At 57.9% G+C, this 57,671-nt stretch carries 48 protein-coding genes (2 of these 48 running past the window's edge); 13 read left to right on the plus strand and 35 right to left on the minus strand.

All coding sequences use genetic code 11. The annotated features are described in order from the left end of the window. On the plus strand, positions 1-15 hold the 3' end of the coding sequence (locus VF694_RS00755; protein WP_440163528.1) for a TetR/AcrR family transcriptional regulator. It extends 627 nt beyond the left edge of the window; the window shows 15 of its 642 coding nt (coding positions 628-642); its start codon lies off the left edge, out of view; the stop codon is at positions 13-15. Positions 16-479: 464 nt separating this feature from the next. On the opposite strand, the gene ppsA is transcribed toward VF694_RS00755, so the two are convergent. Continuing rightward, a complete protein-coding gene (ppsA, locus tag VF694_RS00760) occupies positions 480-2,846 on the minus strand; it encodes a phosphoenolpyruvate synthase (protein ID WP_003799770.1) in 2,367 nt (788 codons plus the stop codon). A gap of 169 nt (positions 2,847-3,015) precedes the next feature. Between ppsA and ppsR the strand changes: the two genes are divergently transcribed. Next, positions 3,016-3,849, plus strand: coding sequence for a posphoenolpyruvate synthetase regulatory kinase/phosphorylase PpsR (ppsR, locus tag VF694_RS00765; protein WP_003799769.1), 834 nt, complete (start codon positions 3,016-3,018; stop codon positions 3,847-3,849). A gap of 388 nt (positions 3,850-4,237) precedes the next feature. Here the strand turns inward: ppsR and VF694_RS00770 are convergent, their stop codons facing one another. The 16 genes from VF694_RS00770 to rpsB form a co-directional block, all read right to left on the minus strand. Continuing rightward, the gene (locus tag VF694_RS00770; RefSeq protein WP_131070601.1) at positions 4,238-5,020 is read right to left on the minus strand and encodes a TrmH family RNA methyltransferase; all 783 of its coding nucleotides are present in this window, start codon (positions 5,018-5,020) and stop codon (positions 4,238-4,240) included. A gap of 10 nt (positions 5,021-5,030) precedes the next feature. Next, a complete protein-coding gene (gene rnhB / locus VF694_RS00775) occupies positions 5,031-5,636 on the minus strand; it encodes a ribonuclease HII (RefSeq protein ID WP_131070602.1) in 606 nt (201 codons plus the stop codon). Further along, a complete protein-coding gene (gene lpxB, locus VF694_RS00780) occupies positions 5,633-6,814 on the minus strand; it encodes a lipid-A-disaccharide synthase (protein ID WP_242633113.1) in 1,182 nt (393 codons plus the stop codon). The genes rnhB and lpxB overlap by 4 nt, the downstream gene beginning before the upstream one ends. A gap of 77 nt (positions 6,815-6,891) precedes the next feature. Continuing rightward, positions 6,892-7,680 carry an acyl-ACP--UDP-N-acetylglucosamine O-acyltransferase gene (gene lpxA, locus VF694_RS00785; protein WP_131070604.1) on the minus strand — a complete coding sequence of 263 codons (789 nt, stop codon included), beginning with the start codon at positions 7,678-7,680 and terminating at the stop codon, positions 6,892-6,894. 3 nt (positions 7,681-7,683) lie between these two features. Next, a complete protein-coding gene (fabZ, locus tag VF694_RS00790) occupies positions 7,684-8,139 on the minus strand; it encodes a 3-hydroxyacyl-ACP dehydratase FabZ (protein ID WP_003799758.1) in 456 nt (151 codons plus the stop codon). Between the two features lie 12 nt (positions 8,140-8,151). Further along, entirely contained in the window at positions 8,152-9,282 is a 1,131-nt protein-coding gene (lpxD, locus tag VF694_RS00795) for a UDP-3-O-(3-hydroxymyristoyl)glucosamine N-acyltransferase (protein ID WP_003799756.1), read from the minus strand. 6 nt (positions 9,283-9,288) lie between these two features. Then, positions 9,289-9,843, minus strand: coding sequence for an OmpH family outer membrane protein (locus VF694_RS00800; RefSeq protein WP_003799754.1), 555 nt, complete (start codon positions 9,841-9,843; stop codon positions 9,289-9,291). A 61-nt stretch (positions 9,844-9,904) separates the two neighbouring features. After that, on the minus strand, positions 9,905-12,247 hold the full coding sequence (gene bamA, locus VF694_RS00805) for an outer membrane protein assembly factor BamA (RefSeq protein WP_003799752.1): 2,343 nt from the start codon (positions 12,245-12,247) through the stop codon (positions 9,905-9,907). 52 nt (positions 12,248-12,299) lie between these two features. Further along, positions 12,300-13,622 carry an RIP metalloprotease RseP gene (gene rseP / locus VF694_RS00810; RefSeq protein ID WP_003799750.1) on the minus strand — a complete coding sequence of 441 codons (1,323 nt, stop codon included), beginning with the start codon at positions 13,620-13,622 and terminating at the stop codon, positions 12,300-12,302. Between the two features lie 11 nt (positions 13,623-13,633). After that, positions 13,634-14,836, minus strand: a complete 1,203-nt coding sequence (locus VF694_RS00815) for a 1-deoxy-D-xylulose-5-phosphate reductoisomerase (RefSeq protein WP_003799748.1) — start codon at positions 14,834-14,836, stop codon at positions 13,634-13,636. A gap of 40 nt (positions 14,837-14,876) precedes the next feature. Further along, positions 14,877-15,731 (minus strand): phosphatidate cytidylyltransferase, encoded by an 855-nt coding sequence (locus VF694_RS00820; protein WP_440163529.1) that lies wholly within the window; start codon positions 15,729-15,731, stop codon positions 14,877-14,879. Positions 15,732-15,744: 13 nt separating this feature from the next. Continuing rightward, positions 15,745-16,509 (minus strand): polyprenyl diphosphate synthase, encoded by a 765-nt coding sequence (gene uppS, locus VF694_RS00825; RefSeq protein ID WP_039943063.1) that lies wholly within the window; start codon positions 16,507-16,509, stop codon positions 15,745-15,747. Positions 16,510-16,534: 25 nt separating this feature from the next. Beyond that, on the minus strand, positions 16,535-17,095 hold the full coding sequence (gene frr / locus VF694_RS00830; RefSeq protein WP_003799742.1) for a ribosome recycling factor: 561 nt from the start codon (positions 17,093-17,095) through the stop codon (positions 16,535-16,537). 19 nt (positions 17,096-17,114) lie between these two features. Continuing rightward, positions 17,115-17,831 (minus strand): UMP kinase, encoded by a 717-nt coding sequence (gene pyrH / locus VF694_RS00835; protein ID WP_003799741.1) that lies wholly within the window; start codon positions 17,829-17,831, stop codon positions 17,115-17,117. 93 nt (positions 17,832-17,924) lie between these two features. Then, positions 17,925-18,803, minus strand: a complete 879-nt coding sequence (gene tsf, locus VF694_RS00840; RefSeq protein ID WP_039943062.1) for a translation elongation factor Ts — start codon at positions 18,801-18,803, stop codon at positions 17,925-17,927. 112 nt (positions 18,804-18,915) lie between these two features. After that, positions 18,916-19,665: a 30S ribosomal protein S2 gene (gene rpsB / locus VF694_RS00845; RefSeq protein WP_003799736.1), complete on the minus strand. Its 750-nt coding sequence runs from the start codon at positions 19,663-19,665 to the stop codon at positions 18,916-18,918. A 785-nt stretch (positions 19,666-20,450) separates the two neighbouring features. On the opposite strand from rpsB, the gene map reads away from it, so the two are divergent. From map to VF694_RS00865, 4 genes are read left to right on the plus strand one after another with little or no spacing between them, the layout of a single operon-like run. Continuing rightward, the gene (gene map / locus VF694_RS00850) at positions 20,451-21,254 is read left to right on the plus strand and encodes a type I methionyl aminopeptidase (protein WP_440163530.1); all 804 of its coding nucleotides are present in this window, start codon (positions 20,451-20,453) and stop codon (positions 21,252-21,254) included. 3 nt (positions 21,255-21,257) lie between these two features. After that, positions 21,258-23,822, plus strand: a complete 2,565-nt coding sequence (locus VF694_RS00855; RefSeq protein WP_003799731.1) for a [protein-PII] uridylyltransferase — start codon at positions 21,258-21,260, stop codon at positions 23,820-23,822. A gap of 14 nt (positions 23,823-23,836) precedes the next feature. Continuing rightward, entirely contained in the window at positions 23,837-24,550 is a 714-nt protein-coding gene (locus tag VF694_RS00860; protein WP_003799729.1) for a MarC family protein, read from the plus strand. 4 nt (positions 24,551-24,554) lie between these two features. After that, complete coding sequence (locus tag VF694_RS00865) at positions 24,555-25,055, plus strand: disulfide bond formation protein B (protein ID WP_100214794.1); 501 nt, start codon at positions 24,555-24,557, stop codon at positions 25,053-25,055. A gap of 396 nt (positions 25,056-25,451) precedes the next feature. Here the strand turns inward: VF694_RS00865 and purF are convergent, their stop codons facing one another. From purF to aceE, 7 genes are all read right to left on the minus strand, one after another. Beyond that, positions 25,452-26,936, minus strand: coding sequence for an amidophosphoribosyltransferase (purF, locus tag VF694_RS00870; RefSeq protein ID WP_059317595.1), 1,485 nt, complete (start codon positions 26,934-26,936; stop codon positions 25,452-25,454). Between the two features lie 23 nt (positions 26,937-26,959). After that, positions 26,960-27,448 carry a CvpA family protein gene (locus VF694_RS00875; RefSeq protein WP_003799724.1) on the minus strand — a complete coding sequence of 163 codons (489 nt, stop codon included), beginning with the start codon at positions 27,446-27,448 and terminating at the stop codon, positions 26,960-26,962. Continuing rightward, positions 27,445-28,275 carry an SPOR domain-containing protein gene (locus tag VF694_RS00880; protein WP_003799722.1) on the minus strand — a complete coding sequence of 277 codons (831 nt, stop codon included), beginning with the start codon at positions 28,273-28,275 and terminating at the stop codon, positions 27,445-27,447. Before VF694_RS00880 ends, VF694_RS00875 begins: the two co-directional genes overlap by 4 nt. Before the next feature lie 38 nt (positions 28,276-28,313). Then, a complete protein-coding gene (folC, locus tag VF694_RS00885) occupies positions 28,314-29,711 on the minus strand; it encodes a bifunctional tetrahydrofolate synthase/dihydrofolate synthase (protein ID WP_415301720.1) in 1,398 nt (465 codons plus the stop codon). An 86-nt stretch (positions 29,712-29,797) separates the two neighbouring features. Further along, the gene (gene lpdA, locus VF694_RS00890) at positions 29,798-31,570 is read right to left on the minus strand and encodes a dihydrolipoyl dehydrogenase (RefSeq protein WP_003799719.1); all 1,773 of its coding nucleotides are present in this window, start codon (positions 31,568-31,570) and stop codon (positions 29,798-29,800) included. Positions 31,571-31,579: 9 nt separating this feature from the next. Further along, the gene (gene aceF / locus VF694_RS00895; RefSeq protein WP_059317593.1) at positions 31,580-33,265 is read right to left on the minus strand and encodes a dihydrolipoyllysine-residue acetyltransferase; all 1,686 of its coding nucleotides are present in this window, start codon (positions 33,263-33,265) and stop codon (positions 31,580-31,582) included. Positions 33,266-33,276: 11 nt separating this feature from the next. Beyond that, positions 33,277-35,985 (minus strand): pyruvate dehydrogenase (acetyl-transferring), homodimeric type, encoded by a 2,709-nt coding sequence (gene aceE, locus VF694_RS00900; RefSeq protein WP_003799716.1) that lies wholly within the window; start codon positions 35,983-35,985, stop codon positions 33,277-33,279. A gap of 267 nt (positions 35,986-36,252) precedes the next feature. Here aceE and VF694_RS00905 point away from each other — a divergent pair, with 267 nt between their 5' ends. Genes VF694_RS00905 through VF694_RS00925 form a run of 5 tightly spaced genes read left to right on the plus strand, consistent with a single transcriptional unit; the run spans position 36,253 to position 42,224 of the window. After that, the gene (locus VF694_RS00905; protein WP_003799713.1) at positions 36,253-38,010 is read left to right on the plus strand and encodes a PAS domain-containing sensor histidine kinase; all 1,758 of its coding nucleotides are present in this window, start codon (positions 36,253-36,255) and stop codon (positions 38,008-38,010) included. Next, positions 38,007-38,630: a response regulator transcription factor gene (locus VF694_RS00910; RefSeq protein WP_003799711.1), complete on the plus strand. Its 624-nt coding sequence runs from the start codon at positions 38,007-38,009 to the stop codon at positions 38,628-38,630. The genes VF694_RS00905 and VF694_RS00910 overlap by 4 nt, the downstream gene beginning before the upstream one ends. Further along, the gene (gene folD / locus VF694_RS00915) at positions 38,631-39,494 is read left to right on the plus strand and encodes a bifunctional methylenetetrahydrofolate dehydrogenase/methenyltetrahydrofolate cyclohydrolase FolD (protein WP_003799710.1); all 864 of its coding nucleotides are present in this window, start codon (positions 38,631-38,633) and stop codon (positions 39,492-39,494) included. It abuts the gene before it with no gap. 15 nt (positions 39,495-39,509) lie between these two features. Beyond that, positions 39,510-41,582, plus strand: coding sequence for a M3 family metallopeptidase (locus VF694_RS00920; RefSeq protein WP_059317591.1), 2,073 nt, complete (start codon positions 39,510-39,512; stop codon positions 41,580-41,582). Between the two features lie 30 nt (positions 41,583-41,612). Continuing rightward, on the plus strand, positions 41,613-42,224 hold the full coding sequence (locus VF694_RS00925; protein WP_440163809.1) for an SCO family protein: 612 nt from the start codon (positions 41,613-41,615) through the stop codon (positions 42,222-42,224). A gap of 139 nt (positions 42,225-42,363) precedes the next feature. On the opposite strand, the gene VF694_RS00930 is transcribed toward VF694_RS00925, so the two are convergent. Further along, positions 42,364-43,749, minus strand: coding sequence for a dihydrolipoyl dehydrogenase (locus VF694_RS00930; RefSeq protein ID WP_440163531.1), 1,386 nt, complete (start codon positions 43,747-43,749; stop codon positions 42,364-42,366). Positions 43,750-43,878: 129 nt separating this feature from the next. On the opposite strand from VF694_RS00930, the gene VF694_RS00935 reads away from it, so the two are divergent. Further along, complete coding sequence (locus tag VF694_RS00935; protein WP_440163532.1) at positions 43,879-44,340, plus strand: MerR family transcriptional regulator; 462 nt, start codon at positions 43,879-43,881, stop codon at positions 44,338-44,340. 193 nt (positions 44,341-44,533) lie between these two features. On the opposite strand, the gene VF694_RS00940 is transcribed toward VF694_RS00935, so the two are convergent. The 10 genes from VF694_RS00940 to VF694_RS00985 all read right to left on the minus strand — a co-directional run bounded on the left by VF694_RS00940 (position 44,534) and on the right by VF694_RS00985 (position 57,453). Next, complete coding sequence (locus VF694_RS00940) at positions 44,534-45,103, minus strand: nitroreductase family protein (RefSeq protein ID WP_059317587.1); 570 nt, start codon at positions 45,101-45,103, stop codon at positions 44,534-44,536. 50 nt (positions 45,104-45,153) lie between these two features. Then, on the minus strand, positions 45,154-45,891 hold the full coding sequence (pdxJ, locus tag VF694_RS00945) for a pyridoxine 5'-phosphate synthase (protein WP_059317586.1): 738 nt from the start codon (positions 45,889-45,891) through the stop codon (positions 45,154-45,156). A gap of 55 nt (positions 45,892-45,946) precedes the next feature. Continuing rightward, positions 45,947-47,410, minus strand: a complete 1,464-nt coding sequence (locus tag VF694_RS00950) for an efflux transporter outer membrane subunit (protein WP_003799695.1) — start codon at positions 47,408-47,410, stop codon at positions 45,947-45,949. Continuing rightward, positions 47,410-50,604, minus strand: a complete 3,195-nt coding sequence (locus tag VF694_RS00955; RefSeq protein ID WP_003799693.1) for an efflux RND transporter permease subunit — start codon at positions 50,602-50,604, stop codon at positions 47,410-47,412. Before VF694_RS00955 ends, VF694_RS00950 begins: the two co-directional genes overlap by 1 nt. A 5-nt stretch (positions 50,605-50,609) precedes the next feature. Beyond that, positions 50,610-51,848 (minus strand): efflux RND transporter periplasmic adaptor subunit, encoded by a 1,239-nt coding sequence (locus VF694_RS00960; RefSeq protein WP_003799691.1) that lies wholly within the window; start codon positions 51,846-51,848, stop codon positions 50,610-50,612. Positions 51,849-52,156: 308 nt separating this feature from the next. Beyond that, positions 52,157-52,951 (minus strand): ABC transporter ATP-binding protein, encoded by a 795-nt coding sequence (locus VF694_RS00965; RefSeq protein WP_003799689.1) that lies wholly within the window; start codon positions 52,949-52,951, stop codon positions 52,157-52,159. Continuing rightward, complete coding sequence (locus VF694_RS00970) at positions 52,951-53,847, minus strand: ABC transporter permease (RefSeq protein ID WP_003799687.1); 897 nt, start codon at positions 53,845-53,847, stop codon at positions 52,951-52,953. Before VF694_RS00970 ends, VF694_RS00965 begins: the two co-directional genes overlap by 1 nt. Before the next feature lie 79 nt (positions 53,848-53,926). Then, a complete protein-coding gene (locus tag VF694_RS00975) occupies positions 53,927-54,895 on the minus strand; it encodes an ABC transporter substrate-binding protein (RefSeq protein ID WP_003799686.1) in 969 nt (322 codons plus the stop codon). Between the two features lie 98 nt (positions 54,896-54,993). Then, complete coding sequence (locus tag VF694_RS00980; protein ID WP_003799684.1) at positions 54,994-55,755, minus strand: hypothetical protein; 762 nt, start codon at positions 55,753-55,755, stop codon at positions 54,994-54,996. A gap of 516 nt (positions 55,756-56,271) precedes the next feature. After that, on the minus strand, positions 56,272-57,453 hold the full coding sequence (locus VF694_RS00985; RefSeq protein WP_131070612.1) for an acetyl-CoA C-acyltransferase family protein: 1,182 nt from the start codon (positions 57,451-57,453) through the stop codon (positions 56,272-56,274). 194 nt (positions 57,454-57,647) lie between these two features. Between VF694_RS00985 and VF694_RS00990 the strand changes: the two genes are divergently transcribed. After that, positions 57,648-57,671: the 5' portion of a universal stress protein gene (locus tag VF694_RS00990; RefSeq protein ID WP_003799679.1), read on the plus strand. 438 nt of this gene lie beyond the right edge of the window; the window shows 24 of its 462 coding nt (coding positions 1-24); its start codon is at positions 57,648-57,650; the stop codon falls past the right edge of the window.

A 57,671-nucleotide genomic window follows, 5' to 3' on the forward strand; every position in this document is an offset into this window, starting at 1 on the left:
GACCCAGCCAGTTAAGACACTGGCTTCCTGGAAACCTACCCGACTACGCTGCACCACCCGCAGCGTCTTTGCGCCGCCAACCCGGCACACGCACGCCACACAGCGAGCCCGCCCTCTGCACGAAGGCTGCCCAGCCAAGGGGGGCCCCCTTCCCTCTACCCTGTCCGGATCTATACGAAACTGCCCCTTCTAGGACTGATCGAGTCCGTGTTCGCGAACTGCGCGTTGAAAAACCGTAGCGACGTACAGAGACGTTTCGCAACGTCGAAGGAGCGGCTAAGACAAAAGTGAAGTGACGCACAGAGGTCCAGCCGCCAGCAAGCAAATCCCAGATCGGCCGGGTGCCGCAACCAAGATAACCCTGCCCCAAGATGCAACAACACCCCGGTGTGCCTATTGCACACCGGGGTGTTGTTGTGGCGCTTAGCCACTGGCCTCCGCCAGCACCCTGCCAGGCAGACGCTGGCAGGAATCAGGACTTAAGCCTTGGCCAGACGCTGCCAGGTGTCCACAACCGTGTCAGGGTTCAGCGACAGCGAAATAATGCCCTCTTCGCTCAGCCACTTGGCCAGATCAGGATGGTCGCTGGGGCCTTGGCCGCAAATACCAACGTATTTGTTCTGGGCCAGACATGCCTTGATGGCACGGCTCAGCATGAACTTCACCGCCTCGTCGCGCTCGTCGAAGTCGGCAGCCAGCAGTTCCATACCGGAGTCGCGATCCAGACCCAAAGTCAACTGAGTCATATCGTTGGAACCGATGGAGAATCCGTCAAAGTATTGCAGGAACTTGTCGGCCAAAATGGCGTTGGAAGGTACTTCGCACATCATGATCAGGCGCAGACCGTTTTCGCCACGAGCCAGACCGTGGGAAGCCAGCAGATCAACCACACGCTCTGCCTGACCCAGGGTACGCACAAATGGCACCATGATCTCGACGTTGGTCAGACCCATTTCGTCACGCACTTTCTTCAGGGCTTCACATTCCATCTTGAAGCATTCTGCGAAGTCTTCGGACAGGTAGCGAGCCACACCGCGGAAGCCCAGCATGGGATTCTCTTCCTCGGGCTCGTAGCGCGAACCACCCACCAGCTTGCGGTATTCGTTGGACTTGAAGTCCGACAAACGCACAATGACGGGCTTGGGGTAGAAGGAAGCGGCCAGGGTCGCGATACCTTCAGCCAGTTTCTCCACGAAGAAAGCACGTGGGCTGGCGTAGCCACGAGCAGCCGATTCCACCGCCTTTTTCAGGTCGCTATCCACATTGGGGTAGTCCAGAACCGCCTTGGGGTGAATGGCAATGTTGTTGTTGATGATGAATTCCAGACGAGCCAGACCCACACCATCGTTGGGGATTTGCGAGAAATCGAAAGCCAGTTGTGGGTTACCCACGTTCATCATGATTTTCAGACCGATCTCGGGCATCTGGCCCCAGCTGACTTCTTCGATCTCGGTTTCCAGCAGACCGTCGTAAATACGGCCTTCGTCGCCTTCCGCACACGACACCGTCACTTCCTGACCTTCTTTCAGCACGTCGGTGGCGTTGTTGCAACCGACCACGGCGGGGATGCCCAGTTCGCGAGCAATAATCGCAGCGTGGCAGGTACGGCCGCCACGGTTGGTGACAATAGCCGACGCCAGCTTCATGATGGGTTCCCAGTTGGGGTCCGTCATGTCAGTCACCAGCACGTCGCCGGGTTTGACCAGATCCATCTCGGAGGCGTCAGCCACGATGCGGACTTTACCCGAGCCGATCTTCTGGCCAATGGCGCGGCCAGTGACCAGTACCTCGCCCGTGGCTTTCAGGCGGTAACGCTCTTGCACATCGTTGCTGCCTTGCTGGGACTTCACAGTCTCGGGACGGGCTTGCAGGATGTAGATCTTGCCATCGATGCCATCACGGCCCCACTCAATGTCCATAGGACGCTGGTAGTGTTTTTCAATGATGGTGGCGTAACGGGCCAGTTCGATCACTTCTTCGTCGCTCAGGGAGTAACGATTGCGCTCGGACACAGGTACGTCCACGGTACGCACAGCGTGATCGGTGGTACGACTTTCGTCAAATTCCATCTTGATCAGCTTGGAGCCGATACGACGGCTGATGATGGGGTAGTGACCGGAAGCCAGGGTTGGCTTGTACACGTAGAACTCGTCCGGATTGACCGAACCTTGAACCACGGTTTCGCCCAGACCGTAGGAGGAAGTCAGGAAAACGACGTCCTTGAAGCCCGATTCGGTGTCTAGGGTGAACATCACACCGGCGCTGCCCTTGTCCGAGCGCACCATACGCTGAATACCCGCAGACAGAGCCACTTCAGCGTGGGCGTAGCCCTTGTGGACGCGGTAAGAAATAGCGCGGTCGTTGTACAGGGAAGCAAACACGTGGTGAATCTTGCTCAACACCTCGTCGATGCCCACCACGTTCAGGTAGGTTTCCTGCTGACCGGCAAAGGAAGCATCAGGCAAGTCTTCGGCGGTGGCGGACGAACGCACGGCAAAGGAACCCTTGCCGTCAGCGTCCAGCTCGGCAAACGCCTCACGTACGGCTTTTTCAAACTCGGCCGGGAACGGCGTGTCGATGATCCACTGACGGATTTCGGCACCGGCCGCAGCCAGTTCACGAACGTCGTCGGCATCCAAAGCGTCCAGACGCTGCTGAATGCGCTTGTCCAGATCGTTGTTTTTCAGGAAAACGCGGAATGCTTCGGCTGTGGTGGCAAAACCACCTGGCACGCGCACACCGGCATCGGCCAGTTGGCTGATCATTTCACCCAGCGAGGCGTTTTTACCGCCTACTGTGTCGACGTCCGTCATGCGGAGCTTGTCGAAACCAATTACGTAAGACATAAGTCACCTTGAATAGAAAAAAAAGCGTGTTTGCTTAAGACAGGGACCGTCACAGCGGTGTCTGTGCAATCTGTCTTAAGCAAACCTGCCTTTCCATACCCCGATTCGAGCGGTAAATGGTAATCTTGCAAATTGTACCGTTTCCCGAGCTTTGTGCACGACTTATTCCATGTCTTCTTCTCCTATTGAGCGTACCGTCTTTGTCGTTTCCGACAGCACGGGCATTACCGCCGAAACTTTCAGCAACTCCGTCCTGTCGCAATTCGCTCAATTCGAATTTCAGGCCGTCCGGATTCCCTTCATCGACACCATCGAGAAAGCCCAGTCTGTCGCAGACCGCATCAATCAGTGTGCCCAGGACCAGGGTCAGCAGCCCCTGGTGTTCAGCACCTTGGTCGACCCCAAGATGGCCCACATCATTGGCGCGGCCAACTGCACTTTCCTGGATTTGTTTGGTGCCTTTGTACGACACATTGAGCGTGCCCTGGGCGTGAAATCCAGCCGTTCCGTAGGCCGTTCGCACTCGGGCGGCATGTCCAAGCGCTATAACAGCCGCATTGAAGCCATCAACTTCAGCCTGGCCCACGACGATGGCCAGTATGTGAATGGCCTGGAACAAGCCGATGTGATTCTGGTGGGCGTGTCACGCTGCGGCAAAACCCCGACCAGCTTGTACTTGGCCATGCAGTACGCTGTCAAGGCCGCCAATTACCCGCTGATTCCGGAAGACTTTCAGCGCGGCACCCTGCCAGCCACCCTGGCCCCCTACCGAAAAAAGATCTTTGGTTTATCCATTCATCCGGACCGCCTGTCCGAAGTGCGCAATGAACGTCGTCCCGACAGCAAGTACGCCTCGATTGAGCAGTGCCGCATGGAAGTCGCCGAGGCAGAACGCCTGATGCGCATGGAAGGCATCCCCTGGTTGTCGACCACGACCAAATCGATTGAGGAAATCTCCACCAAGATTCTGGATGATGTCGGTTTGGACCGCCGTTCTTACTGAAGTCGACGCCAGCGTTTGCCCGCAGTGCAACAAAGCGGAGCGGCAATGAGCGTAAGGCCTGAGTCGGTGTTTCACCGAACTCGGGCTTTTTTTATTTAACCCTTCTCCGGCCCACTTATCCCGCAGCACCAGCCGTATGTACGGCAGAATGTACCTCCCTGATCTGCCTTCGCCCCGGCTCTCAGGCGCGAGCATGCCCATCACGCTGGACGGCAGAGTCATCACCGCTTGTTTAGCCCCTCAAGACACGCCACACGCGACATCGTCAAGGTCGTGGAGAGGGGGATTGCAAGGCTGTCTGTCCGACCCGTGCCACGACAAATTCAGCCCACGTCTTGCCCAGGCCACGCAGGCAGCATGCCGCTGCCACCCACCCACAGCAGCGCTATTACTTTCTATGCTGGCGACGCTGTTCGTACAAACACAGCGCCGTGGCAATGGCCACATTCAGGGACTCCACCCCGGGCGCCTGGGGGATGAACAAACGCTGGCTGGCTTTGGCCAGCAAAGCAGGACTGACGCCCTGCCCCTCGTTGCCAAACACCCATATTGCGTGTGCAGGCAAGGCAGATTCATACAGGTCTTGAGTGTCAGGCCCCAGAGAGGTCACCAAAACCGGCAAGCCGGCTTTCTCAAGCAGTTCCAGGCCCTCGACCTGCTCATGAATCTGAATAGAAAAATGCGCGCCTTGTGCGCTACGCAGCACCTTCTGGGACCAGACACTGGCGCAGCCCGGCGTCAAGTAGACCGCCTCCATGCCCACCGCCACGGCGGTTCGCAGTACGGTGCCCACATTGCCGGGGTCCTGCACCTGATCGAGCAAGACTGCACTTCCAGCAGGCGCTGTCCACGCCTGCCCGCGCGGCACACGCACAATAAAGCCCACGCCTTGCCCCTGGCCTACCTGGGACACCGCATTCATCAGCGTGGCATTGAACGTCACACTGAGATGACCCGGTAAAAAACGAGCCAGTTCCAACAGCTCGTCCGAATGGCGATCCATTTCAAACACCGCCAGTTCCGGCAAGCCACGGCGCTCCAGCCACATCTGGCAGAGATGGATGCCTTCCAACCAAATCAGCTGATCGCCCCCATCCAGCTCGCGTTTGTCGTGAGCCAGGCGCTGCACTCGTTTGAATAGCGCATTATCTTTGGATTCAATCAGCCTCATTTTCTTCAACTTACCTAACTAGAGATGCGCGTACCGGCGCGAAACTTCGACGATGCTCGGGACACGGCCCGTGCTGGGACAAACGTTGCAGATGAAAGGCCGTCCCATAGCCTTTGTGCTGGTCAAAACCGTATTCGGGATAGTCTCGGTGCAATTCCAGACAGACTGCATCCCGCGCTGTTTTCGCCAAAATTGATGCAGCCGCAATGGCAGCATGGCTGGCGTCACCTTTGATGATGGCTTCTGCCGGGCAACACAGGCCAGTGGGAATGCGATTGCCGTCCACCAAAGCCTGTTCGGGTTTGACACTCAGGCCATTGCAGGCTCGCTGCATCGCCAACATGGCCGCGTGCAAGATATTGATGTCGTCAATTTCCGCCACACTAGCGCTGGCAATTTCCCAGGCCAACGCCCTTTCCTTGATCAACACCGCCAAGGCTTCACGCCGTTTGGCGGTCAGCTTCTTGGAATCATTCAGGCCTTCAATGGGATTGCTCGGGTCCAGAATCACGGCAGCGGCAAAGACGGGACCTGCCAGAGGGCCACGCCCTGCCTCATCCAGCCCCGCCACCAAACCCGCCGAGGCATTACTGACTAATAAATCCAGCTGCTTCATGCACGCGCCATATTCACAATGACCTCGGCCGCCAACGCGGGCGTATCCCGACGCAAGGTCAAATGCATTTCGGTAAAGACTTGCTCGATATGTGCCACATAGCTCTGATCGCTCAAGGCTTTCCAGCACTCTTGCGCCAGCTTCCTGGGCTCGGCGTCTTCTTGCAGCAGTTCAGGTACGACAAAATCCCGAGCCAGCACATTAGGCAAACCCACCCAAGGCACATAAGGCCGGTCCTGACCAGACTTCCACCGTATGATGCGCTCCATCATGGGGCTGAGCACATATGAAATAACCATAGGCCGCTTGTACAAGGCGGTTTCCAGACTGGCAGTACCACTGGCCACCAGCACAGCGTCACTGGCTTCCATCACCGTCCAGGCGGGTGGACGAACCACGCCTTCCGAATCAGGCTGACGAATACCGGCTGTATTGGCATCAATAATGTGCAAGTTACGGACGGGGTGTTGGGCCAGTGCTTCCTCAAATTCCTGACGGCGCTTAGGATTGACCATGGGCACCAGAATCATCAAATCCGGCTCCTGATCCTGCAAGATCTGCACCGCCTGCAAAAAACGGGGTGACAGCATCTTGACCTCGGAAGACCGGCTGCCAGGCAAGACGCCCAATATACGCCCTGTCTCGGGCAAGCCCAGCCGCCGACGCGCGTCGGCCTTGTCCGGCTGCAAGGGAATATTCGCCGCCAAGGGGTGACCCACATAGGTCACGGGAATGCCTTCCTTCTCGTAGATCTCGGTCTCGAAAGGAAACAGCACCAACATGTGAGACACGGCTTCGCGGATTTTATGGATGCGCTCATAGCGCCAGGCCCAAATGGAGGGCCCCACAAAATGCACCGTTGGAACCCCGGCCTGACGCAGACGATGTTCCAGACGCAAGTTGAAGTCGGGGGCATCGATGCCTACAAACACATCAGGGCGTTGCCGCAACCACTGATTGCGCATGCCCAGGTAGGTAGAAACCAGCCCGGGAATGCGTTTCAGCGCCTCGACATAACCGAATACCGTCAAGGCATCCATGGGATAAAACTGATGAAATTGCTGCGCCGCCATTTCGGGTCCGCCTATGCCCTCTACCCACAAGTCGGGATGGCCTTGGCGCAAGCCTTGAATGATGCGAGCCGCCAGCAAATCGCCAGAGGGCTCACCCGCCACCATCCCAATGCGCAAATCCTGCTTGACCCCTGTCTGCCCCGACCCGCCTGAACGTGCCGCTACTGGGCTGGAGGCGCTGCTCATGGTCGGCAAATACCCCGACTGGAATCGTTCAGAAAATCGATCATGACCTGAACCGCTGCCCGGCAGTCGGGCTGCGCCTGCTGCAAGGCCTGCATCTGCTCAACGGCCTGCTCGACGGTCAATTTACGACGGTACAGCAGCTTGTAGCTTTCCTTGACGGCCGAAATCGCTTCGGCAGAAAAGTGACGACGACCCAGGCCTTCGCTATTGACACCGACTGGACGGAATGGATCACCTGCACCGATCACGTAAGGAGGAATGTCCTGACGGACCGAGCTGGTGCCACCAATCATGCTGTGCGCACCGATGCGACCGAACTGATGCACGGCGGTCAAGCCGCCCAGAATGGCCCAGTCGCCAATATGCACATGGCCGCCCAACTGAACACTATTGGCAATAATCGTATGACTGCCGATCTGGCAATCGTGCGCAATATGGGTGTAGGCCATGATCCAGTTGTCGTTGCCAACACGGGTCACTCCCACGTCCTGCACCGTGCCGGTGTTAATGGTGACGTATTCACGAACCATATTGCCATCGCCGATTTCCAGACGAGTGGGTTCCCCGGCGTACTTCTTGTCCTGCGGCATGCCCCCGATGGAGCAGAAACGGTAGAAATGGTTGTTGCGACCGATCGTGGTCACGCCATCTATCACGCAGTGCGGGCCTACTTTGGTGCCCGCCCCTATCGTGACATTGGGCCCAATGATGCTGTAGGGCCCGACCTCGACATCATCGGCAAGCTGAGCGCCCGCTTCGATAATGGCCGTTTCATGAATACGCATAAACTATTCTTCCAATTGTCGGATAGCACACATGATTTTGGCTTCGGCGACCACTTGGCCGTCCACCAATGCGCGACCCGTGTACTTGCACAACGCGCGGCTGATGCGGTCAGCCGTCACTTCCAGGCGCAGTTGATCGCCCGGCATCACGGGTTTGCGAAAACGCGCACCATCCACACCGACCAGATAGTAAGCCAGCTTGTTGTCCACTTTCGCGTACGGATCTTCAGGATCAGTAAACGAGAACAAGGCGGCGGCCTGGGCCATGGCTTCAATGATCAAGACCCCAGGCATAACCGGCATGTGCGGAAAGTGGCCAGTAAAAAAGGGTTCATTCATCGACACGTTCTTGATGGCGACGATGCTCTTGCCAGGCACCAGTTCCAAAACGCGATCCACCAGCAACATCGGGTAACGATGAGGAAGGCGATCCATAATTTGTCGAATGTCGAGTTCCATGTCCTGTCCTGCTTAATTTTTATTGATATGTTCAGATGATTCATTTGCTCCATCCGCCTGCTGCCGTTCCAAGGAACGCAGGCGACGGCGCAAACCGCTCAATTGCCCCAGCACGGCAGCATTTTTCTGCCAGTCCTGATGCCCCGCAAAGGGATAAACTCCGGTGTAACGTCCGGGCTGGCTGATGCTGGAGGTAACGGCGGTACCGCCCGAGATGTGCACATCATCACCCAAGACCAGATGCCCGGACAGCATGGCCGCCCCGGCAATCGTGCACCGCGCCCCGATCCGGGTTGAGCCGGCCACCCCCACACAGGCCGCCATGGCCGTATGTTCACCGACCTGCACGTTGTGCCCGATCATGATCTGATTGTCCAGCTTGACCCCATTGGCCAGCACCGTATCGTCCAACGCTCCTCGGTCCACCGTGGTGTTGGCTCCGATTTCAACATCATCACCAATCCGCACGTGACCGATCTGCGCAATCTTGGCCCAGGCGCCCTGGCCCTTGACGGGGTCCGGAGCAAAGCCAAAGCCGTCTGCACCAAGCACCACACCCGAGTGCAAAATGGCGCGATCACCAATATGCACCTCGTGATACAGGGTCACGCGCGCATGCAGCAAACAGTCCTGCCCCAAGGTAGAGCCTGCGCCAATCACGCAATGCGCACCCAAACGGGTGCCCCGTCCGATCTTGACGCCTGCCTCCACCACACAAAATGGACCGATCGACACACCGTCGCCCAATGCAGCACTGGGATCAATCACAGCGCTGGGGTGAATACCCGTGGGCAACTGAGCCATCCGCACTTGATCAAAACGCTGTGCGAGCAGCGCATACATCAAATACGGCTGAGAGCACAGAACCGGGATAAAGGAGGGCTCAACGTCCAGACCTTCGTAGACTTGCGGCGTCAAAATCACCACCGCGGCGGCAGTCTGCTGCAGCAGATCCTGCATCTTGGGATTGGATAGAAAGCTGATTTCTTCCGGGCCCGCAGAAAGCAAAGAGCCTAGGCCCCGAATCCGGGGCATAGGCTCTTTCACGCCTTCTGGCAGCTTGCAATCCAGTCCGGTCTTGTTGATGGCGTCTATAAGTTCAGACAGCTGTACAGCCTGATCAACGTTCAGCAATACCGGCATAGTGCATCAACCGCCCAATGCTTTCAGAACTTCCTCGGTGATGTCCACACGTGGGCTAACCGTTACGGCGTCCTGAATGATCAGGTCGTAGCCCTGGGAGTCAGCAATACGTTTGATGGCGGCATCAGCCTGCTCAACAATGGCCGAGAATTCTTCGTTGCGGCGACGATTGAAGTCTTCCTGGAACTCGCGGCGTTTGCGCTGCAGGTCGGAATCCAGATCAGCCAGCTGGCGCTGACGCTTGACGCGATCAGACTCGGACAGCACAGGAGCGTCCTTGTCGAATTTCTGAGCTTGCGAACGCAGGTTGTTGGCCATGCGCTCCAGCTCTTCGTCACGGCGCTTGAATTCTGCCTCGATCTTGGTCTGGGCCGCTTTGGCTGGCTTGGAGTCGCGCAAAATGCGCTCTGTGCTGACAAAACCGATTTTTGTCTGTGCCTGAACAACAGGTGCAGCGGTCATGGCGCCAACACCCAGCGCGGCAGCCAGAACGAGCGCTTTATTGCCACGCGACAAGCTGCGGGCGATGTTTGTAAGTTTTAATGCGATGTTTGACTTCATGAAAAATCTACCTTGCAAATTAGGCTGCAGAATAGTGCAATTGTGCCACTAAACACGAACATCAGAAAGCGGTACCAATCTGGAACTGGAAGGCTTGTTTATCGTCGCCTTCCTTGGCGCGCAAGGCGCGACCGTAGGACAGCTGCAAAGGACCCAGCGGGGATTCCCACGACAAGCCCAGACCGGCGGCGTACTTCCAGCCGCAGGGATCTTCAGATCGACGATCAGGGCGACCCATTGCACAACCACCGCTCGTGTTGTCGACCTTGCCAGCATCGGCAAAAACGAACCAACGCAAGGTGCGGTCACGTGATGCGCCTGGGAACGGCAGGTACAGCTGGGCATTGGCCACCATACGGCGCGAACCACCCAGATAGTCACCGGTCAGGGTGTCTCGTGGGCCCAGGGACGCACCCTCGTAACCACGTACCGAACCGATACCACCGGCGTAAACGTTCTTGATAACCGGGAAAGTCTTGCTGCCAATGCTGCGACCATAGTCAATCGCTCCATTCAAGGCCAGCGTGTATGCGCGACCCAATGGAATGTAGTGCTGATGGCTGGCGCGCAGCATGTAGTAGCGCAAATCCAGCGTACCCATATCGGCCGACAAGCTGGTCAGGCTTCCCTTCTTGGGAGCAATCGCGCTGTCACGGGTATCTTTGGACCAACCCAGATTGAAAATGAAGGTGTTGGTACGCTCACCATACTCCTGCACGTAATCCTGGTAGGCAAGCGGAGTGTACTGAGGGCTCAGACGCGATAGTTTGTTCTGCTCGAAATTGACGCCCATGAAAATACGGTCGTATTCCGAGATGGGCACACCAAAGTTCAAACCGGCACCGATCGCGGTGTTCTGGTAGTCGCCCCAGCCGTCATTGGACTGGTAGGGCGTGGTACGACGATAGTAAATCGAAGTCGTTTTGCTGATGCCGTCTGTTGTCCAATACGGATTGGTATGGCTGATTACCGCTGTGCGGTTCACCTTACTGGTATTGACCTGCAAGGACAAGCTATTGCCACTACCGAAAATATTGTCCTGGCTGATCCCGGCCGAGAGCATCAGCTTATCGGTGGAGCCATACCCGACACCCAGGTTGACCAGACCCGTGGGTTTTTCCTTGACGTCCACCTGGACGTCCACCTGATCCGGCGAGCCGGGCACAGGCTTGGTATTGACATCCACTTCATTGAAGTAGCCCAGACGATCCACGCGATCACGGGAGAACTTGATGGCGTCCGAATCGTACCAGGCAGCCTCCTGCTGACGCATCTCACGGCGCACGACCTCGTCACGCGTGCGGACGTTGCCGCCCACCTCGATACGGCGCACATACACGCGACGGCCCGGATCAACATAGAAGGTCAGGTCAGCCGTATGATTTTCGCGATCCAGGACCGGATTGGGGTTGGCGTTGGCGAACGCATAGCCCAGGCCACCCAGGTATTCGGTAATGGCTTTCACCGTACCGCTGGTTTTCTCCGAGGAGAACACTTCCCCCTCTTTTTGCTGAACCAGTGGTTGAATCTGATCATCCAGACCCAGCAAGTCACCGGCCAGCTTCACGCTGCTCAGCGTGTACGGCTTGCCTTCATGAATCGTCAGGGTGATGTAAATGTCTTTGCGATCGGGCGAAATCGACACCTGAGGCGGCTCGGCGGAATACTCCAGAAAGCCTCGATTCAGGTAGTAGGAACGGATGCGTTCCATGTCACCTTCCAGCTTCTCGCGGGAATACTTGTCGGTGCCCGTGTACCAGGTCATCATGCCCGAGGTGGTCAGCTCCATCTGGTCGAGCAAATCGCTTTGCGAGAACGCCTCGGTACCGACAATGCGAATTTCCTTGATCTTGGCCAGACCGCCTTCAAAGATGTCAAAGCTGACGCCGACACGGTTACGCGGCAACGGCGTGATGATAGGGGTAATTTCCACCCCGTACTTGCCCTTGGACAAGTACTGCTGTTTCAGCTCAAACTCGGCCCGTTCCAGCATGGAACGGTCAAAAACCCGCCCTTCTCCAAAGCCTACCTGAGCCAGGGAGTTGGTAATATTCTTGGCATCGAACTCACGCATGCCGTTAAAAGATATGGAGGCGATGGTTGGGCGCTCTTTGACATTGACGATCAGCACATTGGTGCCCGTGTCAATTTGCACATCGCTAAAAAAGCCTGTGGCGTACAGACGCTGAATGGCATCTGCGGCCTGCTCTTCCGAGAAGGACTCACCAACCTTGACAGGCAAAGACGCGAACACGGCGCCGGGATCGACCCGCTGGATACCGTTGACTTGAATATCGCGCACGACAAACGGTGCAAATGCATTCGCCAAGGCGGGAGCAAGCAAACTTGCCACCAATACGGGCAGAACACGCAACGCAAAAGTAGGTTTCCGGCTAAACGACATCCTGGACAATCCTTGGTCGGTCAAATGGTTGGAAATTGTATGCCACCCGCTCTCAACTGAAAAGGCGGGTGATGTCATTAAAAAAAGCAATACTCATCAGTACGGCCAACAAGGCCAAACCCAGGCGCTGACCCAGCAGCATCATGCGCTCCGAAGCGGGCTTGCCGCGTACGGCTTCGATGGCATAGTACAGTAGATGCCCGCCATCCAGCATAGGTACGGGCAATAAATTCAGTAAACCAATGCTAATACTGATCAGCGCCAGGAAATTCAGGTAGGCGATCAAGCCTATTCTGGCGGTCTGACCCGCATAATCGGCAATAGTAACCGGCCCGCTGACATTCCGTACAGAGACTTCCCCGGTAATCATGCGCCCAATCATCTTCAAAGAGAACCAGAATGTCTGAGCCGTACGGGTAAATCCGCGCTCCACGCTCTCGATGGGGCCATAACGTACCAGTGTCATGGGCATGTCTGCCGCCACCTGCGCACCAATGCGTCCCAGCCCTTGCGAATCGCTCGCGGGCGTGACCAGCAAACGCTCAAGCTCACCCGCACGCAGTACATCCAGCTCCAGGGTCTGGCCGGCCGATTGTTGCACTTTTTGGACAAACGGGGTGATGCCGGGCTCGGCCAGATCACCCAGGCGGACGATGACATCCCCTTCTTTCAGCCCGCCCTGCTCGGCCGCACTTTCCTTGAACACTTCCTGCACAATCGAACGAGCCGGACGCAGAACCAGGCCTGCCTGGGCCATCAGGTCCTGTCCATCCGGCAAAATCTCGCCGGCCGGCAAAGTCAGGTAACGATTTTGTTCCCGCCCCAGTTGGTCTTTCACCCCCACTTCCAGCTCGCCGCCGGAAGACAAGGCATCCATGAATGCCCAACGCGCCTGCAACCAGGAATCAACAGGCTTGCCATCGACCGACACCAAACGGTCTCCCGCCTGAAAGCCGGCCTGTGCAGCAGGCGTCCCTGCAGGCACGGGGCCGATTTGCGCAATGGGCTCTTGCGTGCCCAACAAACCGACCACGGCGTAGATCACCACGGCCAGGATCAGGTTCGCCAGGGGACCGGCCAGCACAATGGCGGCCCGCTGACGCAAGGGTTTGTGATTGAAGGATTCGTTGATCTGCGCCTGCGTCGCGTGAGCAGGTGGATCGTTCTGCATGGCCACATAGCCACCTAAGGGCAGCGCCGATACGGCCCATTCAGTGCCGTTCCTGTCGAAACGACGGTACAACACCTTGCCAAAACCAATGGAAAAGCGCTCGACACGGACTCCACAACGACGAGCCACCCAGTAATGACCCAGCTCGTGAAAGGTCACCAGCACGCCCAGGGCCACCAGGAAAGCCAGAACGGTGAAGAGCATGTTAATTCCTGTTAAATACGCGCTGAAAATCGACAATAGTCCAGCGCCAGTGACCGTGTCTCGCTATCCAGTGCCAGAACCCCATCCAGGGCATCCAAAGCCTGACTGGCCCGGCCATTGAGCTTGTCCAGACAGTGCTCGATCACTGCCGGAATTTGAGTATAGCCAATCTGTCTTTCCAGGAAACGGTCCACGGCAATTTCATTGGCCGCATTCAGGGTCACACAGGCGGCTTGACTGTCGCGCAAGGCCTCATACGCCAGCTTCAAGCAGGGAAAACGTTGAAAATCGGGCTGTTCAAAGTCCAGGCGTCCCATCGTGGCCAGATCGAGCAGACCCACGCCACTGTACAAGCGCTCCGGAAAGCCCAGACCATAGGCAATCGCCGTACGCATATCAGGCTGCCCCAACTGCGCCATGACGGAACCGTCTATATACTCGACCATGGAGTGAATCACGCTTTGCGGATGCACCACCACATCAATCTGGTCAACGGGCACAGAAAACAGCCAATGCGCCTCGATGACCTCCAGACCCTTGTTGAGCATGGTGGCCGAATCCACCGAAATCTTGCGACCCATGCTCCAGTTGGGATGAGCACATGCCTGCTCCGGTGTAACCGTCTCCAGCTCAGAGAGTGCGCGCGAGCGAAAGGGCCCACCCGAAGCCGTCACCAACAAACGACGCAAGCCGGCAACCGGCTGGCCAGGCTCGGCAGGCAGTTCGCCCGCCAGACATTGGTAAATGGCACTGTGCTCGGAGTCGATGGGCATCAACTGTGCCCCGCCCTCTTGCACAGCTTGCATGAAAATACGTCCCGCGGCGACCAAGGCCTCTTTATTAGCCAGCAATACCCGCTTACCGGCACGCGCGGCGGCCAAGGCCGAAGGCAAGCCAGCCGCGCCAATAATGGCCGCCATGACGGTCGTTACCTGAGGGTCGGCAGCCGTGTCGGCCAGCGCCTGTGCGCCTACCCGGATTTCCGGCAAAGCACCACCCTGCCATGCATCCAGAAAACGGCTGCGAGCCGCCTCGTCCGGCACCAGAACAACGCGAGCCGCACTGTCCTGAGCCTGTTGGGCGAGCAGCTCCATGCGACTATGGCCACTCAAGGCATATACCGCCATCCGATCAGGATGACGAGCAATCACATCAAGTGTGCTGACACCAATAGAGCCAGTGGCCCCTAACACACATACTTGCTGGAAACTCATGAGTTCTTCCTTGACGCATACTCGTCCAAGTCACACCGGACTAAAAGAGCCACGCCCCACTTAACAACAAGGCCACAGGAGCAACCGGCAACAAGGCATCGATACGATCGTATACGCCACCATGGCCAGGCAACAATTGGCTGGAATCCTTGACTGCAGCACGGCGCTTGAGCAAAGACTCGAACAAGTCACCCACGATGGAAAGGGCGGCCAGGGCAACACCCAATACCGCCGTGGCCACCCAGCCCCAGCGCTGCATCACATCAGCACCAAAACTCCCGGGCCAATTGGCGCTGATCAGCATCCAGGCGGAAGCGGCAACCATACCACCCACTGCCCCGGCCCAGGTCTTGCCGGGACTGACACGCGGAGCCAGCTTGGCTTTGCCAAAGGCACGGCCCGCAAAGTAAGCGGCGATGTCCGCCACCCAGATCAGGACCAATAGGGAGAGCACATAGACCATGCCCTGCGTATGCAGAAACAAATACAGACTGGCCCAGGCGACCAGGGGCGCCAGTACGCCCATCACACTGAGCAAAACACCTTGAGCACGTTGTGTGGCCTGACCTTGCAGCACCAGCCCAGTGGCACCCACCACCCACAAGGCCGCCATTATTGGTACAAGCCCCCGGTACACCAGGTCAGCAGCCTGCCCCCGCGGACCGGTTTCATACCAGTACACACTGAGCCACAGCATCAGGGCACCATTGAGCAAGGCCAGCGGCCAGGCCCAGCGCTGCTGCGCCTGAGACAGGCTCAAACGCTCCCACTCCCAGCAGGCCAAGGTGCTCATCAGCACAAAAATCGCCAGCAAAGGCCAGCGTACGGGAGCGAGCATGGCCGCGCCCAGAATGACCAGCAGGACCAGGGCGGTAATGACTCGTTGTTTCAACATAGACTAGGCTCCGTCAAGGCGCGAGGGTACCCTGCACCTGGGCACTGGTGCGCCCAAAGCGCCGCTCGCGCCCACGATACCACTCAAAGGCCTGTTCAAGCTGCGCCCGGTCAAAATCCGGCCAGTACACGTCTGTGAAATACAGCTCGGTATAGGCCATCTGCCAGATCAGAAAATTCGAAATACGGCGCTCGCCCCCCGTGCGGATAAACAGATCCGGCTCAGGAGCGTAGGACATCGCCAGGTAGGGACTGAACAGGGCCTCATCCAGTTGTTCGGGATGATCGACCAGCTGGGGATTGGCAGCCAATGCTTTTTGCGTCGCCTGCAAAATATCCCAACGACCGCCGTAGTTGGCGGCAATCGTCAAATGTAAGGTGTCGTTATCGCGAGTCTGCTCTTGAGCGTCGGCAATCAGGCCGCGCAACTCTTCACTAAACGCAGACAATTCGCCAATAACATGAAGTCGGACGCCGTTTTTTTTCAGTGTTGCCACTTCTTTTTGCAGCATCTTGACAAACAGGCCCATCAACAGGGACACCTCTTCCGCAGGGCGTCGCCAGTTTTCGGAACTGAACGCAAACAGGGTCAGATAGCGCACGCCAAGCTCGCCACAGGCTTCAACAACACGCCGGACAGTTTGCACACCCCGCAAGTGCCCTGCCGTGCGAGGCAACAGACGACGGGTCGCCCATCGTCCATTGCCGTCCATGACAATCGCCAGGTGGCCAGGAACCTGACCGTGTTCCGGAATCGTTTGGGTAGAACTGAATGAAATCACCTAGCCACCTGTGCAAAAGCCGTTAGACCGTCATGATCTCGGCTTCTTTCTGGGCGATCAACTTGTCGACCTCGGCAACATACTTGTCGGTCAGCTTCTGGACCTCGTCCTGGGCACGACGTTCCTCGTCCTCGGAGATTTCCTTGTCCTTGACTTGCTTTTTGAGCGTGTCATTGGCATCACGGCGCAGATTACGGATGGCGACCTTGGCATCTTCACCTTCGCTACGCACCACTTTGGCCAGATCGCGACGACGCTCTTCGGTCAAGGCAGGCATGGGAACACGAATGCTCTCGCCCATGGAAATCGGGTTCAATCCCAGGTCGCTGTCGCGAATGGCTTTTTCAATCGGGCCGGCCATATGCTTTTCCCACACTTGCACATTCAGCGTGCGGGCATCCACCACCGTGATATTGCCCACCTGGCTGACGGGAACCATAGAGCCGTAGTACTCCACTTGCACGTGATCCAGCAAGCCCGCAGTGGCGCGGCCTGTGCGGATCTTGGCCAGGCCCGTCTTGAGAGACTCGATGGACTTGCCCATACGATTGTCGGTCGATGCTTTGATCTCGGAAAGACTCATGGACTAAATTCCTATAACTTTAAACGTGAACCAGGGTGCCCTCGTCCTCGCCAGAGACCGCGCGAGTCAACGCACCGGGCTTGTTGATCGAAAACACTTTAATGGGCAGTTTTTGGTCGCGACACAGCGCAAAGGCCGTGGCGTCCATCACTTCCAGACGACGCACGATCGCTTCGTCAAAGCTGATACGCGAATAACGAGTCGCGCCTGGATCTTTATTGGGATCGGCACTGTAGATGCCATCGACTTTGGTGGCTTTCAGTACGATTTCCGCTCCCACTTCGGCGCCGCGCAGAGCCGCTGCCGTGTCCGTGGTGAAGAACGGGTTGCCCGTACCAGCCGCAAAAATAACAACTTTGTTTTCTTCCAGATAACGCAGCGCCTTGGGACGAATGTAAGGCTCTACGACCTGTTCAATATTCAGGGCGGATTGCACCCGGGCATCCAGGCCACGGTGCTTTAAGGCATCTTGCAAGGCCAGGGCATTCATGACGGTGGCCATCATGCCCATGTAATCGGCTGTCGCACGATCCATGCCCTGGGCACCCGGAGCGATGCCGCGAAAGATATTGCCCCCGCCAATCACGATAGCCAGTTGTACCCCCAACTGGGCAACCTGGGCGATCTCCTCCGTCATACGAATGATTGTGCTGCGATTAATACCGAACGAGTCCTCGCCCATCAGCGCTTCGCCGGAGAGCTTCAACAGAACACGTTTGTAATGAGGGGTAGTCATGGGTGGGATTCCAAGTGACGAAGACAGAAGAGAGTGTAAAGCAGCAGGGCAGGCACCGCCACTACGGTGCCTGCCCTGAAAAAACAAGCTGGATTAGGCTTGGCCGGCAGCGGCTGCTACCTCAGCGGCAAAATCCTCAACACGCTTCTCAATGCCTTCACCCACTACGTACAGGGTAAAGCCAGCGATCGATGCTTTTTTCTCGTCCAGCATTTGCTGCACGCTTTGCTTGTCGTTCTTGACGAAAGGCTGGCTCAGCAGCGTCACTTCCTTCAGGAACTTGGCTACAGCGCCATCGACCATCTTGGTAACGATATCAGCAGGCTTGCCGGATTCAGCTGCTTTCTGAGCTGCCACAGAGCGCTCAGCTTCGATTTCGGCAGCGTCAACACCCGACGCGTCCATGGCTTTGGGGCGAGTTGCCGCGATGTGCATGGCCAGATCCTTGCCCACTTCTTCGTCGCCACCGGCGAAATCCACCAGCACGCCGATCTTGCCACCGTGAACGTAGCTGGCCAGCTGACCAGCTGTTTCGTAGCGTTGGAAGCGACGGATCGAGATGTTCTCACCGATTTTGCCCACCAGAGCGGCGCGCACGGTTTCAACGTTGCTGTCAGCCAGTGGCAATTCAGCCAGAGCGGCCAGATCAGCAGGATTATTCTTGGCAACCAACTGAGCGATATCGTTGATAAAGCCGATGAAATCATCGTTCTTGGCGACAAAGTCCGTTTCGCAGTTCACTTCAACCACGGAACCGGTCTTGCCATCTTCAGCGATGTAGACCGACACCAGGCCTTCAGCGGTAACGCGGGTAGCTGCCTTGCTTGCCTTGCTGCCCAGCTTCACGCGCAGGATTTCTTCAGCACGAGCCATATCGCCGTCGGCTTCAGTCAGTGCTTTTTTGCATTCCATCATGGGCGCGTCGGTTTTCTCGCGCAATTCTTTAACCATCGATGCGGTGATTTGAGCCACGGTTTTCTCCAATTCTGTAGAACGTGCCCCGGCCAAGCCGGGGCGATACGAAAGGTCACTGTAACTGCCTGCCATGACAACTTATGGCGTCTGACAGGCAGCCGTGAGCCTGTTACTCCTGAGAGTCAGCCTGAACTTCGACGAACTCTTCGTCAGCGGCAATTTCTTCAACCAGACCGTTCAGGTTCTGCTCGCGGCCAGCCAGCACGGCGTCAGCCATGCCACGGGCGTACAGAGCGATTGCCTTGGCCGAGTCATCGTTACCAGGAATCACGTAATCCAGACCTTCTGGGGAGTGGTTGGTATCAACCACGGCCACAACGGGGATACCCAGCGTGCGGGCTTCAGCCACGGCAATCTTGTGGTAGCCGACGTCGATCACGAACAGAGCGTCAGGCAGGTTGTTCATGTCCTTGATACCGCCGATGGCCTTGTTCAGCTTTTCCAGTTCGCGTTCGAACATCAAGGCTTCTTTCTTGCTCATGGTTTCCAGACGGCCTTCAGCCATCTGACCTTCCATTTCTTTCAGACGCTTGATGGAAGTCTTGACCGTTTTGAAGTTGGTCATCATGCCACCCAACCAGCGGCTGTCAACGTAAGGCATACCGCAACGCTCGGCCTCAGCAGCCACCAGTTCGCGAGCAGCACGCTTGGTGCCTACGAACAGCACGTTGCCGCCACGAGCGGCCAGTTGACGCAAGAATTTGGTTGCTTCTTCGTACTGAACAACCGTTTTTTCCAGGTTGATGATGTGGATGTTGTTACGCTGACCGAAGATGAACGGAGCCATCTTGGGATTCCAGTAACGAGTTTGGTGGCCAAAGTGCACACCGGCTTCCAGCATTTCACGCATCAAAGACATAAAGTTCTCCAAGGGTTTGGTCTTGTAACTGCCCGGTATCCGGTAAGGGCCGCAGCCTAGGCTGCATTCCAGACACCCCGAGACGGGCAATCACGCGATTTACAACTTAAAACATAAGACGCAGCCCAACATGGGCATACGCCTGCACTACAACGGATTTGCACCTTGTAACGGACCACACGTCCGCCACCCAGGCCCAAATCTGTAACTTTTCTGGCCACCGCCTGCATACAGCACCGGGTTTGCAGGTGTATCCTAGAGGATTGCCTAGCCAGCACCGCCCGAACAAGAACCGGGCGTTGCCCAGGGTTGCTCTTGCAAGGCCTGGCAACGCTGGCTGACCATATATTCGTTGTGAATCATGCCTGTGCTACACAACACGCTTCTTTTCAAAACAGCAGCACGTTTACCTCAGTTCCGGCTAGTCCGGGCAGACTGGATAAAGCCTGAGTTTGATCCAAGCACTTGTCCGGCCGTATTTTCCTGGTCCTGCCAGCGTCTACAAGCCAGCAAGCCTGAAGGATCAACCTGTGGCCCGCTTTGCCTGGCGGCTGTCGCTTGGCACCCGTTGCCGGGTAAGCTGTTGTTTGCAAGCCCTGTTGTTGCACGCCGTTGTTTGAAACCCGTTGTTCGGGCTCCCTTCCGGCTCTTCTTTAAGCCACTTATTCGGATTGACCAAACCGTCCGAATGAGCCAAAGCGGGGCTAAACCGACCCAGCGCACAACTGCAAAATTCACAAAAGCCTATAATTCTACTATTTTTCAATAGACCTGTTCAAGTTGCTATGAGTATTCTCGTCACAGACCCCACTGATCTCGAAAAAATGCGCGCCGCTTGCCAGACGGCGGCATCCATCCTTGACTACCTGACCCCCTTTGTCAAAGCAGGTGTCACCACGGGCGAACTGGACCGTCTGTGCATGGAGCGGATCAATGAGCTGGGAGTCAAATCCGCCACAGTTGGCTACGCGCCTCCCGGTTACCCGCCTTTTCCCGGTGCTATCTGCACCTCCGTCAACCACGTGATCTGCCACGGCATTCCTGGCGATAAAGTGTTGAAAAATGGCGACATTCTCAATATGGACGTCACCATCATCCAGGACGGCTGGTTTGGCGATACCAGCCGCATGTACTACGTGGGCGAACCCAGCATCCTGGCCCGCCGCCTGACCGAGACCACCTACGAATGCATGTGGCTGGGCATTGACCAGGTCAAGCCGGGCGCCACGCTGGGCGATATTGGTCACGCCATTCAACAGCACGCCGAAAAGCAGGGCTTTTCCGTCGTACGCGAATACTGCGGACACGGCGTGGGCCAGAAATTCCACCAGGACCCGCAAGTGCTGCATTACGGCAAGCCCGGCACCGGTGTAAAACTGGAACCGGGCATGATTTTCACCATTGAGCCCATGATCAACGCCGGTCGTCGTGAACTGCGCACCCTGGCCGACCAATGGACGGTGGTGACCCGCGACCACAGCCTGTCAGCCCAATGGGAGCACGCAGTCCTGGTGACCGACACCGGTTACGAAGTGCTGACAGTCTCGCCCGGCATGCCGGCCCCTCCAGCCATCATCAACAAGGCCTGAACCATGTCTTTCCTGGCCCAGCTTCGCGACAGAATTGCTGGCCGCCGGGCTCGGGCCTACGAGCGCTTCAGACAGGATCTGCATTGCGACCGCTTGCTCAAGAGCCTGTGCAGGATTTGCGATCAGGGCCTGCGTGAGTTGCTGGAGCATTATCCCCTGCCCCGCCAGGCCAGCCTCGCGGCTCTGGGCGGGTATGGGCGCGGCGAACTGTACCCGCATTCGGACGTAGACCTGCTGATCCTCCTGCAGCGCGAACCTAATGCGCAGGATATTGATCGCATTCAGGCTCTGGTTGCCGCTCTGTGGGACATCGGGCTGGCACCCAGCCACAATGTGGCCACGCCCGCTCAATGTCTGGAACAGGCCAGCCAGGACATCACAACGGAAACCGCCTTGCTGGAGAGTCGCTGGCTGGCGGGTTCATCACTCCTGCTGCGCCACGCCCAACGGCAGCTACAAAGCCAGATGGACCCGCAGGCCTTCTTCTTGGCCAAGCAGGCCGAGCAGCAGCAACGTCATGCCCATCTGCAGGACACCCCCTATTCGCTGGAGCCCAATTGCAAAGAGTCTCCAGGTGCCCTGCGCGATTTGCAGGTACTGCTGTGGATGGCCCGGGCCGCCGGCTTGGGACGCACTTGGGCGGCTGTGGCCCAGTCAGAATTACTGACCGAATCCGAACTGAACGCCCTGCAACGCGTCGAGCAAGCCTTCAAGCGCCTGCGCATTGAGCTTCATCTGTTAACGGGCCGCGCCGAAGACAGGCTGCTGTTTGATCTTCAGCCGCGTCTGGCAGAAATCTACGGTTTCCAGCCCACCGCCACCCGCCGCGCCAGTGAATTGCTGATGCAGCGCTACTACTGGGCCGCCAAAATTGTCAGCCAGCTCAATCTGATCCTGATGCGCAGCATTGAGGAACATTTATTTCCGCAAACCGATCAGGACCCGATCATTCTGGACAGCCAGTTCCAGATTCATCACGGCCAGCTTGAGCTGCGCCAGCCCGACGGCTTCGAGCAGGACCCGTCGCTGATCTTTGTGGCCATGCTGCATTTGCAGCAGCAGCCCAATCTGCGCGGCCTGAAGGCCGACACCTTGCGGGCCCTGTGGCATGCACGGCGGCTGATCGACGCCAAGTTTCGGGCCGAGCCCAAAAATCGACGCCTGTTTCTGGAGATCCTGCAACAGAACAAGGGGATTGTGCATACCCTGCGGCTGATGAATCTACTGAATCTGCTTCCCCGCTACCTGCCGGTTTTCCGGCGCGTGGTCGGACAAATGCAGCATGACCTCTTTCACGCCTACACCGTGGACGAGCACACGCTGAAGGTCATACGCAATCTGCGCCGCTTCACCATGGCCGAGCACAGCGAAGAGTTGTCCATGGCCAATCAGTTGATGAGCGGCTTTGACCGTCATTGGCTGCTCTACATTGCCGCCCTGTTCCATGACATCGCCAAAGGCCGTGGTGGCAATCACTCCGAACTGGGCGCACAGGACGCACTGGCGTTTTGCCTGGATCACAATCTGATACCCATGGACGCGGAACTGGTGGTGTTTCTGGTGCGGGAACATCTGACCATGTCTCAGGTCGCCCAGAAACGCGATCTGAGCGACCCGAATGTCATCTTCCAGTTCCTGCAGACCGTGGGAACGGAACGACGCCTGACCGCGCTGTACCTGCTGACCGTCGCCGACATCCGCGCCACCAGTCCGACCGTCTGGAACTCCTGGAAAGGCAAACTGCTGGAGGACCTGTACAACCTGACGCTGGCAGCGCTGGGGAGACAGGCTAAGGACGGGGTTTCCGTCCTGGATCAGCGCAAGCGCGATGCCGCAGGGGAAATCCGTCTGGCGGGCTTGCTGGACGAGGCTCGCGAGGAATTCTGGCAGTGGCTGGACAAACCCTATTTCCTGCGCCACGACGCCAGCGAAATCGCCTGGCATACCATTCAGCTCTACCACCAGTCGCACAGCCAGACGCCCATTGTGCGCATACGGCCGGCCGGACAAACCGACGCCCTGCAAGTGCTGGTCTATACCAAGGATGCCAGCGGCCTGTTTCTGCGCATCTGTCGCTACTTTGACAGCCAGTCCGTCAGCATCCAGGATGCCCGTATCTACACCACCCGGCATGGGTGGGCGCTGGACAGCTTTGTTGTCATGCTGCCCGCCTACGACCATGCGCTGCGACGCGACCCGTTGCTGATCGAAACCGAGCTCTGTCAGGCACTGGAGCAGGAAGTGCCGCCCTCAGAGCCAGCTCATGACCCCTACCGCGACATTCGTTCTCGCCGGGCCCGTGTGTTTCCTATCCAGCCTACCGTGGACCTGCGTCAGGACGAGCAGGGACAAGACTGGATTTTGACGCTTAGCGCCACGGACCGGCGCGGTTTGTTGTACAGTCTCGCCCAGGTATTCGAGCGCCACGACGTACGTCTGCGCTCGGCCAAGGTCATGACCTTGGGTGATCGCGTCGAAGACGTCTTTATCCTCAGTGGCGCCGCCCTCGAACACAACCGTCATCAATTGCGCCTGGAGCGCGATGTCCGTTTAGCCCTTTCTCAATAAGCCCGCCCCCTTTAATGGAACTCTCCTCCGTATTCGCCGATGTCAGCCGCAGCTTCCTGTTTGCATTGGCCACGCTCTTGCCCATGCTCAACCCACCTGCGGCCGCTCCTATTTTTCTGACGCTGACCGAAGGCGCCAGCGTGCCCGATCGTGCCCGCCTGGCCAAAAAAGTGGCCGTCAACATCTTCATCATGCTGGCCATTGCAATGGTCGCTGGCAATATCGTGCTGAACTTTTTTGGCATTTCCCTGCCTATCATTCGCATTGGCGGGGGCCTGCTGGTGATCGGCACCGCCTGGCGCCTGATCAATGCCTCGGACTTTGACGCGGCCCATGCCCAGAACATGGCCGAGTCCTATTCCTGGGAGCAGATTCGCTCCAAAGCCTTCTATCCACTAACTTTTCCCATGCTGTGCGGCCCTGGCTCGCTATCGGCGGCGCTCACGGTCGGCGCGACCTTGCACGACAACTCGGTCACCGGCACCATGAGCAAGCTCGCGGGGGCCTTACCGGCGATTGCCGCAGCCAGCGTCATCGTGTTTCTGGCCCTGCGCTTTGCCTCCCAGTTTTTATACAAACTGGGTAAAAATGGCACGGCTGTCGTGATGCGTCTATCCGCCTTCATCCTGTTGTGCCTGGGCGTGCAGATTACCTGGGCCGGTTTCCATGAACTTTTCCTGGGTTTGCTGCACGAAGCATCTACCTTCCATTCTTTAAATGCATCTTGATACCATGGCCGCCTCTTTCCGCCAGTCCGCTGCACCCTTTTATCTGATTGCCCTGCTCGCCTTCGCAGGTGTGGGTATCGCCCTGCTATCGCAGCACGTCTTTAGCATCCCGCCTTGCGCATGGTGCGTACTGCAACGTCTGATTTTCATTGTGCTGGGTCTATGTAGCCTGGTGGCCGGCGTCCTGCGTCAGCTCGGCCATTCGGGCAGCTCCACCTTGTTCAGCCTGCTAGGGTTGGCGACGAGCGTGGGCGGTGTGCTGGCGGCCTGGTATCAGGTTTCGGTCGCACAGCATTTATTCAGCTGCGACCAGACCTTTGCGGACCGCTTCATCACCCAGTCCGGCCTGGAAAGCAGCCTGCCCTGGCTGTTTGGCATTTACGCCTCCTGCATGGATGCCCGTCAAGACCTGCTGGGCATTGAATATGCCTACTGGAGCCTGGGACTGTTTGTGCTATTGGGGCTGGGCTTGCTGCTGACCCTGCTCACGCGACGCCGTGCTTGATACAGCCAGCCCTCCTGAAAAGCCCTGCAGTCTTGCAGGGCTTTTTTCAAAGCGCGTTGCCCTTGACACAAGCACAGCAAAGCACAGCCCAGTTCAGCTCTACGCACCACGGCTACAGTGTCAATCGGCACATCGGGTGGATAACCGTAGCACTCCTATGAACGCGCAAAGTGCTGCGCTCGATTCCATACCCCTGTCAGAGCCTAGCAATCCCCCAAAGCGAAAACAGGCCTATTAGGGGCCCGTGACGCCAAGCACATGACACCAAGCCAAAGAAGCAGGCGCACTACTGGCGAACAAGAAAAATTTACATCACCCTACACGCAAGGCATCCGGAACAGGGAATAGAAAAAGCCCGCTTTAGAGCGGGCTTTTCTCCAACGAGCGGGCATCCGCTTAATCGGTCACATCCGGAACATCACGGCCACTTTTACGACCTTCCGCCAACAGATTCAAATATGCCTCATCCACATCGCCAGTTACGTAGTCGCCACTAAAACAGGAAGACTCAAATCCAGCAAAGCGGGGATTCAGATCACGCAGTGATTGCTCCAGGTCGTGCAGGTCCTGATAGACCAGTCCGTCCACCCCAATTTCCTTGGCAACCTGATCCACATCGCGACCAGTGGCGATCAGCTCAGAAACCGTAGGCATATCAATGCCGTAAACGTTCGGGAAGCGAACCGGTGGCGCGGCCGACGCAAAAAACACCTTGTTTGCGCCCGCGGCACGGGCCATATCCACGATCTGACGGCTGGTTGTGCCACGCACGATGGAGTCATCCACCAACAGCACATTCTTGCCACGGAACTCCATGGGAATGGCGCTCAGTTTCTGACGCACCGACTTCTTGCGCACTTCCTGACCGGGCATGATGAAGGTACGGCCCACGTAACGGTTTTTGATAAACCCTTCGCGGTAGTTCAGGTTCAAGTGAGCCGCCAACTGCATGGCCGATGGACGGGCCGAGTCAGGGATAGGCATGACGACATCAATATCGGCCAGACGCAGGTTCTTGGCGACATTCTCGGCCAGGTACTCACCCATTAACAAGCGGGCGTCATAAACCGATACGCCGTCGACCGTGGAGTCAGGACGAGCAAAATACACGTATTCAAAGACACAGGGATTCAGGCGTGGGTTCTCGGCGCACTGACGGCTGCTGAGATTACCGTCCAGATCCACGATGATGGCCTCGCCGGGCTCCACATCACGGACGAGCTCGAAACCGCAACCCGTCAGGGCTACGGACTCGGAGGCGATCATCCATTCTTCACCCTTCGGGGTCACGTTGCGACCCAGGCACAAGGGACGAATCCCGTTCGGGTCACGAAAGGCAACCAGACCGAAGTTCGCGATTTGCGACACCACCGCATAGGCGCCCCGGGCACGACGATGCACGGCAGCCACGGCCTCAAACACTTCGTCCTGAGAGAGTTCAGGGCCGGTAGCGGCACGCTGCAACTCGTGCGCATACACATTCAGCAGAACCTCGGAGTCCGAGTTGGTGTTGATGTGGCGACGATCAATGGTGAACAGTTCTTCACGCAGCTCACGCCAATTGGTCAGATTGCCGTTATGCACAAAGCTCAGACCAAAGGGGGCGTTCACGTAAAAAGGTTGCGCCTCCTCCACGCTCTGGCTGGAGCCGGCCGTGGGGTAGCGCACATGGCCAATACCACTATTGCCGGGCAAGGAGCGCATGTTGCGAGTACGGAATACGTCCCGCACCAGGCCAAATGCCTTGTGCATGCTGAAGAACTGGTCGTGCCAGGTCGCCAGCCCCGCAGCATCCTGCCCACGGTGCTGCAGCAAGAGCAAACTGTCATAGATCAACTGATTTACAGGGCTGCGCGCAACAACCCCTACAACTCCACACATGATTGGTTCCCGTTAGTGTGTTCTCAATAAGGTAGCCATTCTGCCAAAGACGGCGGCAGCATGGCCTTAATCGACTGCACCGCGCGGATTGCAGGTTCAGCCAGCTTGGCCTGCTCCCACCACGGCTCTTTAGGTAAATCGGTATGCCCGGCCAGGATGACCAGTATCAGCACCAGCAGCACGCCACGGGCCACGCCAAACAGGCCGCCCAAACCATGGTCGGCAGGCGTCAGCCCCGTTTGCTCGATCAAGCTGGCCAGCAGCATGTTCAACAGCCCCACCAGCAGCAAGACCATAAAAAAAACGGCTCCGTAAGCCAAAGCCGTACGTAATAAGCCGTTTTCTACCCAGACTTGTATCCAGCCTGATGTGCGTGGTCCCCACCAGATTGCGGCCATGAAAGCCAGCAAATAGGCGCTGAGCGAAAGCACTTCCTTGATCAATCCGCGTATCAGGCCCAGCAGGCCTGACACACCCACAATTCCAAGGACGATATAGTCGAAGCTGCTCACTTAGCCGAGATAAAGCTGTTCTCGTAACCGAGCGAACGCAAGCGCGCCTGGGCCGCCTGAGCCGCTTCGCGCGTAGGGAATGGCCCCACGCGCAAACGATAGGTTGGTTTGCCACCGCTTTGCGCTGTCTCCACATAGGCATTGGTCACACCGGCCGATACCAGTTGATCACGGCGCGACTGGGCATCGTTCTGATTGGAGTAGGCGACAATCTGCAAAATGAAGTTGCCTTGTTGCGCGGCCGGTTTAGCGGCAGGCGCAGGCTTGTTGGGTACACGCCCCTCCAGCAGAGCCAGGGCATACGAACCATCATCCGTACGACCGTTTTGAGCCGGGGCGGGAGCAGGCTTGGGTTTTTCAACAGGCTTGGGTTTTTCCACGGGCTTGACGGGCTCTGGAGGGCTAGTCTCAGGCGCTGGCACAGCAGGCGTGCCAGTCTGAGCCGGATCGGTTTGCAAGCCGGGATCGACCACGGCCAGTCCACCATCGCTACTGGTAGCAGGGTCGGCGACCAAGGGTTCGTCGGGCTGCTCAATCACCGGGGTGGGCGTGTTTTCCTGCACCACCAGCTCGCCAGGGCGAGTCTGCGTCGTACCCTGCCCTGCGGGCTGAGTAATCGGGCCCAGCGCCAGCGACTGTTCCGGCTCGGGCGGAGTTTTGTCAGCAGTCAGCATGGGCACCAGCACCACCACGGCCAGCACCAGCGCCAGCGCACCGATCAGACGGCGACGAGCCCGTCCACGCAGTTCCGATAATTGTGAATCGCTGGAAGCACTGGAGCGGCGACCCGACGATGAGGAAGTATCGTTACGTGAAAATAAACCCATGAGCCCTAGACCTATGAAATAAGCAGTCTTGCCGATAATCAGGAAGATGTGCGCTCGTTTGCGGCTTCAAGAATCGGCCCTACTGTCGCAAACGAGCCAAACACGACAATTCTATCATTGTCACCGGCCTCTTTTAATGCCGCCTCGTAAGCGAGCCGGGGACTGTTGTAACTGGATACGACCGCTGACGCTTTACTGACCGAAGCACGCGCAACAGGGCGCACACCGGGTCGATGCCCGCTGCTTTCCGCTTCAGGTGCCAACACATCAGCAGGCATCTGATCGCTGGCCAGAACGGTACGCACATGCTCCGCCAACTCGTGACCCGACAGGCTGCGCGGCCCTTCCAGGCTGGCGCACATCCAGTGGTCAATACGGCTTGCCAGACGTGCGATGACGCCATCCACATCCTTGTCCTTGTACATACCCACAACGGCAATTGTCTTGGGGTAAGGAGGCATATTGTCCAGGTTCTGCGCCAGAGCGGCAGCAGCATGCGGATTATGCGCCACATCGAAAATGACACAAGGCTGACCTGGCTGAATCTGGAAACGTCCCGGCATATGCGCACGCAGCAAGCCCGCACGCACCGCCTGGGCAGGGACGGCCAAACGAGGATGCAAGGACTCCAGCGCCGCCAGGGCGGCAGATGCATTGAGCAGCTGATTGGCGCCACGCAGGGCCGGATAGGCCAAGGCAGCCCGTCGTTGACTACGCCCGCCATACGCCCATTGCTGGCGGTCGCCGGAGTAGTTGAAATCCTTGCCAAACAACCAGAGTTCGGCGCCAATCTCCTGGGCGTAATCCAGCATGGTCTGTGGTGGCACTGGATCGGCGCAAATGGCGGGACGACCGGGACGGAAAATATGGGCTTTTTCCCAAGCCACCTGCTCGCGGGTATTGCCCAGGTATTCTGCGTGATCAATATCAATGCTGGTAATGATCGAACAGTCGGCATCCACGATATTGACGGCGTCCAAACGCCCGCCCAGACCGACTTCCAGCACCGCCACGTCCACACGCTGCTCCTGGAACAGCATCAAGGCAGCCAGCGTGGAAAACTCAAAATAGGTGAGCGTCAGATCACCACGGGCTTCATTGATACGAGCAAACTGCGCCGTGATCTGCGCGTCCTCCGCCATCTCGCCATTTAAGCGGATGCGCTCGTTATAACGCACCAGATGCGGGGAGGCGTACACCCCTACTTTGTAGGCCGCGGCCAGCAGAATCGCTTCCAGCATGGCACAGGTCGACCCTTTGCCATTGGTACCACCCACGGTGATGACAACCCCATCCAATTTGATGTTCAGACGTTGGGCAACCTCGCGAATCCGGCCCAGACCCAGGTCGATGGTCGACGGATGCAAGGTTTCCAAATAGGACAGCCAGTCGCTTAGCGAAGAGTCGGCTTTCAGAACAGGATGAGTCATGGACAACACCAATTACAAAATAAAAACGGCAGGCGCTGATGATAGCACCTGCCGTGAGCCAATACGCCTTAACTATCAGGCGAATACTGGTATTACTTGCGACGTGTTGGCGGCAAGTCCGTGCACGTCCCTTCAGCGACGGCCGCAGCCTTGCTGACCGACTCGCACAAGGTGGGGTGCGGGTGAATGGATTTGGCCAGATCGACCGGGTCCACCCCCATTTCGATGGCCAGCACCAGCTCACCGATCAGCTCGCCTGCATTGGTACCGACAATGCCGCCACCCACGATACGGTGGGTTTCCGCATCGAACAGAACCTTGGTAAAGCCTTCATCGCGGTTGTTGGCAATGGCACGACCAGACGCAGCCCAGGGGAACACGCCCTTCTCGACCTTGATACCGTCTTTTTTCGCCTGATCTTCGGTCAGACCCACCCAGGCGATTTCCGGATCGGTGTAGGCCACCGAAGGAATCACACGAGCATCAAAGAAGGATTTCTCGCCGGCGATGACTTCAGCGGCCACATGCGCTTCATGCTCGGCCTTGTGTGCCAGCATGGGCTGCCCCACGATATCGCCAATGGCGTAGATATGTGGCACGTTGGTGCGCTGTTGCTTGTCAACCGGAATGAAGCCACGGTCGGTGACATGTACGCCCGCTTTCTCAGCACCAATTTTCTTGCCATTGGGCGAGCGGCCCACGGCTTGCAGAACCAGATCGTAACGCTGCGGCTCGGCTGGCGCATTCTTGCCTTCAAATGTCACCCAGATGCCATCATCACGAGCTTCGGCAGCCACCGTGCTGGTTTCCAGCATCATGTGGTCGAAGCGGTGCTTGTTCATCTTCTCCCACACCTTGACCACGTCGCGGTCTGCGCCCGGCATCAGGCCAGTCTGCATTTCCACCACGTCCAGGCGTGCGCCCAGCGCCGAGTACACCGTACCCATTTCCAGACCGATGATGCCACCACCCACGATCAGCATGCGCTTGGGCACAGACTTCAGTTCCAGCGCGCCGGTGGAGTCCACTACGCGTGGATCGTCGGGCAGGAACGGCAGTTTTACCGACTGGCTACCGGCCGCAATAATGGCCGAAGCGAACTTGATCACTTTCTTGGTGCCGTCGTTGGCGGTCACTTCGATGTGATTGGGGTCCAGGAACTGGCCGTTACCGACCACAACCTGCACCTTGCGGCCCTTGGCCATACCGGCCAGACCACCGGTCAGCTTGCCGATCACCTTGTTCTTGTAGTCGCGCAGCGCGTCGATGTCGATTTGCGCTTCGCCGAACTTGATACCGTGTGTTGCCAGGGACTTGGCTTCCTCGTAGACCGCTACGGTATGCAGCAAGGCCTTGGAAGGAATACAACCCACGTTCAGACACACACCACCCAGGGTGCTGTAGCGTTCGACCAGAGCCACTTTCAGGCCCAGGTCAGCGGCACGGAAAGCCGCGTTGTAACCGCCCGGGCCCGCGCCCAGAACGACCACATCCACGGAATCATCCGCAGCACCCTGATGGCTGGCAGCCTGCGGAGCAGGTGCCGCGGCCGGAGCGGCAGCGGCAGGAGCCGCTGCTTTAGGTGTTTCCTGTTTGGCGGGTGCTGCAGCGGGGGCCGCCTGGCCCTCCGCTACTTCGATCTTGGCAATGGCCGACCCCTGGGAGACCTTGTCACCCACTTTGACCAGCAATTCCTTGATCACCCCTGCCTGAGCGGCAGGAATTTCCATGGAGGCCTTGTCGGACTCCACGGTGATCAGGCTTTGCTCGACTTCGACCGTATCACCGACCTGCACCAGCACTTCGATAACATCCACCTCGCCGGAGTCACCGATATCCGGGACCGTCAGATCAATCAGACTCATGACAACTCCTTACAATGCGATGCGACGGAAGTCAGCCAGCATCGTTGCCAGGAAGGCATTGAAACGGGCGGCAGAGGCACCATCAATAACACGGTGGTCGTAGGACAGGGACAGCGGCAACATCAAGCGTGGCTCGAACTCCTTGCCATTCCAGACTGGCTGTATGGAGGAGCGCGACAGACCCAGAATGGCCACTTCTGGCGCATTGATGATGGGTGTGAAGTCCGTGCCGCCAATACCGCCCAGCGAAGAAATGGTGAAGCAACCGCCCTGCATCTGAGCTGCGCTCAACTTGCCGTCACGGGCCGCGGCGGCCAGTTCGCCTGTTTCACGCGCGATATCCAGAATGCCTTTCTTGTCGGCATCACGGATGACAGGCACCACCAGACCGTTAGGCGTATCAGCGGCAAAGCCGATGTGGTAGTACTGCTTGAGCACCAGATTGTCGCCGTCCAGCGACGCATTGAACTCGGGGAATTTCTTCAGGGCAGCCACGGCAGCCTTGATGACGAAAGCCAGCATGGTGACGCGAGCGCCGGACTTCTTGTATTCCTCGTTCAGCTCTTTGCGCAACGCTTCCAGCGACGTGATGTCAGCCAGATCGTTATTGGTGACATGCGGAATCATGACCCAGTTGCGATGCAGGTTGGCACCCGAGATTTTCTTGATGCGCGACAGGGCTTGGGTTTCGACAGGACCAAATTTGGCAAAGTCCACCTTGGGCCAGGCCAACACGTCCAGACCACCGACCTGGGCAGCAGTACCGGCAGCGGTAACCGGAGCGGCACCGCCCGCCATGACCTGCTTGACAAAGCCGCGCACGTCGTCCGCCGTAATCCGGCCTTTGTCGCCGGAGCCATGGACCTTGGCCAGATCCACGCCCAGTTCGCGAGCGAACTTGCGAACGCTGGGCGACGCATGGGGAAGATTGCGCAAGGAAACTTCGGCATCCGCAAACGCTGCAGTAGGCGAAACACGCTCTGGGGCGGGAGCACCCGCACCCACCACCACCGAAGAGCTGGCAGCAGAAGCTGCTGCAGCGGGTGCCGCTTCGGCCTTGGGAGCGGGGGCGGCCTCGGCTTTGGCTGGCGCAGGCGCTGCGGCGTTACCTTGCACCGTCAACTCCAGGATGTCGCTGCCCTGGCTGACCTTGTCACCCAGCTTGACCTTGATGGCGGTCACCACGCCAGCGTGGGAAGACGGCACTTCCATGGAGGCCTTGTCCGACTCCACGGTAATCAGGCTTTGATCCACCTCAACGGTGTCACCCACCTGCACCATGATTTCAATGACGTCCACATCGCGAGCGTCGCCGATATCAGGAACCTGCACGGTCACTTGCTGCTCGCCACCGGCGGGAGCTGCCGCGGCAGCGGCAGGCGCCGCTTCAGCTTGAGCAGCAGGAGCAGCGTCGGCCTTGGCAGACTCAGCGGCAGGCGCGGCCTGCGCGCCTTCGGCGGCTTCCAGTTCCAGAACCAGACTGCCTTCCTTAACCTTGTCGCCCAGCTTGACCTTGATCGACTTGACCACGCCCGCGTCGGACGAGGGAATCTCCATGGAAGCCTTGTCGGACTCCACGGTAATCAGGCTTTGCTCGACCTCGATGGTCTCGCCTTCCTTGACCAGGATTTCGATCACTTCGACTGCGTCGTCAGCACCGATATCCGGGATTTTGACTTGAATGATATTGCTCATGGTTCAGTCCCTTATGCGTGCTGCGGGTTGGCCTTGGAAGGATTGATGCCGTACTTGGCAATGGCCTCGGACGCTTTGCTGAACGGAACCTTGCCCTCTTCAGCCAGTGCGCGCAACGCGGCCAACACCACAAAGTGACGGTCAACCTCAAAGTGCTCACGCAGCTTGAAGCGGTAGTCGGAACGACCGAAACCATCGGTACCCAGCACCTTGAAGGTACGATCTTTGGGCACGAAAGGACGAATCTGGTCGCCAAAAGCCTTGACGTAGTCGGTCGAGACCACGATGGGGCCATCGGTTTTGGCCAGTTGGGCCGTCACGTACGGTACGGGCAGGTCCTTGCCTTCAGGGTTGAGCAAAGCTTCACGCTCGCAGTCCAGACCATTGCGGCGCAATTCGGTAAAGCTGGTCACGCTCCACACATCAGAGCCAATGCCCCAGTCTTTTTCCAGCAGCTCTTGTGCTGCAATCACTTCACGCAAAATCGTGCCCGAACCCATCAGCTGAACGCGCAGCTTGGCGTCCTCAGCGACCGATTTGAATTTGTACATGCCACGCAGGATGCCTTCTTCGTCACCCTCGACCAGACCGGGCTGGGCGTAGTTCTCGTTCATCAAGGTGACGTAGTAGTACACGTCTTCCTGATCCTGAACCATGCGCTTCAGACCGTGCTGCATGATCACCGCCACTTCGTGCGCGAAGGTCGGGTCGTAAGACACGCAGTTGGGAATCAGCGAGGACTGAATATGGCTGTGGCCATCTTCGTGCTGCAGACCTTCACCATTCAACGTGGTGCGACCGGCGGTACCGCCCAGCACGAAACCACGGGCTTTCATATCACCCGCTGCCCAGGCCAGATCGCCAAAGCGCTGGAAGCCGAACATCGAGTAGTAGATGAAGAACGGGATCATGATGCGGTTGTTGTTGGAGTACGACGTGGCAGCCGCAATCCAGGAGCTGAATGCACCCTGCTCGTTAATCCCTTCCTGCAACAACTGACCATTGGCCGTTTCGCGGTAGTACATGACCTGATCTTTGTCGACCGGGGTGTACTTCTGGCCTTCCGGCGCATAAATGCCGATTTGACGGAACAGACCTTCCATACCAAAGGTACGCGATTCGTCAGCCAGGATGGGCACCGCACGCGGACCGACCTGCTTGTCGCGCAGCAAGGTATTCAGGAAACGGACAAATGCTTGCGTCGTGGAGATCTCACGGCCTTCGGCGGTGGGCTCCAGCATAGGTTTGAACGCCTCCAGGGTCGGCACGGTCAACTGTTCATCAGCCTTGGTGCGACGCTTGGGCAGGTAGCCGCCCAATGCCTTGCGACGAGCGTGCAAATACTGCATTTCAGGCGAGTCGTCAGCAGGCTTGAAGTACGGCAGTTCTTCGAGCTTGTCATCGGGTACCGGAATATTGAAACGGTCGCGGAACTCGCGCACAGCGTCCAGATCCAGGCTCTTTTGCTGGTGCGAAGGGTTCTTGGCCTGGCCAACGTGGCCCATGCCGTAGCCCTTGATCGTCTTGGCCAGAATAACGGTAGGCTGACCTTCGTGCTTGGTGGCAGCGTCAAACGCCGCATACACCTTGTGAGGATCATGACCGCCGCGGTTCAGGCGCCAGATGTCCTCATCGCTCATGCGGCTGACCATCTCCAGCAGCTTAGGATGCTTGCCAAAGAAGTGCTCACGAACATAGGCACCGTCGTTGGCTTTGTACGCCTGGTACTCGCCGTCCACGGTTTCTTCCATGACCTTGCGCAAGATGCCTTCCTTGTCGCGCGCCAGCAACGGGTCCCAGTAACCGCCCCAGATCAGCTTGAGCACGTTCCAGCCAGCGCCCCGGAAGGTTCCTTCCAGTTCCTGGATGATCTTGCCGTTGCCACGCACAGGGCCGTCCAGTCGCTGCAGGTTGCAGTTCACGATGAAAATCAGGTTGTCCAGCTTTTCACGGGCAGCCAGACCAATCGCACCCAGGGATTCAGGTTCGTCCATCTCGCCGTCGCCCAGGAACACCCAGACTTTACGGCCACTGGTATCGGCAATGCCGCGGGCATGCAGATACTTCAGGAAACGGGCCTGGTAAATGGCCATCAATGGGCCCAGACCCATGGATACCGTGGGGAACTGCCAGAATTCGGGCATCAACTTGGGATGCGGGTAAGACGGCAAGCCTTTGCCGTCCACTTCCTGACGGAAGTTGTTCAACTGATCTTCGCTAATCCGGCCTTCCATGAAAGCGCGGGCGTAGATACCGGGCGAGGAATGGCCCTGGAAAAACACCATGTCGCCGCCGTGATCTTCGGTCTCGGCGTGCCAGAAATGGTTCTGACCGCAACCAATCATGGTCGCCAAGGAGGCAAAGGACGCAATGTGACCGCCCAGACCACCCCCATCAGGAGGGGTTTCGCGGTTGGCACGCACCACCATGGCCATGGCGTTCCAGCGAATGTAGGAACGAATGCGCTCTTCCAGAGCGAGGTTGCCAGGGTGCGCAGGTTCCAGACCGGGAGGAATCGTGTTCACATACGCCGTGTTGGGCGAGAACGGAATATGGGCGCCAGAACGACGGGCCAGATCAATCAGCTTTTCAATAAGCTCGTGAGCGCGGGCCGGGCCTTCACGGTCCACCACCGCTTCCAGGGCGTCAAGCCACTCTTTTGTTTCTAGGGCCTGGTCTTGACTGACCTGAGCCGAACTATTGTCTTGGGTTGAGGACATATAGTGTCTCCATATATGTGGTAGTAGTCCGGTCTTGCTCGACGCTGAGCCGCCCATCTCCTGAGAAGTAAAGCGATCCTGACCGAAGCGGGTATTGCGGACTGTGAGCGTTCAAGGCGGGGTACGCCTGCACCAACCCATTCTAGGAAAGAACCTAGAAACGCTCAAGCAAAATTTCATTTTATGGTATGTGTTTTCATAATACGAAATATCACTAAAAAAAATAGCCCTACATTACAATTCAGCCATACTTCTTTTCGTGCAGTTATGGCCACTCATCCTAAAAAGTCTCTGATCCCTTCAACCTTCTACGATCAGGCCAAGCAGAACCGGCGTGGATTCTATTGGCTGACGCCGGTTGTCGTGCTGTTTCTTTACCTCTGTGTCATGGGGGTATTTCTCTGGCTGCAACGTCTGCAAAACGACAGCGTCATGTTTGTGACCATCGATCAGGAAACGCGTCAGCAGCGTTTGATGATGGTGATTCTGGCCCTGTCATTGGTCATTGTGGTCAGCCTGCTGGCCTTGTGGCGCTATACCCGCTTTCGCACCCACGCCGAGGCCGCCCAGACAGCCGAGACCGGGTTTCGACGCGCCATGGAAAATTCCATGTCCACGGGGATGCGCGTCTTTGACATGCAAGGCCGCATTGCCTATGTCAACCCTGCGTTTTGCAGAATGATTGGCTGGAACGAGGCCGATCTGGTCGGTCGCACCGCCCCTTTCCCCTACTGGTTGCCCGGTCGTCATCAGCAGCACCAGGAAACGCTGGATTTGCTCTTGTCCGGACGAACCCCCAGCAGCGGACTGGAAGTGGAAGCCCAGCGACGGGACGGATCGCGTTTTACCGCCCGCATGTACGTCTCGCCTTTGCGCGCCCCCAACGGAGAGCAGATCGGCTGGATGACTTCCATGACCGACATTACCGAACCCAAACGTATCCGTGAAGCCCTGACCGCCGCTCACGAACGCTTCATGACCGTACTGGAGGGTCTGGATGATGCCATTTCCGTGGTCGCCGATACCTCCGAGGGCCTGGAGCTGCTGTTTGCCAATCGCACTTATCGACGCTTCTTTGGCGCCCAGTCCAACGGCCATGCCGAACTGCTGGGAGGGCGTCTCGGTCGCTTCACGGACGAGACCGTGGAAATTTATTCTGAATCAGCGGCCCGCTGGTTCGAGGTCCACCATCGTATGCTGGCCTGGACCGATGGCCGCCGTGTGCGTTTGCAAGTGGCACGCGATATTACCGACCGACGCAAACACGAAGAGGCTTCGCGCATTCAACAGGAAAAAGTTCAGCTGACCAGCCGTCTGACCACGATGGGCGAGATGGCCTCCTCGCTGGCCCACGAATTGAATCAGCCGCTGACGGCCATCAACAACTACAGCATGGGCGCGGTTGCCATGCTCAAGTCAGGCCGCTACCAGCCCGAGACCTTGCTGGCTGCTTTGGAAAAAGCGGCCCAGCAGGCCGAACGGGCCGGCAAGATCATCAGCCGCATCCGCGAGTTCGTCAAACGCAGCGAGCCGCGCCGCACGCGCGTCAAAGTCATGCGCATTGTGGAAAATGCCGTGGGCTTTGCAGAAATTGACGCCCGCAAACGCCAGATCGAAATCGAACTGAGCATCCCCGACCCCGTTCCAGACGTCATTGCCGACCCCATTCTCATAGAACAGGTATTATTGAACCTGCTCAAAAATGGGATCGAAGCCATGGAACACAGCGAGCATCATGTGCTTCAATTGGTGATTACCCAACAAGAATCGCTTTTGGAGATGGCTGTCATCGACCGTGGTCATGGCCTGAAAGATCCCGAGCGCCTCTTTGAACCGTTTTACAGTACCAAGTCCGAAGGCCTTGGGATGGGCCTGAACATCTGCCGCACAATTATTGAATCGCATCACGGCCGCCTGTGGGCAGTCGGCAATCCCGAGGGTGGAACGATCTTTCGTTTCAGTCTACCTTGTGCAGCGCCCGATGTAGCGGACACCCTTGATAACAAACTGGAGATACCCGAATGACCAGCCCGCAAATGCCATGCACCATCTACGTAGTCGATGACGACGAAGCCGTACGGGACTCCTTGCGCTGGCTACTGGAAGCCAACGGCTACCGGGTCCGCTGCTTTGCATCGGGCGAAGAGTTTCTGGGTGCGTACGACCCGGCCCAGGTGGCCGTGCTGATCGTGGACGTGCGCATGCCCGGCATGAGCGGCCTGGAGCTCCAGGAAGCGCTGATTGCCCGCAAATCCACTATCCCGATCGTGTTCATTACCGGTCACGGTGATGTCCCCATGGCCGTGAGCACCATGAAGAAAGGCGCGGTCGACTTTCTGGAAAAACCCTTTAACGAAGCCGATCTGCGCACCATCGTAAGCCGCATGATTGAACAGGCTACCGCTCGCGCCTCGCAGGCGCAGGCGCAAAAAGATCAACAAGAAGTCCTGGGCCGCCTGACAGCGCGCGAGCAACAAGTGCTGGAGCGCATTGTTGCCGGTCGCCTGAACAAGCAAATTGCCGGGGACTTGAACATCAGCATTAAAACTGTCGAAGCGCATCGCGCCAATATCATGGAAAAACTGGAAGTCACTACGGTTGCCGACCTCATGAAAATCGCCCTCACCAAGTCCGAGGACGTGTAAATGAGTGCTCGTATTATTGATGGAAAAAAGCTGTCCACCGCCATCAAGGCGGACGTTGCAGAACGTGTTGCCAAACTCAAGCAGACTCACGGCATCCAGGCAGGCCTGACCGTGGTGCTGGTCGGGGAAGATCCCGCCTCGCAAGTCTATGTGCGCAACAAGGGCCTGGCATGTGAAGCCGCCGGCCTGAAGTCCGACATCATCCGCCTGCCTGCAGATACCAGCGAAACGGAACTGCTCGCACTGATTAAGCGCCTGAATCAGGACAGCTCGGTACACGGCATTTTGGTCCAGCTGCCCCTGCCCGCCCATCTGGACGAGCATAAAGTGATCGAAACCATTGCTCCCCACAAGGACGTGGACGGCTTTCACGTCAGCAACGCGGGCATGCTCATGACCGGCAAACCTCTGTTTGCTCCCTGCACGCCCTATGGCGTGATGAAAATGCTGGAGTCGGAAAACGTGGCCTTGCGCGGTGCAGAGGCCGTCGTTGTTGGCGCCAGCAATATCGTGGGCAAACCCATGGCCATGCTCTTGCTGGCGGCGGGCGCTACGGTCACCCTGTGCAACTCCAAGACACGTGATCTGGCCGCTCAGACCCGCCGCGCCGATGTGCTGGTCGCGGCTGTAGGCCGCCCCGGCATCATTACCGGTGATATGGTCAAGCCCGGTGCCGTGGTGATCGACGTGGGCATCAACCGCGGTCCCGACGGCAAGCTGTGCGGTGACGTGGACTTTGCCAGTGCCAGCGAAGTGGCCTCGGCCATTACGCCCGTGCCCGGTGGCGTCGGCCCCATGACCATTGCCATGCTGCTGGTCAACACCTTGGAAGCGGCCGAACGCTCGGCCACCATCAGTCTTTAATTTATTCAACGGTTTATGACGACAAATCCCTTACTGGTTCCTATCGACAGCCTTATTGACTATCCCGCCATCCAGCCCGAACACATCGAGCAGGCGGTGGACCAACTTCTGGCCCTGGCCCGCCAAGCCGTAGAGACAGTCTCCAACGACGATAGCGAACCCAGCTGGGACAACATCGTCGAGCCCATCACGGACGCCACCGAGACCTTGTATCGCGCCTGGTCGGTAGCCGGTCACCTGAATTCGGTTATCAACACGCCTGAACTGCGGGCCGTCTACAACCAGTGCCTGCCGCGCATGAGCGAGTTCTCGACCTGGGTGGGCTTGAACCGACCTTTATTTCTACGCTATCAGGCCCTGGCAGACAGCCCGGCCTTTGCGGCCCTGACACCTCAGCGCCAACGCATCATTACCCTGGCCCTGCGCGATTTCCGCCTGAGCGGCGTACAACTGGAAGGTCAGGCTCGTGAGGACTACGCCCGCATTTCCGAGGAACTGGCGCAAACCTCGCAGCAGTTCTCCGAGCACGTACTGGATGCCATTGATCAGTGGCATTACCTGGTCACCGATCAGGCTGAGCTGGACGGCATCCCGGACGATGTGCTGGCCGCAGCCCAACGCGCCGCTCAAGAGAACGATCAGCAAGGCTGGCGTCTGACACTGAAAATGCCGTGTTACCTGCCCGTCATGCAGTACGCCCGCAATCAGGCCTTGCGCGAGCGGATGTACCGGGCCTACACCACCATTGCCTCCGATCAGGGGGATGCGCAATTCGATAACTCCCAGGCCATCGAAACCCTGCTGAGGCTGCGTGCTCAGGAAGCCAGCCTGCTCGGTTTTGCCAGCTACGCCCATATGCGTCTGGAAACCCGCATGGCCGACACTCCCGAACAGGTGATGGGCTTTTTGCGCGACCTGGCGGCCAAAGCACGCCCCTACGCGCGTCAAGATCTGGACGAGTTGCAGGCCTTTGCCCAGAAAGAGCTGGGTCTGGACAATCTGCAAGCCTGGGATGTCCCCTTTTGCTCTGAGCGCCTGCGTGAACAGCGCTACGCCTACTCGGAAGATGAGGTCAAACAGTACTTTACCGAGCCTGCTGTTCTCAACGGCCTGTTCAAGGTCATTCAGCGCCTGTTTGATGTGACCTTGCGCGCCAGCGACGTCCCCGTATGGCATCCTGCCGTGCGTCCATTTGAAGTTCTTGCCTCGGATGGCAAAACCTTGGGCTACCTGTATATGGACCTGCACGCCCGTCAAGGCAAACAAGGGGGGGCCTGGGTCGATAGCGAACGCAGTCGCCGCCGCCTGGGTGAGCAACTGTGTCTGCCGATCGCCTATCTGGTGTGCAATTTTGCCGAACCCCAGGCAGGTCGCCCGGCCCTGCTGACGCATGATGATGTAATCACCCTGTTTCACGAGTCGGGCCACGCCTTGCATGCCTTGCTCTCACGCGTGGACGATCCAGCAGCGTCGGCCTTCTCCGCCGTGGAATGGGACGCCATCGAACTGCCTTCGCAGTTTATGGAAAACTTTTGTTGGGAGTGGCCTGTCGTCCAGATGCTGACCGCCCACGTGGAAACGGGCGAGCATCTGCCGCGCGCGCTCTACAACAAGCTCAATCAAGCCCGCAACTTCCAAAGCGGCATGCAAATGGTGCGTCAGCTCGAGTTTTCCCTATTCGACATGTTGATCCATTCGCGCGACAGCGGTCTGGACATCGATGCCGTCATGGAGATTCTGGATCAGGTACGTCAGGAAGTGGCCGTGCTGTTTCCGCCAGAGTGGCACCGCTTCCCGCATCAGTTCTCGCACTTGTTTGCGGGTGGCTATGGCGCGGGTTACTACAGCTACAAATGGGCCGAAGTCCTGTCTGCCGATGCCTACTCGGCCTTTGAGGAAAAAGCCTATACCCATTCGGATGGGGCGCGTGATACCCTCGATAGCAATACCGGCCATCGCTTCTGGCGCGAGATTTTGTCCGTGGGGGGCGAGCGTCCCGCTGCCGACTCCTTCCGTGCTTTCCGAGGTCGAGACCCTTCCATCACCGCCCTGCTCCGTCACAGCGGGCTCACACCCGAGCCCGCCTAAACCCAGAGGACGCTCATGACAGCCAGCCGGATGCGGCCCAGCCCAGTAAACCCCATTCTTGTCTTGTTTAAGCAATATGGTCTGACACTGGCGCTGAGCTTGCTCCTGCTTGGCAGCGCGACTGCTGCCAATCTGCATCCCGTACGGGGCTTCCTGCCCGATCTGCGCTTTTCCCTACAAGCCGCTGGTCCCAAAACACTCACTCAGGATGACTTCAAAGATAAAGTCGTCATGATGTTTTTTGGTTATGCCAGTTGCCCCGATGTCTGTCCCACTACCCTGGCTCAGTTAGGTGCCGTCATGGACGCTCTGGGAGACAAGGCTGAGCAGGTGCGCATCCTATTTGTCAGCGTGGACCCGCACCGCGACACCCCGGACACACTGGCCCGCTACGTGGCCGCCTTTGATGGCAAGCACACGACGGGACTGACCGGTTCAGAAAAGCAGATTGCAGACCTCGCCCGGCGTTATCGGGTGGCATACCAGATCGAAAAACCAGACCCCAAGGCGCCGGAGAACTACGAAGTCTCGCACAGCCGTGGCGTATATATCTTCGATCAGCAAGGCAGGGCGCGCTATCTGGCACCGGATACGGAGTCGGTACAGGTTCTGGCAGAGGGTGTGCGAAGTCTACTACCTTGAAAAAGCCCCCTTCAAGAGGGGGCTTCGTCTTTCTGGCGATTCCACTACGGGCACGACCTGGTGAACAAACGCAGACATGCCCACGCTCTCTGCCTGACAGGCCGGCAAACCACTGCTGGCCGACCCGCCACACCCTGAGTTATTGAGCTCGCAAAGCAGACTGTGCCTGGCGCAAGGCTGTACGCAAACCCTCTTCCAGGACGGGATGATAGAAAGGCATGGCCAGCATCTGGTCCAGCGTCAGCCCCATCTGCAATGACCAGGCTAATAAATGGGCAATATGCTCTGCTTGAGGCCCCACCATCTCAGCCCCAAGAAATGCCCCGTCCTGGTCTGCATACACATGCAGCAAGCCACGGTTGACCAGCATGACCCGCGCCCGTCCCTGATTACCAAAGTTCACACTACCGGTCACGGCCCCTTGCGGAAGTGATTTAAAGGGAGTCCCCACCACGGCCACCTGCGGATCGCTGAATACGACCGCCATACGGGCCCGGCGAGCCATCGGCTCGTCCTGCCCCTCGCTCAGGGCCTGCAAAGCCGCCAGGCGACCATCGTCAGCCGCTTCATGCAGGATAGGTGCACGCTGGTTGACATCACCCGCAAGGTAAATAGAGGTTCCTTTGATCTGCAGGCTGGTCATGTCATAGACCACCCGGCCTTTGTCGTCCCATTGCGCAGGCGTATTTTCCAGGCCCAGATCATCCAGTTGAGGACGGCGGCCGGCCGCTCCCAATACATAATCATAATCTTCGACACGTTCCTGACCGTCCACCTTCAGATGCACCCGTGCCTTGCCATTGACCACTTCGCTACCCAGCACGGTCACGTCCGCGCGGATATCGAGCTCCTGACTGAAAATAGCCCGCCCAGCCTCGCGCACTGTCGGATCGGACAGTCCCGCCAGACTCTGACTGCGGTTGATGATCGATACATTAACGCCCAGCCGAGCCAGAGCCTGCCCCAGCTCCAATCCGATCACGCCCGTCCCTACTACCAGCACGCTGCGCGGCAAATCAGTCCAATCAAAAACGTCCTCGTTACTGATCAGCAAGGCGCCCAAGGGCTCCAGCTCTTTCGGGCGCACTGGCGTGGAACCCGTAGCGACAATCACACTCCCTGCCGTGATGCGGGTGTGCTCATCCACCTGCAGCACGTGCTCCGACAAGAAACGGGCGTGGCCGCGTATCTTGTCCTTCTCATCAAAGCCGTTCACATCCTCCACTACAAAACCCACAAAACGGTCACGCTCGCGACGCACGCGATCCATTACCTCTTTTCCATCGATACGGATTGCGCCATCCACATGAACCCCAAAAGGCGCGGTGTGACGAGCATGATGGGCGGCATCCGCAGCCGCAATCAGCAGTTTGGAGGGCATGCAGCCAACCCGGGCACACATCGTGCCATACGGGCCAGACTCGATCATCAGCACTCGTTTACCAGCTCGTTTAGCCGTACGATACGCTGTCATGCCCGCTGTTCCCGCTCCGATCACGGCAACATCACACTGAATTTCCTTCATAAACCGCTCCTTGAGTGTGTAACAAGGCTATCAGGGGCCAGATGACCGGCCCGACAGCCCGTTCTACAATGTGCAGAATTGAACCGTTTAATCATAACGCAGTCCTTTTGCACTGCCAGAGGAAAGCCCATGCTGATTAGTGAAGCGGCCCGCCTCACCGGCCTGACACCCAAGATGATCCGGCACTATGAGGATCTGGGCCTGGTAAATAGTGTCCGTGCTCCGAACGGCTATCGTATCTATCAGGCTCAGGACCTGGACACCTTGCACTTTATCGTCCGCGCCAAAGAACTGGGTTTTAATCTGGCCGATATTCAACAACTGACCAGTCTGTGGCGCAATCAGCAGCGCCCCAGCTCTGAGGTCAAGCAGTTGGCTCAAGCCCATATTCAGGACCTGGAAAGCCGGGCGGCCTTGCTGCTGGATATGGCTGCCAAACTGCGTGTCCTGGCCGAGCAATGTCAGGGCGATCAGCATCCCGACTGTCCGATCCTGGATGGGCTGGAGGGCGGCTGTTGTCACCCGAGTACGCCAGATAAGACTGCCGTGCCGCCCCGAAGTAATCATGCATCCGCTGCAGGCCCGCTTTGAGACATCGGCCCCGGCGGGTGGTAAGCGGCTTCCCCCAAGCCGATCTACGCCGCTGAAAAAGCGTGGACTCTGACCGCTTGTGCCGACTTGCCACCTTCACCCGCACAAACACAAAAAAGCCTGAGCTCAAGGAGAACTCAGGCTTTTGCTTCTTGTGTCTTGGATGGGCTGCTCAGCCGCACCGACTTCGGGCTCAGGCCGCGCGCCACTCCGTCACAAATTGCTGCGGCTCGGGACGTTGCGCAGGACCTAGCGTGTGAATGGGCGTACCCACCGACACAAAGCCCAGGAACTGATAATCCAGGGAGTCAAAGCCCAAGGCTTCAGGAACTTCCTCACCGTAGGTCCCCAGGCCCGTGCTCCAGAACGCTCCAAAACCCAGTTGGTGAGCCGCATGCAGCATATTGCTAACCGCAGCACCCGTTGCCAGAACACGCTCCAGCTCAGGAATTTTTTCCTCGCCATGATCGATGTGGCTAGCCACGGCAATCAGCAAAGGGACTTTTGCCAACCAGGCACGTACGCTGGCCGCCTTCTGCTCGGTCAAGGGTGTGCCCGCACGTTCGTTAGCCGCAATCGCCAACTCGCCCAAAGCCTGTACATTTTCACCACGAATCAGGCAAAAGCGCCAGGGCTGCAAACGGCCATGATCGGGAGCGCAAACGGCAGCGCGCAAAATCAGGTCCAACTCCTGTTCGCTCGGGCCGGGGCCTTGCACCAGCTTGATGGAACGTCGGGACAACAAGGAATCAATGGTACTCATAGTGCTTCCAGAATCAGTAAAGAATGCCCTGCCCGGCTGGCAGGGCTCGGTCAGGCGTGAGCAGGAGCGCCCGCTTGTACCAGCAAGGCTTTCATGTCGCGCACGGCTTTTTCCCAACCATCAAAGACAGCCTGCGCAACAATGGCGTGACCAATATTGAGCTCAGCCAGACCTGGTAACGCCGCGATGGCCTGGACATTGCCGTAATGCAGGCCATGACCCGCATTCACACGCAAACCTTGCGAGACGCCTTGCGCGATACCCGCACGAATGCGTTCCAGCTCGCTGGCAGCCTGCTCGGGCGTTTGAGCATCCGCATAGGCGCCGGTATGCAGCTCGATCACCGTGGCGCCCACTTGACTGGCAGCACGAATTTGCGCGGGATCAGCGTCAATGAAAAGCGAAACACGGATGCCCGCAGCCTGCAACTGCTCAACCGCTGCCCTGACCTGATCCAGATGCCCCAGTACATCCAGCCCCCCTTCGGTGGTCAGTTCGGCGCGGTGCTCGGGAACCAGGCAGACATCATCCGGCTTGATACGGCAAGCGATGTCCAGCATTTCGATAGTGATGGCGCACTCCAGATTCATCCGGGTGCGCAACACAGGGCGCAGGGCCTCGACATCGGCATCCTGAATATGACGCCGATCTTCACGCAGGTGTAAGGTAATCAGGTCCGCTCCGGCTTCTTCTGCTCGCAAAGCGGCCTGAACAGGATCAGGGTAGGTGGTCAGACGCTGCTGGCGCAGCGTCGCCACATGATCGATATTGACGCCCAGTTCTAACATTCCCCAAGGACCTCCGTAGTTTCAGGGATGAATGACCAGACACATTATCGCCTGTTTACTCCGGTGCTGTCCCGGCTGCCTGGATCTTTGTGTCAGGCTGGACGGTTTCGGCAGACCATCCACCGCCCAAGGCCTTATACAACTCCACCCGGTTCATCAGCGAGGCCAGACCCGTCTGGATATAAGCCTGACGGGTTCCATACAGGCTGACTTCGGCCGTTTGCACCTGCAAAAAGCTGTCTATCCCCACCTCGTAGCGCAATTTGGCCAGACGCAAGGTCTCGCTGGCAGCCTGATCGACTTCCTGCAAGGCATCAATCTGCTGCCCATAGGTCGCCTCGCCCGCCAGTGCATCGGCCACCTCACGGAACGCATCCTGAATGGTTTTCTCGTACTGGCTGATCGCAATATCACGACGCGCCTGGGCCAGATCCAGATTGGCCCAGGTGCTGCCCGAGAGCAAGGGCATGGTAATTTGCGGCTGGAACTGCCAGTACCGGTTGTCTGAGCTGAACAAACCACCCAGCTCCGGGCTCATGAAGCCTAACAAACCGGTCAGACTCAAACGCGGGAAAAAAGCCGCGCGCGCCGCACCAATGCTGTAGTTCGAACCGCGCAGCACGTGCTCGGCGGCCAGAATGTCAGGACGACGCTCCAGCAACTGCGCCGGCAAGCCCACCGGCAAACGGGGCATCAACTGCGCACGGGTGAAGGGCAAGCCAGCGGGCAGATCATCCGGGATCTCACCACCCAGCAGGACTTGCAAGGCATTCAAAGCACGTTGACGATCCCGTTCGACCGCCTGCATATCGGACCGCACAGTGTTGTATTGCACCTTGGCCTGATTCAGGTCCAAAGCAGACACCGTGCCGGCATCGTAGGAGGACTGCACCAAACGCAAAGTCTCTTGACGACTGCGCAAGGTGTTGCTCATCAAGGCATGCAGCTCTTCAGCCGTGCGTACCTTGAAGTAGGCCTCCGCCGTTCCCGCCACCAGCGCGATATGGGCCGTGCGTTGGGCCTGCTCAGTCGCAAAATACTGTTCGCGAGCGGCACGGGCCAGATCACGCACACGACCGAAAAAGTCCAGCTCAAACGCAGTGATGCCCACTCCAGCCTGGAACGTGCGGGTCACCGGAGCCGAGGTCGGGCCAGCAGGACGCAGCTCTGCGGGCGTGTGAGTGGCCTGCTGAGCTGCCTGAACGCCAATGCTGGGCAGTTGATCGCTGCGCGCCACGCCATATTGGGCGCGCGCCTCTTCGATACGTTGAGTCGCAATGCGCAAGTCGCGGTTGTTCTCCAGAGCGCGCTCAATCAGGACATGCAAGCGTGGATCGGTGAAGAACTCACGCCAGCCCAGATCGGCGGCCTGCACCGCCTCCGTCTGGCCCTGCTGGGCCAGGGGAAACTGAGCGGGCACCGGCGCCGCCGGACGCTCATACTTTGGCGCCAAGGAGCATGCCGACAAGGCAAAGGCTACAGCCAGCACCAGGGGACTACGTAAAAACATGCTAGACATCAGTGCTGTCCTCCTTGCGAACCGGGCTGCTGCGCAGCTTGCTTGGCCAGTTCTTCCTCGTGCAGTTTGGCGGCTTCGCCAAACAAGCGAGGCTTGGTTTTAAAGAGCTTGAGGATAACGACGAAGAAGGTCGGCACCATCAAGACAGCCAAAGGCGTGGCGGCCAACATGCCACCGAGCACACCCAGACCCACGGCGTTCTGGCTAGCTGCGCCCGCACCGCTGGAAGTCGCCAGTGGCACCACCCCCAGCACAAAGGCAAAGGAGGTCATCAAAATAGGACGAAAACGCAGACGGGCTGCTTCCAGGGTGGCGTCGATCAGTGTCGCGCCCCGGGCATACGCATCCTTGGCAAACTCCACAATCAGAATCGCGTTCTTGGCTGATAGCCCGATCACCGTCACGATACCTACCTGGAAGTACACATCATTCGGCATGCCCAGACCAGAGACCAGCAACACCGACCCCAGCATGCCCAACGGCACCGCCAGCATCACCGACAGTGGAATGGCCCAGCTTTCATACAAGGCCGCCAGCAGCATGAACACCACCAACACAGCCAGCCCCATCAAAATTGTCGACTGACCCGCTGCCTGACGCTCCTGGTATGACAGACCGGTCCAGTCCACCCCAAAGCCGCTAGGCAGCTGCTTCATCAGGTTTTCCATCTCGATCATGGCTTCGCCGGAGGTGTAGCCGGGTGCAGGACCGCCACCAATACGCACCGACTCGTAACTGTTGTAGCGTACGATCTGCACAGGACCCTGCTCAGTTGTCTGGCTGACAAAAGCGGACAGCGGAACCATCTTGCCTTCGCTATTGCGCGCGTTGAGTTTGAGCACATCATCGATGGTCATGCGGTAGGGAGCATCAGCCTGCAGCCAGACGTTTTGCACCCGACCCTGGTTCGTGAATTTACCCACAAAGGACGAACCCAGCGCACCGCTGATCAGGGACGAGACTTCGCTAAAGTTCACCCCCAAGGCCGCGGCCTTGTCCCGGTCAATCTCCAGACGAATTTGCTTGCCCGGACTCAGGCCGGTGATACGCACACTTTGTGGATCAAAAACAGGGCTTTGCTTGGCCAGGCTTAACAACTGCTCGGCTGCCGCCATCAGTGCGTCGTGGCCCATGCCTGCCCGATCTTCCAGCCGCATATCGATACCCGAGGAATTACCCAGGGCAGAAATGGCCGGCGGCACAATGGCGATCACCATGGAGTCAGGCAAACCGAACAGCAGTTGACCCATGGCCCGGCCGGAAATGGCCTGTGCCGAGTTTTCCTCTCCCTTGCGCTCGTTAAAGTCCTTCAAGGGCACAAAGGCAATGGCCGAGTTCAAGCCGCTACCGTTAAAACTGAAACCCTGCACGGCAATGATGTTCTCGACCTGAGGCTGCTCTTTGAAGTAGTCCTCGACCTTGGCGATGGTTTCAATGGTGCGGTTGGCGGTCGAGCCGGCGGGCAGCTCAATATTAGCAATCACGTAGCCCTGGTCTTCTTCGGGCAGGAATGCAGTGGGCATGCGCACATACAGGAAGCCGAGCACCAACACCATAAGCAGATAGATAAACATCATCCGGCCGCCACGGCGCAAGGTCTTGCCTACAAAGCTTTCATAGCCGTTGGTCGTACGCATGAAGACACGGTTGAACCAGCCAAAAAAGCCACGCTTGGTTTCGTGATGACCTTTCGGAATCGGTTTCAGCAAGGTCGCGCACAGCGCAGGCGTGAAGGTCAAGGCCAGGAAACCGGAAAACGCGATGGACACGGCCATGGCTACCGAGAACTGACGGTAAATAACGCCGACCGAACCGGCCATGAAAGCCAGGGGCAGGAACACCGCCGACAAGACCAGCGTAATACCTACAATGGCGCCACTGATTTGCGGCATGGCTTTCTTGGTCGCTTCTTTAGGCGAGAGCCCGTCCTCGACCATGATACGTTCGACGTTCTCCACCACCACGATGGCATCGTCGACCAAAATACCAATGGCCAGCACCATCGCGAACATGGTCAGCACGTTTACCGACATGCCCAGCACCTGCATCACCGCAAAGGCACCCAGAATGGCCACGGGCACCACCAAGGCCGGGATGACGGTGTAACGTACGTTCTGCAAAAACACGTACATCACGATAAACACCAGCACCATGGCTTCCAGCAGGGTGTAGACCACTTGCGTGATGGACTTGTCCACGTAAGGCGAGGTGTCGTAAGGAATATCGTAGCGAATATTATCCGGGAAAAACTCGGAGAGCTTTTCCATCTCGGCCTTGATGGCCGCCGCGGTATCCAGGGCGTTGGCCTCGGGCAGCAGGGAAATCGCAAAGGCCGCTGTAGGTTTGCTGTTCAGGCGCGCCCCAAACTGGTAGTTGTCCGCCCCCACTTCGACCCGCGCCACATCTTTGATACGCACCGTCGAACCATCCGGCTGGGAGCGCAAGATGATGTTCTCAAACTCTTCCACGGTCTGGAGCTGGCCATTGACCGTGATGGGCGCTGCCACACGCTGACTTTCCAGATTAGGAGGCCCGCCCAAGATACCGGCAGACACCAGCATATTCTGCTGGCGGATGGCCGTGGTGACGTCCGAAGGGGTCATCTGATAGCCGACCAGCTTGGCCGGATCAAGCCAGACCCGCATGGCTCGACCAGAGGCAAACAACTGGAATCGGGCCACACCAGGCACACGGGAAATCGTGTTTTTGATGTTGCGCTCGATGTAGTCGGCCAGCGCGGTCTGATCCAGGCTGCCGTCTGTCGAGGACAAGGTCGCCACCAGCAAAAAGCCGGTACTGGACTGCTCGACGTGCAGGCCCTGCTCCATCACTGCCGTCGGCAAGGACGCGGTAATGTTGCTGACCCGGTTCTGCACGTCCACCTGCGCCAGATCAGGATTGGTGCCGGGACGGAAGGTGGCGGTAATCTCAGTGGAGCCATAGGAGTCACTGACAGACTCGTAGTACAGCAGCCCCTTGGCGCCGTTCAACTGGTCTTCAATCACACTGGCTACTGTGCTGGCCACATCCTCGGCAGTCGCCCCCGGGTAGGTCGCCCGGATCGTGACCGAAGGCGGTGCCACATCGGGATACTGCGCCACGGGCATATTGGGCAATGCCAATAAGCCAAATAGCGTGATCGCCAAGGCAACGACCCATGCAAAAATGGGCCTTTCAATAAAAAACTGAGGCATGTCGCTTACTCGCTAGACTTGGCTTCGTTTGGCTCAGCCGCTGCGGCCGGCTGCTGTGCGGGAGTCGCATCAGAGGCTGGCGCCGCGGCGGGCTTATCCCCTTTCCAGGGAATGGTCTGGACCGGGGCACCGGGGCGAATCTTCTGGAAACCCTCAACAATGATCTGGTCACCGGCCTGCAGGCCTTTGTTCACGACATACTGGCCATCGTGCTCAGGTCCGAGCACCACGGGTACGGACTGAGCTTTTCCGTCACGAACCACGTAAAGATTGGATGAGCCATCCGAGGTGTACTGCACTGCCTGGGCAGGCACCAGCAAGGCATCGGGAATAACCCCTTGCTCCAGACGCAGGCGAACATACATACCTGGCAGGAGAATTTCATCGGGGTTGGGGAACACGGCCCGCAGCGTAACCTGGGAGGTGGACGGGTCCACACTGACACCACTAAACAGCAGCACGCCGTCCTGGTCGTACAGCGAGCCATCTTCCAGCACCGCCTTGGCTTTGGCCTGGCCCTCGCCGGCCGACTTCAGGCTCCCATCGGCCATGGCACGACGCAGCTGGCTAAGTTCGGCGGTCGAACGGGTCACGTCTATATACACACGATCCAGTTGCTGTACCGTTGCCATGTGCGTGGCATTGGTCGCTGACACCAAAGCGCCTTCGGTAATCAGCGCTCTGCCAATGCGTCCGGCAACAGGAGAGACAACCTTGGTATATCCCAAATCGATAGTGGCGCTTTCCAGGGCCGCCTGGGCGGCGGCAATGGAGGCCTCAGCCTGCATGGCCCGTGCCTTGGCGTTATCGTAATCCTGACGCGAAACCGCGTTTTCCTTGATCAGGCGCTCATACCGCTGTGCCAGTTGACGGGCGCTTTGCGCATCAGCCTGAGCATTTTTCAACTGGGCCGCCGCCTGATTGCGCACCGCACGGTAAGGGGCGGGATCAATGGTAAACAAAAGCTGGTCCTGCTTGACCTCAGCGCCTTGCTCAAAGTTGATCTCTTCAACAATGCCGGACACACGGGCACGGATTTGTGCATCTTTGATCGCTTCGACTCGTCCAGGCAGCTCGGAGAACAACTCGGTAGAGGTCGGTTGGACGGTAATCACGCTGACCGGGACCTTCATCCCGCCGGCCGGAGCTTGAGGCTCTTTGTTGCCGCAGGCGGCCAGAAGAACCAGGGAAGAGAAGACAGCAATGCGAAATGGCTGTCGACCCAGCAAGCTTTTAAATGACATGAAGAACTCCTGAGCTAAGCGTTGCATGGGAGTTTAACGCTTAAACTGACTGGATTGTATGGTTTGGACAAGCAGCAAGTATATGTCGAAAAAGCCTAAATCAAACAGCAAAATTTGCGATGAGACTCATTCCGATCATGCAATCATTTGGCGCCTACGAGTAGCCCGCTCCCACCTGATCCCCGTCCCGTCGTCGGCCCACCTCAAAAGAACACGTATTATCATATACCTAGGGTTTGATGAATATAAAAAAACCGCGTTTAACCCCCTAGAGTTGACGCGGTTTTCCAGATCCGGAATAGTGCTTTCTAACCGAGCAACAAACTATCGTCGGCCAGAGTTTCACCCCGCACCTTCTCGAACATCTCCAGCAAATCACGCACATCCAGACCCTTGCGCTGTTCACCGCTGACATCCAGCACCACCTTGCCCTGATGCAGCATTACCGTCCGATCGCCGACATCCAGCGCCTGACGCATACTGTGCGTGACCATCATGGTGGTCAGCCCGCCCTCACGCACAATGCGGTTGGTCAGCTGCAAAACAAAGTCGGCTGTACGCGGGTCCAGAGCGGCGGTATGTTCATCGAGCAGCAAAATTTTGGAGGGGCGCAAGGCGGCCATCAGCAAGCTGACCGCCTGGCGCTGACCGCCCGACAACAGACCGATACGATCCGTCAGACGGTTTTCCAACCCCAGGCCCAAGGTTTCCAGACGCGCTGCAAACTCGGCGCGCATGGAGTGCCGCACTGCACGGCTTAAACCGCGACGACTGCCCCGACAGGTGGCCAGCGCCATATTCTCTTCGATCGTCAAGTCTTCACAGGTGCCCGCCATGGGGTCCTGAAACACCCGGGCCACCCAGTTGGCGCGCTCCCAGACGGGACGGCGTGTGACATCCACATTATCGATCAGGATGTGGCCTTCATCCACGGACTGATCGCCCGATATGGCATTCAAGAAGGTGGACTTGCCCGCGCCGTTGGAACCGATCACGGTTACAAACTGGCCTTCAGGAATCGTCAGAGACAGGCCGCGCAAGGCACGGGTTTCAATAGGCGTGCCTGGATTAAAGGTCAGGCACAGGTTTTTTGCTTCCAACATTACTGGGCCCCCTTCTGTTTACGAGCACGCTTTTTCTTGAGCAACGGAATCACCAGCGCCACCGTCACCAACAAGGCAGTCACCAGGTTCAGATCCTGCGCTTTCAGACCGATCACATCCGCGTTCAGCGCCAAGGCAATGAAGAAGCGGTACAGAATCGCACCGAGCACCACGGCCAGCGTCGCATAAAACAGCTTGCGGGCAGGCAGGATGCTTTCGCCCACAATCACGGCCGCCAAACCAATGACGATGGTCCCGATCCCCATGGAAATATCGGCCCCGCCCTGCGACTGAGCAAACAGGGCTCCCGCCAAGGCCACCAGAGCGTTGGAGATGGCCATGCCCAGCAAAAGCATATTGCCGGTTGCCACACCCTGCGCACGCGCCATGCGGGCGTTGGCTCCGGTAGCCCGCATCGCCAGACCCGTTTGCGTGCCGAAAAACCAGTCCAGTGCCAGCTTGGCCACCAGAACCAGGCCAATCAACAACAATGGACGCGCAATATAGTCGGCGATGGCGTCGGGCTGCAGGATCGTAAAGACCGTTGGCTCCATGATCAAGGGCACATTGGGGCGTCCCATGATACGCAGATTGATGGAGTACAAGGCAATCATCATCAGGATACTGGCCAGCAGATCCATGATTTTCAGACGCACGTTCAACCAGCCAGTGATGGTGCCCGCAATGGCACCGGCAAAGGTCGCGACCACGGTGGCTAGAAACGGGTCATTGCCCTGGCTGATAAGGATGGCGGCTACTGCCCCACCCAAAGGAAAACTGCCATCGACCGTCAGGTCAGGAAATCGCAGGATGCGAAAAGAGATCAGAACCCCCAGAGCAACCAGTCCGAAAATCAGACCAATTTCCAGGGCCCCCCACATTGAATAGATAGACATATTGTTGGACGTCTAGGATACAAAAGAAACAGGCGGGCAGCTTGTGGCAACCCACCTGCAAGAAGCAGTCAGCTCAGGCTTATTCGACGATTTTTGTGGCGGACTTCACGAAGTCCTCGTTGAGCGAAACACCTTGACGCTTGGCCGCGCCCGGATTGACGTAGAGCTCCAGTTTGGTGCTGGTCTCGGAAGCCATGTCGCCCGGTTTTTCGCCTTTAAGAATACGAATGACCTGCTGACCGGTTTGCAGACCCAGATCGTAATAATTCACACCCAGGGCCGCAATGGCACCGCGGGCCACGCTGTCGGTGTCCGATGCAATCAGAGGCACCTTGGCATCAACGCCCACTTTGACCAAGGACTCGTAAGCCGACACGACGTTATTGTCAGTATTGGTGTAGATCACATCGACCTTGCCCACCAGACTGCGCGCCGCTGCACCCACGTCCACGGTACGAGGAGCAGTGGCTTCAACCAGCGTCATGCCGTGTTTGGGCAACAGCTCTTTCATTTCTTTAACAACCACGGCGGAGTTGGCTTCGCCAGGGTTGTAGACCATGCCCACGCGCTTGGCATCGGGCACAACTTTCTTGATCAGATCAACCTGGGCTTCCAGGGCCAGGGCATCGGACACACCTGTCACGTTGGTGCCCGAGGGCGCCATGCTGGGCACCAGATGCGCGACCACGGGATCGGTCACCGCGGAATACACCACAGGAATGGTTTTGGTTGCCGACACCACCGCCTGCGCGGACGGCGTCGAAATGGCCACGATCACATCTGCCTTGTCGCCGACAAACTTGCGGGCGATCTGGGCGGCAATCGCAGGGTTGCCCTGCGCGGTCTGAAACTGCCATTTGAAGCCGGAGGCTTCGGTGTACCCGGCATCGGTCAGCGCTTTGTGTACCCCATCCTTAATGGCGTCCAGGGCCGGATGTTCCACAATTGACGACACCGATACAGATTGCGCTTGAACGGCAGCGCCCGACATCAATCCAACACAAGCCAAAGCGGCCGCCACCTGATGCACCGATCTGATCAGTTTCATCCAATACTCCTTAGATGCAAAAAAACGAAAATTTTAGGTTTTAAGTCTAACGCGAACAGCCGGAATTTTCCCCCTGAGGTAATCCCTGCCCCAAGGCCTTATTGGCCCTGCATCTGGCGTCGAAACGAGAGCAGCTCGCGCGCCCAGCGCGTAGCCGGCAAACCATAATCAGCCTGCACCTGCTCGGCACGACTGAGCAGTTCGCCCGCGGTCATCTCCAGGGTGCTGCCTTTAAAGGCCAGAACGACCTGATTGCCCTCATCCATTTCGGGCAAGAGCAGTACTTTGCCATTAAAAGCGGCGCGAATGTTGTCAATATTATGTTTGAAGCTGGGATGCGCGCCAAAAAGATTGACGGTCATGATGCCCTCGTCTTCCAGAACGGCACGGCAGTCCTGATAAAACTCCAGACTGTCTCGCACAGGACCTTGCGCATCGGCATCATACAAATCCACCATCAAGGCCCGATATTGACCATGTTGCCCGCTGTCTTGTACCCATACGCCGGCATCGGCCTGATCGATCAGCGAGCGCGCGCTGCGAGGCAAGCGAAAGAAAGCATGACACATGCCAATGACCGAGGGATTCCACTCGACGGTCTGAACCTGGCACGCCGTCTGCTTCAAACAGAAACGCAGCAAGGACCCGGCTCCCAGACCCAGAATGGCCAGCTTGTGCTCAGGTTTGGGGTCTTCCATGAACAGCAACCAGGCCATCATTTGCTGCGTATAAGCCAAGACCAGCTCGGCGGGCTTGCGAATGCGCATCGCGCCTTGAATCCACTCCGTGCCAAAGTGCAGATAACGAATCCCTTCGCTTTCCGACAATGTGGGGCTGTCATCCCCCTGCTCACCTGCCATGAAACTCTTCCTTGCAAATCAGTCAGGCCCGCCCGCTCAGACCGAGTGCTCAGCGCGGGGCCACGCCATGGTCCGAACCTGCAGACACAGAAAACATCGCCGGAAGGCGGCATTGCGCCACTTCCGGCGTTTTTTAGCAAGGCGCCATCATAACAGCGATCACCGCAGAGCAAAGAGCAGATTCAGACGCGCCCCACCATGACGACCGTATCCTGACCGCCATTCCAGACCCAGGGTGGTCAAGGCGTAGCGGGCTCGACCGCCTTGAATGCGAATCTGCCATTATCCCGATCAGAAGCCGCAAAGACTGGCTGCTCGACCAGCCAGTCCTAGACGTGGTTTCAACACAATTCCGTGTTATTGACTGGGTGCTTAGGGGCCCACAAGAGGGGACGTGGCTAGACCGGTTTTGTCAGGATATATACGCCTGAACCAAAAAAAACCGGAGAGCGGTTTGATCCGCTCCCCGGGTTTTCCATCCTCTCATCAAGGCCGGGACAACCGACCTGCGCAAGCTCAGGGACGCTCAAAAATAGCGGCAATCCCCTGCCCGCCCCCAATGCACATGGTGACCAGGGCATAGCGGCCCTGCACACGCTGCAGCTCATGCAAGGCCTTGACCGTAATGGCGGCACCTGTCGCCCCAATCGGGTGACCCAGGCTGATACCACTGCCGTTGGGATTGACTCGCGCCGGGTCCAGCCCCAACTCGCGCAATACCGCGCATGCCTGGGCGGCAAAGGCTTCATTGGACTCAACCACATCCAGATCAGACACGCTCAAGCCCGCACGTTCCAGCGCCAAACGGCTGGCTGGCACAGGTCCAATGCCCATAATGCTCGGGTCCACACCGGCGTGTCCCCATGACACCAGCCGGGCCAAGGGTTTGAGGCCGCGTTGGCGAGCTTCATCGGCGCACATCAGCAAAACGGCGGCCGCTCCGTCATTCAGGCCCGAAGCGTTGCCGGCCGTCACACTGCCTCCCTCGGGCAGGAACACTGGCTTCAAACCCGTGAAATTGTCCATGGTGGCATCCAGACGCACGTGCTCATCCTGATTAAACACAATCTCGCCTTTGCGGCTTTTCTGGATGATCGGCACGATCTGCTCTTTGAAGTAGCCCTGTTCAATCGCCCGCCGCGCACGCTGGTGCGACTCCAGGGCGAGCTCATCCTGCTCGGCACGGGTGACGCCATATTGACGGGCGACGTTCTCGGCCGTGATCCCCATGTGAACGCGATCAAAAGGATCGGTTAACGCCCCCGTCATCATGTCCATCATGACCGAATCACCCATGCGCGCGCCCCAGCGATGAGCGCTGGCCATGTACGGGGCTCGGCTCATACTTTCTGCTCCGCCTGCCAAAGCAACCTTGGCATCACCCACCAGAATGCCTTGTGCGGCCGAGACAATCGCCTGCAGACCGGAGCCACACAGCCGATTTACATTCATGGCCGGCGTTCCATGTCCCACACCGGCTTGCACGGACGCCACACGCGACAAATACATGTCACGCGGCTCGGTCTGAATGACTTGGCCCATCACCACATGCTGAACGTCTGCCGCTGATACACCGCTTCTGTCCAGCACCGCCCGCAATACGGTGGCCCCCATTTCAATGGGGGACACATTTTTCAAGCCCCCCCCAAAATCCCCAATCGCAGTACGACATGCCTGGACCACCACCACTTCTTTCATATGAATCTCCCTCCATCCCATTGGGATAAGATGACCTGCATAAAAAAAGCCAAGCTGACAAAAACGTTCACTCGAATATACACGGCTGCCATAGAAAACTATAAAGCAGACACAAAGACCTTAATTCGCAGTATGGTTTTATACCTTACCCACAAGACACGTTCTTGATAACTCTTTTTAAAGGATTGCCCCTCATGTACGAGCGTATCCTGGTCTGC

The organism is Alcaligenes sp. Lyrl_28 (assembly GCF_051948705.1).
In the GTDB taxonomy this organism is placed as follows: domain Bacteria; phylum Pseudomonadota; class Gammaproteobacteria; order Burkholderiales; family Burkholderiaceae_B; genus Alcaligenes; species Alcaligenes ammonioxydans.

Excerpts from the sequence above, each read along its gene's own strand:
- VF694_RS00930 (WP_440163531.1), bottom strand. The coding sequence starts at position 43,749 with ATGAAGGAAATTCAGTGTGATGTTGCCGTGATCGGAGCGGGAACAGCG.
- lpxB (WP_242633113.1), bottom strand. The coding sequence starts at position 6,814 with ATGGTGGCGGGTGAGCCCTCTGGCGATTTGCTGGCGGCTCGCATCATT.
- aceF (WP_059317593.1), bottom strand. The coding sequence starts at position 33,265 with ATGAGCAATATCATTCAAGTCAAAATCCCGGATATCGGTGCTGACGAC.
- ppsA (WP_003799770.1), bottom strand. The coding sequence starts at position 2,846 with ATGTCTTACGTAATTGGTTTCGACAAGCTCCGCATGACGGACGTCGAC.
- fabZ (WP_003799758.1), bottom strand. The coding sequence starts at position 8,139 with ATGGAACTCGACATTCGACAAATTATGGATCGCCTTCCTCATCGTTAC.
- aceE (WP_003799716.1), bottom strand. The coding sequence starts at position 35,985 with ATGTCCTCAACCCAAGACAATAGTTCGGCTCAGGTCAGTCAAGACCAG.
- VF694_RS00940 (WP_059317587.1), bottom strand. The coding sequence starts at position 45,103 with ATGAGTACCATTGATTCCTTGTTGTCCCGACGTTCCATCAAGCTGGTG.
- folD (WP_003799710.1), top strand. The coding sequence starts at position 38,631 with ATGAGTGCTCGTATTATTGATGGAAAAAAGCTGTCCACCGCCATCAAG.
- VF694_RS00820 (WP_440163529.1), bottom strand. The coding sequence starts at position 15,731 with ATGTTGAAACAACGAGTCATTACCGCCCTGGTCCTGCTGGTCATTCTG.
- lpxA (WP_131070604.1), bottom strand. The coding sequence starts at position 7,680 with ATGCGTATTCATGAAACGGCCATTATCGAAGCGGGCGCTCAGCTTGCC.
- VF694_RS00920 (WP_059317591.1), top strand. The coding sequence starts at position 39,510 with ATGACGACAAATCCCTTACTGGTTCCTATCGACAGCCTTATTGACTAT.
- VF694_RS00860 (WP_003799729.1), top strand. The coding sequence starts at position 23,837 with ATGGAACTCTCCTCCGTATTCGCCGATGTCAGCCGCAGCTTCCTGTTT.
- VF694_RS00905 (WP_003799713.1), top strand. The coding sequence starts at position 36,253 with ATGGCCACTCATCCTAAAAAGTCTCTGATCCCTTCAACCTTCTACGAT.
- VF694_RS00855 (WP_003799731.1), top strand. The coding sequence starts at position 21,258 with ATGTCTTTCCTGGCCCAGCTTCGCGACAGAATTGCTGGCCGCCGGGCT.
- VF694_RS00935 (WP_440163532.1), top strand. The coding sequence starts at position 43,879 with ATGCTGATTAGTGAAGCGGCCCGCCTCACCGGCCTGACACCCAAGATG.
- VF694_RS00980 (WP_003799684.1), bottom strand. The coding sequence starts at position 55,755 with ATGGCAGGTGAGCAGGGGGATGACAGCCCCACATTGTCGGAAAGCGAA.
- VF694_RS00880 (WP_003799722.1), bottom strand. The coding sequence starts at position 28,275 with ATGGGTTTATTTTCACGTAACGATACTTCCTCATCGTCGGGTCGCCGC.
- ppsR (WP_003799769.1), top strand. The coding sequence starts at position 3,016 with ATGTCTTCTTCTCCTATTGAGCGTACCGTCTTTGTCGTTTCCGACAGC.
- purF (WP_059317595.1), bottom strand. The coding sequence starts at position 26,936 with ATGTGTGGAGTTGTAGGGGTTGTTGCGCGCAGCCCTGTAAATCAGTTG.
- VF694_RS00815 (WP_003799748.1), bottom strand. The coding sequence starts at position 14,836 with ATGAGTTTCCAGCAAGTATGTGTGTTAGGGGCCACTGGCTCTATTGGT.
- rseP (WP_003799750.1), bottom strand. The coding sequence starts at position 13,622 with ATGCTCTTCACCGTTCTGGCTTTCCTGGTGGCCCTGGGCGTGCTGGTG.
- VF694_RS00965 (WP_003799689.1), bottom strand. The coding sequence starts at position 52,951 with ATGTTGGAAGCAAAAAACCTGTGCCTGACCTTTAATCCAGGCACGCCT.
- rnhB (WP_131070602.1), bottom strand. The coding sequence starts at position 5,636 with ATGAAGCAGCTGGATTTATTAGTCAGTAATGCCTCGGCGGGTTTGGTG.
- VF694_RS00970 (WP_003799687.1), bottom strand. The coding sequence starts at position 53,847 with ATGTCTATCTATTCAATGTGGGGGGCCCTGGAAATTGGTCTGATTTTC.
- rpsB (WP_003799736.1), bottom strand. The coding sequence starts at position 19,665 with ATGTCTTTGATGCGTGAAATGCTGGAAGCCGGTGTGCACTTTGGCCAC.
- VF694_RS00865 (WP_100214794.1), top strand. The coding sequence starts at position 24,555 with ATGGCCGCCTCTTTCCGCCAGTCCGCTGCACCCTTTTATCTGATTGCC.
- VF694_RS00955 (WP_003799693.1), bottom strand. The coding sequence starts at position 50,604 with ATGCCTCAGTTTTTTATTGAAAGGCCCATTTTTGCATGGGTCGTTGCC.
- map (WP_440163530.1), top strand. The coding sequence starts at position 20,451 with ATGAGTATTCTCGTCACAGACCCCACTGATCTCGAAAAAATGCGCGCC.
- VF694_RS00910 (WP_003799711.1), top strand. The coding sequence starts at position 38,007 with ATGACCAGCCCGCAAATGCCATGCACCATCTACGTAGTCGATGACGAC.
- VF694_RS00985 (WP_131070612.1), bottom strand. The coding sequence starts at position 57,453 with ATGAAAGAAGTGGTGGTGGTCCAGGCATGTCGTACTGCGATTGGGGAT.
- VF694_RS00950 (WP_003799695.1), bottom strand. The coding sequence starts at position 47,410 with ATGTCTAGCATGTTTTTACGTAGTCCCCTGGTGCTGGCTGTAGCCTTT.
- pdxJ (WP_059317586.1), bottom strand. The coding sequence starts at position 45,891 with ATGTTAGAACTGGGCGTCAATATCGATCATGTGGCGACGCTGCGCCAG.
- VF694_RS00925 (WP_440163809.1), top strand. The coding sequence starts at position 41,613 with ATGCGGCCCAGCCCAGTAAACCCCATTCTTGTCTTGTTTAAGCAATAT.
- pyrH (WP_003799741.1), bottom strand. The coding sequence starts at position 17,831 with ATGACTACCCCTCATTACAAACGTGTTCTGTTGAAGCTCTCCGGCGAA.
- VF694_RS00770 (WP_131070601.1), bottom strand. The coding sequence starts at position 5,020 with ATGAGGCTGATTGAATCCAAAGATAATGCGCTATTCAAACGAGTGCAG.
- lpxD (WP_003799756.1), bottom strand. The coding sequence starts at position 9,282 with ATGCCGGTATTGCTGAACGTTGATCAGGCTGTACAGCTGTCTGAACTT.
- VF694_RS00960 (WP_003799691.1), bottom strand. The coding sequence starts at position 51,848 with ATGTCATTTAAAAGCTTGCTGGGTCGACAGCCATTTCGCATTGCTGTC.
- VF694_RS00975 (WP_003799686.1), bottom strand. The coding sequence starts at position 54,895 with ATGAAACTGATCAGATCGGTGCATCAGGTGGCGGCCGCTTTGGCTTGT.
- bamA (WP_003799752.1), bottom strand. The coding sequence starts at position 12,247 with ATGTCGTTTAGCCGGAAACCTACTTTTGCGTTGCGTGTTCTGCCCGTA.
- frr (WP_003799742.1), bottom strand. The coding sequence starts at position 17,095 with ATGAGTCTTTCCGAGATCAAAGCATCGACCGACAATCGTATGGGCAAG.
- VF694_RS00800 (WP_003799754.1), bottom strand. The coding sequence starts at position 9,843 with ATGAAGTCAAACATCGCATTAAAACTTACAAACATCGCCCGCAGCTTG.
- lpdA (WP_003799719.1), bottom strand. The coding sequence starts at position 31,570 with ATGAGTCTGATTGATCTGACGGTCCCGGATATCGGTGACTCCGGCGAG.